General features: G+C 68.9%; 42 protein-coding genes, 1 tRNA gene and 2 pseudogenes (1 of these 45 running past the window's edge). 22 read left to right on the forward strand and 23 right to left on the reverse strand.

Annotated elements, in window-relative coordinates:
• Positions 1–1415 (forward strand): aKG-HExxH-type peptide beta-hydroxylase (locus tag BMZ82_RS16425; RefSeq protein ID WP_107487670.1); only part of this gene is annotated, 1415 nt, incomplete at its 5' end.
• Positions 1416–1545: 130 nt separating this feature from the next.
• Complete coding sequence (gene fxsT, locus BMZ82_RS16430) at positions 1546–4560, forward strand: FxSxx-COOH system tetratricopeptide repeat protein (RefSeq protein WP_093776324.1); 3015 nt, start codon at positions 1546–1548, stop codon at positions 4558–4560.
• Between the two features lie 71 nt (positions 4561–4631).
• Here the strand turns inward: fxsT and BMZ82_RS16435 are convergent, their stop codons facing one another.
• From BMZ82_RS16435 to BMZ82_RS16450, 4 genes are all read right to left on the reverse strand, one after another.
• Positions 4632–8411, reverse strand: coding sequence for a multifunctional oxoglutarate decarboxylase/oxoglutarate dehydrogenase thiamine pyrophosphate-binding subunit/dihydrolipoyllysine-residue succinyltransferase subunit (locus BMZ82_RS16435; protein WP_093776326.1), 3780 nt, complete (start codon positions 8409–8411; stop codon positions 4632–4634).
• 303 nt (positions 8412–8714) lie between these two features.
• Entirely contained in the window at positions 8715–9830 is a 1116-nt protein-coding gene (locus BMZ82_RS16440) for a sensor histidine kinase (RefSeq protein WP_093776328.1), read from the reverse strand.
• Positions 9827–10564 (reverse strand): response regulator transcription factor, encoded by a 738-nt coding sequence (locus BMZ82_RS16445; RefSeq protein WP_093776330.1) that lies wholly within the window; start codon positions 10562–10564, stop codon positions 9827–9829. The genes BMZ82_RS16440 and BMZ82_RS16445 overlap by 4 nt, the downstream gene beginning before the upstream one ends.
• A 122-nt stretch (positions 10565–10686) precedes the next feature.
• Positions 10687–11385 carry a spermidine synthase family protein gene (locus BMZ82_RS16450; RefSeq protein WP_093776332.1) on the reverse strand — a complete coding sequence of 233 codons (699 nt, stop codon included), beginning with the start codon at positions 11383–11385 and terminating at the stop codon, positions 10687–10689.
• Positions 11386–11612: 227 nt separating this feature from the next.
• Between BMZ82_RS16450 and BMZ82_RS16455 the strand changes: the two genes are divergently transcribed.
• Positions 11613–12449 carry a rhomboid-like protein gene (locus BMZ82_RS16455; protein WP_371271231.1) on the forward strand — a complete coding sequence of 279 codons (837 nt, stop codon included), beginning with the start codon at positions 11613–11615 and terminating at the stop codon, positions 12447–12449.
• On the opposite strand, the gene BMZ82_RS16460 is transcribed toward BMZ82_RS16455, so the two are convergent.
• From BMZ82_RS16460 to BMZ82_RS16470, 3 genes are all read right to left on the reverse strand, one after another.
• Positions 12433–13455: a DUF5954 family protein gene (locus BMZ82_RS16460; RefSeq protein ID WP_093776334.1), complete on the reverse strand. Its 1023-nt coding sequence runs from the start codon at positions 13453–13455 to the stop codon at positions 12433–12435. The two genes, BMZ82_RS16455 and BMZ82_RS16460, sit on opposite strands and share 17 nt — an antisense overlap.
• 180 nt (positions 13456–13635) lie before the next feature.
• Complete coding sequence (locus tag BMZ82_RS16465) at positions 13636–14538, reverse strand: RNA polymerase sigma-70 factor (RefSeq protein WP_093776336.1); 903 nt, start codon at positions 14536–14538, stop codon at positions 13636–13638.
• A gap of 23 nt (positions 14539–14561) precedes the next feature.
• Positions 14562–15758 carry an NAD(P)/FAD-dependent oxidoreductase gene (locus tag BMZ82_RS16470; RefSeq protein WP_093776338.1) on the reverse strand — a complete coding sequence of 399 codons (1197 nt, stop codon included), beginning with the start codon at positions 15756–15758 and terminating at the stop codon, positions 14562–14564.
• 220 nt (positions 15759–15978) lie between these two features.
• On the opposite strand from BMZ82_RS16470, the gene lon reads away from it, so the two are divergent.
• A complete protein-coding gene (gene lon / locus BMZ82_RS16475) occupies positions 15979–18411 on the forward strand; it encodes an endopeptidase La (protein ID WP_093776340.1) in 2433 nt (810 codons plus the stop codon).
• A gap of 190 nt (positions 18412–18601) precedes the next feature.
• Positions 18602–19105 (forward strand): MarR family winged helix-turn-helix transcriptional regulator, encoded by a 504-nt coding sequence (locus BMZ82_RS16480; protein ID WP_371271232.1) that lies wholly within the window; start codon positions 18602–18604, stop codon positions 19103–19105.
• Positions 19106–19127: 22 nt separating this feature from the next.
• Here the strand turns inward: BMZ82_RS16480 and BMZ82_RS16485 are convergent, their stop codons facing one another.
• Positions 19128–19973, reverse strand: coding sequence for a protein phosphatase 2C domain-containing protein (locus BMZ82_RS16485; protein ID WP_093776342.1), 846 nt, complete (start codon positions 19971–19973; stop codon positions 19128–19130).
• Positions 19974–20341: 368 nt separating this feature from the next.
• Between BMZ82_RS16485 and BMZ82_RS16490 the strand changes: the two genes are divergently transcribed.
• Genes BMZ82_RS16490 through BMZ82_RS16510 form a run of 5 tightly spaced genes read left to right on the forward strand, consistent with a single transcriptional unit; the run spans position 20342 to position 25983 of the window.
• Positions 20342–23080: a sensor histidine kinase gene (locus tag BMZ82_RS16490; RefSeq protein WP_177244524.1), complete on the forward strand. Its 2739-nt coding sequence runs from the start codon at positions 20342–20344 to the stop codon at positions 23078–23080.
• On the forward strand, positions 23077–23580 hold the full coding sequence (locus BMZ82_RS16495) for a roadblock/LC7 domain-containing protein (RefSeq protein WP_093776379.1): 504 nt from the start codon (positions 23077–23079) through the stop codon (positions 23578–23580). The genes BMZ82_RS16490 and BMZ82_RS16495 overlap by 4 nt, the downstream gene beginning before the upstream one ends.
• Entirely contained in the window at positions 23577–24059 is a 483-nt protein-coding gene (locus tag BMZ82_RS16500; RefSeq protein WP_256251941.1) for a DUF742 domain-containing protein, read from the forward strand. Before BMZ82_RS16495 ends, BMZ82_RS16500 begins: the two co-directional genes overlap by 4 nt.
• Positions 24040–24681, forward strand: a complete 642-nt coding sequence (locus BMZ82_RS16505; protein WP_093776381.1) for a GTP-binding protein — start codon at positions 24040–24042, stop codon at positions 24679–24681. Before BMZ82_RS16500 ends, BMZ82_RS16505 begins: the two co-directional genes overlap by 20 nt.
• Before the next feature lie 48 nt (positions 24682–24729).
• Positions 24730–25983: a styrene monooxygenase/indole monooxygenase family protein gene (locus BMZ82_RS16510; RefSeq protein ID WP_093776383.1), complete on the forward strand. Its 1254-nt coding sequence runs from the start codon at positions 24730–24732 to the stop codon at positions 25981–25983.
• On the opposite strand, the gene BMZ82_RS16515 is transcribed toward BMZ82_RS16510, so the two are convergent.
• From BMZ82_RS16515 to BMZ82_RS16550, 8 genes are all read right to left on the reverse strand, one after another.
• Complete coding sequence (locus tag BMZ82_RS16515; RefSeq protein WP_093776385.1) at positions 25956–27137, reverse strand: C40 family peptidase; 1182 nt, start codon at positions 27135–27137, stop codon at positions 25956–25958. The genes BMZ82_RS16510 and BMZ82_RS16515 overlap by 28 nt on opposite strands.
• Before the next feature lie 113 nt (positions 27138–27250).
• On the reverse strand, positions 27251–27553 hold the full coding sequence (locus BMZ82_RS16520) for a hypothetical protein (RefSeq protein WP_093776387.1): 303 nt from the start codon (positions 27551–27553) through the stop codon (positions 27251–27253).
• A gap of 46 nt (positions 27554–27599) precedes the next feature.
• Positions 27600–29060: a penicillin-binding transpeptidase domain-containing protein gene (locus BMZ82_RS16525; RefSeq protein WP_093776389.1), complete on the reverse strand. Its 1461-nt coding sequence runs from the start codon at positions 29058–29060 to the stop codon at positions 27600–27602.
• A complete protein-coding gene (locus tag BMZ82_RS16530; RefSeq protein WP_256251942.1) occupies positions 29057–30535 on the reverse strand; it encodes an FtsW/RodA/SpoVE family cell cycle protein in 1479 nt (492 codons plus the stop codon). The genes BMZ82_RS16525 and BMZ82_RS16530 overlap by 4 nt, the downstream gene beginning before the upstream one ends.
• Before the next feature lie 74 nt (positions 30536–30609).
• Complete coding sequence (locus BMZ82_RS42530) at positions 30610–31416, reverse strand: SH3 domain-containing protein (RefSeq protein ID WP_093776391.1); 807 nt, start codon at positions 31414–31416, stop codon at positions 30610–30612.
• A gap of 77 nt (positions 31417–31493) precedes the next feature.
• Complete coding sequence (locus BMZ82_RS16540; protein WP_093776393.1) at positions 31494–32843, reverse strand: ATP-binding protein; 1350 nt, start codon at positions 32841–32843, stop codon at positions 31494–31496.
• On the reverse strand, positions 32840–33634 hold the full coding sequence (locus tag BMZ82_RS16545) for a hypothetical protein (RefSeq protein ID WP_256251943.1): 795 nt from the start codon (positions 33632–33634) through the stop codon (positions 32840–32842). Before BMZ82_RS16545 ends, BMZ82_RS16540 begins: the two co-directional genes overlap by 4 nt.
• Positions 33635–33777: 143 nt before the next feature.
• Positions 33778–34287 (reverse strand): protein-tyrosine phosphatase family protein, encoded by a 510-nt coding sequence (locus BMZ82_RS16550; protein WP_093776395.1) that lies wholly within the window; start codon positions 34285–34287, stop codon positions 33778–33780.
• Between the two features lie 110 nt (positions 34288–34397).
• Here BMZ82_RS16550 and BMZ82_RS16555 point away from each other — a divergent pair, with 110 nt between their 5' ends.
• Entirely contained in the window at positions 34398–35201 is an 804-nt protein-coding gene (locus BMZ82_RS16555) for a hypothetical protein (RefSeq protein ID WP_093776397.1), read from the forward strand.
• 148 nt (positions 35202–35349) lie between these two features.
• On the opposite strand, the gene ligD is transcribed toward BMZ82_RS16555, so the two are convergent.
• Entirely contained in the window at positions 35350–36240 is an 891-nt protein-coding gene (ligD, locus tag BMZ82_RS16560; protein WP_093776399.1) for a non-homologous end-joining DNA ligase, read from the reverse strand.
• A gap of 89 nt (positions 36241–36329) precedes the next feature.
• On the opposite strand from ligD, the gene BMZ82_RS16565 reads away from it, so the two are divergent.
• The 3 genes from BMZ82_RS16565 (at position 36330) to BMZ82_RS16575 (ending at position 39364) form a co-directional block, all read left to right on the forward strand.
• On the forward strand, positions 36330–37373 hold the full coding sequence (locus BMZ82_RS16565) for a non-homologous end joining protein Ku (protein ID WP_093776401.1): 1044 nt from the start codon (positions 36330–36332) through the stop codon (positions 37371–37373).
• Positions 37374–37458: 85 nt separating this feature from the next.
• Entirely contained in the window at positions 37459–37635 is a 177-nt protein-coding gene (locus BMZ82_RS42700) for a beta-galactosidase (protein ID WP_371271233.1), read from the forward strand.
• A gap of 124 nt (positions 37636–37759) precedes the next feature.
• The gene (locus BMZ82_RS16575) at positions 37760–39364 is read left to right on the forward strand and encodes a PH domain-containing protein (RefSeq protein ID WP_093776403.1); all 1605 of its coding nucleotides are present in this window, start codon (positions 37760–37762) and stop codon (positions 39362–39364) included.
• Positions 39365–39790: 426 nt separating this feature from the next.
• On the opposite strand, the gene BMZ82_RS16580 is transcribed toward BMZ82_RS16575, so the two are convergent.
• The 3 genes from BMZ82_RS16580 to BMZ82_RS16590 all read right to left on the reverse strand — a co-directional run bounded on the left by BMZ82_RS16580 (position 39791) and on the right by BMZ82_RS16590 (position 42774).
• Positions 39791–41488: an IS1634 family transposase gene (locus tag BMZ82_RS16580; protein WP_093776405.1), complete on the reverse strand. Its 1698-nt coding sequence runs from the start codon at positions 41486–41488 to the stop codon at positions 39791–39793.
• A 612-nt stretch (positions 41489–42100) separates the two neighbouring features.
• Positions 42101–42514: a PIN domain-containing protein gene (locus BMZ82_RS16585; protein WP_093776407.1), complete on the reverse strand. Its 414-nt coding sequence runs from the start codon at positions 42512–42514 to the stop codon at positions 42101–42103.
• Positions 42511–42774 carry a CopG family transcriptional regulator gene (locus BMZ82_RS16590; RefSeq protein ID WP_093776409.1) on the reverse strand — a complete coding sequence of 88 codons (264 nt, stop codon included), beginning with the start codon at positions 42772–42774 and terminating at the stop codon, positions 42511–42513. Before BMZ82_RS16590 ends, BMZ82_RS16585 begins: the two co-directional genes overlap by 4 nt.
• A gap of 190 nt (positions 42775–42964) precedes the next feature.
• On the opposite strand from BMZ82_RS16590, the pseudogene BMZ82_RS16595 reads away from it, so the two are divergent.
• The 3 genes and pseudogenes from BMZ82_RS16595 to BMZ82_RS40710 form a co-directional block, all read left to right on the forward strand.
• A pseudogene (locus BMZ82_RS16595) lies at positions 42965–43240 on the forward strand (site-specific integrase); the annotation flags it as partial.
• A 62-nt stretch (positions 43241–43302) separates the two neighbouring features.
• A pseudogene (locus BMZ82_RS16605) lies at positions 43303–44511 on the forward strand (IS701 family transposase).
• Complete coding sequence (locus tag BMZ82_RS40710) at positions 44508–44669, forward strand: hypothetical protein (RefSeq protein ID WP_177244525.1); 162 nt, start codon at positions 44508–44510, stop codon at positions 44667–44669. The pseudogene BMZ82_RS16605 and the gene BMZ82_RS40710 overlap by 4 nt, the downstream one beginning before the upstream one ends.
• A 169-nt stretch (positions 44670–44838) precedes the next feature.
• Here BMZ82_RS40710 and BMZ82_RS40715 read toward each other — a convergent pair.
• From BMZ82_RS40715 to BMZ82_RS16615, 3 genes are all read right to left on the reverse strand, one after another.
• Positions 44839–44916, reverse strand: a tRNA-Arg gene (locus BMZ82_RS40715).
• 58 nt (positions 44917–44974) lie between these two features.
• Positions 44975–46126, reverse strand: coding sequence for a restriction endonuclease (locus BMZ82_RS16610; RefSeq protein WP_093776611.1), 1152 nt, complete (start codon positions 46124–46126; stop codon positions 44975–44977).
• Positions 46127–46364: 238 nt separating this feature from the next.
• Complete coding sequence (locus tag BMZ82_RS16615; RefSeq protein WP_093776415.1) at positions 46365–48242, reverse strand: ATP-binding protein; 1878 nt, start codon at positions 48240–48242, stop codon at positions 46365–46367.
• Positions 48243–48975: 733 nt separating this feature from the next.
• Here BMZ82_RS16615 and BMZ82_RS16620 point away from each other — a divergent pair.
• The 5 genes from BMZ82_RS16620 to BMZ82_RS16645 all read left to right on the forward strand — a co-directional run.
• The gene (locus BMZ82_RS16620; RefSeq protein ID WP_256251944.1) at positions 48976–49980 is read left to right on the forward strand and encodes a CBASS oligonucleotide cyclase; all 1005 of its coding nucleotides are present in this window, start codon (positions 48976–48978) and stop codon (positions 49978–49980) included.
• Positions 49981–49982: 2 nt separating this feature from the next.
• Complete coding sequence (locus BMZ82_RS16625) at positions 49983–50492, forward strand: HORMA-1 domain-containing protein (RefSeq protein WP_093776417.1); 510 nt, start codon at positions 49983–49985, stop codon at positions 50490–50492.
• A gap of 29 nt (positions 50493–50521) precedes the next feature.
• Positions 50522–51442 carry an AAA family ATPase gene (locus tag BMZ82_RS16630; RefSeq protein WP_093776419.1) on the forward strand — a complete coding sequence of 307 codons (921 nt, stop codon included), beginning with the start codon at positions 50522–50524 and terminating at the stop codon, positions 51440–51442.
• Positions 51442–52911, forward strand: coding sequence for an SAVED domain-containing protein (locus BMZ82_RS16635; RefSeq protein WP_093776421.1), 1470 nt, complete (start codon positions 51442–51444; stop codon positions 52909–52911). Before BMZ82_RS16630 ends, BMZ82_RS16635 begins: the two co-directional genes overlap by 1 nt.
• A gap of 1872 nt (positions 52912–54783) precedes the next feature.
• Positions 54784–57671, forward strand: partial view of a helicase HerA domain-containing protein gene (locus BMZ82_RS16645; protein ID WP_143098867.1) — the 5' portion only. 655 nt of this gene lie beyond the right edge of the window; 2888 of the gene's 3543 nt are visible here — the first part of the coding sequence; its start codon is at positions 54784–54786; the stop codon falls past the right edge of the window.

A 57671-nucleotide genomic window follows, 5' to 3' on the forward strand; every position in this document is an offset into this window, starting at 1 on the left:
GCTCTCGGGCACCCGGCAACCTCACCGACCGCCTCGCGGACCGTGCGGTGCCGCCCGGCTCTCGGGCACCCGGCAACCTCACCGACCGCCTCGCGCCGCCCGCCCCCGGCAACCCCACCAACCGCCTCGCACCCCCCGCCCCGCAGCCCCCCGGCAACCCCACGCACCCCGCCACACCGCCCAGCCCCCGAACACCTGGCACCCCCGCCCCCTTCGCCCCCACCTCCGCCTCCTTCGCGCGAGCCCGGCTCCTGTACCCCCTCACCGGACCCTGGGCCCTGGCCTGTCTGCGTGGACTGGACCCGGCTGATGGGCCGCCCACACCCGACAGCGCCCGTGAACTCCGGCGTGCCCTCGCTCACTTCAGTGCCCTTGCCGCTGTCGCCGCCGCTCGCGCCGGGATCCCCTTCGACGCCGAGCTGACGGCCCACGACGGAGTCCTCAACCTGCCGTCCCTCGGGACCCTGCACACCACCACAGCGGGCGACACACCGGTCCGGGCGGTTTTCCGGCAAGGCCGCGTGACACTCCGCCAGCCCGACGCGCCGGACGCGACCGTGTTCCTGGAGCGCGGGCTCGGCGCCTGGTCCGGCGCCCTCGCGTGGACCCCGGCGTACGCGCTGCCCGGACTCGTGCCCGAGGCCGCCCCCATGTCCCTGGACGACCTCGACCCGTACCGCACGGCTCGCGGCGATCCCCGTCACCGTGCGCTGAGCGCGCCCACGACGCTCGACGATCCGGAGCGGAAGCGGTGGCTCCAGGCGTGGTCGGGGACGGCCGCCGCGCTGCGTTCGGGCGGCGAGCAGCGGCTGACGGAGGCGCTCGCGCTGCTGCGGTGCCTGGTGCCGCTGGAGATGCCGCCGGGCGCGGACGGCCACGGCGGATGCAGCGCGACCCGGCGTGACGCGTTCGGCGCGCTGCTGAGCAGCACCCCGTCCTCACCGGTGGCCTTCGCCGGAGCCCTCGTCCATGAACTCCAGCACGCGAAACTGGCCGCGCTCAGCGACATGGCGATCCTCCATCAGGCCGGGCCGGACGCCCGGTACTTCGCACCCTGGAGACCCGACCCCCGCCCGTTCGACGGCCTCCTGCAAGGGGCGTACGCGCATCTGGGGCTCGCGGACTTCTTCCAGCGCCGCGCGCTCGCCGCGGACCCCGCGCACCAGGAGTCGGCATGGGCCCAGCACGCCCGCTACCGCGCCCAGGTCGGGGCGGTCCTGCCCGCCCTGGTCGGATCGCTGCATCTCACCCCCCGGGGACGGCGGTTCGTCGACGCCATGGCCACCGCGTACGAACGCATGGCCGAGGATCCCGCCCCCCGGGGACACACGGCCCGCGCCCAGGCGTACCTGAAGGCCGCGCGCACGTTGTGGACGCGGCGTCAGACCTCGTCCACGCTGTGGCCGAATGGGTGAAGATACCCGCGCCGAGCCGTCCACTGCGGAAAGATCGTCGCGCCGAGGTGTCGTTCGCGGGCCCGCCGCACTTACCAGCGATGCGCCGAGGTTCTAGGATTTTTGTGGACTACGCGCTGGAGGCCGCTGCATGTCTGGAGCTCGTACGCCGGTCGGGACGACCGTGGGGGAGGCGGCGAAACAGACCGTCACGATCAGCTTCGCCGGGTTCAACCGCGCCTGGGCGGCCTGGATCGGCGACCGGCTGGAGCGCCGGGGACTGCGCGTGGTGTTCCAGCGCTGGGACTCCCCGGCCGAGATCCCCCTCGTGGACCTGCTGCGCCATCTGAAAATGGCCGAGGGCCGCATCCTCGTCGTCGTCAGCGAGTGGTACTTCCAACTCGGGCCGCGCACCCGCGAGGAGTGGAACGCGGCGCTGGGCGAGGTCGTAGCCCCCGACCCGTCCCGCTTCGCCGCCGTCTCCGTCACCACCGCGGCCGTGCCCTCCGCCGCCGCCGTCCTCGCCCCGGCCGAACTGATCAACGTGGGCGCCGACGAGGCCGAGCGGCGCCTGCTGGACCGGCTCGGCGTGCCCGCGGGCCCGCTCCCGGAGCCCGCGGAGGTCGAGCGGCGCGCCCCGCGCTTCCCCGCGTCGATGCCCGAGGTGTGGGGCGGCGTCCCGCGCCGCAACACCCGCTTCACCGGCCGCGAGCCGATCCTCAACGACGCCTACCACCAGTTGCAGGGCGCCGCGCCCGGCGCCGGCGTGGTCACGTTCCACGGCATGTCGGGGGTGGGCAAGACCCAGCTCGCCGCCGAGTACGTCTACCGCTTCGGCTCCGAGTACGACGTCGTGTGGTGGGTGAACGCCGAGAAACGCGTCACCTACCGCCGCCTGCTCGCCGAACTCGCCCCCAAACTCGGCCTGCGCACCGGCCAGGAGTACGGCGAACGGCTGCGCGCGGTACGCGACTCGCTGCGCCGCGGCGACCCCTACGCGCGCTGGCTGCTGATCCTCGACGGCGCGGACGAACCCGACCAGATCTGGGACCTGGTGCCCACCGGCCCCGGGCACGTGATCATCACCTCGCGCAACCCCGAGTGGAGCGAGCACAACAGCATGCTCCTGGAGGTGCCGGTGTACGCACGCGACGAGTCGGTGGCGTTCATCCGCCGCCGCGCCCCACGACTCGACGAGCAGGAGGCCGACCAGCTCGCCGAGGCACTGGAGGACCTCCCGCTGCTGCTGGACCAGACCGCGGGCTGGCTCAACGACTCGGACCTGTCCGTGCAGGAGTACATCGGCCTCCTGGAAGGCGGCATCGACCAGGACGTCGTGAAGGTCTCCGTGGACTTCCCGCTCGCCTTCCAGACCGCCTGGTCGATACTGCTGAACAAACTCCGCGAGTCCGTCCCCGAGTCCGTCGACCTGCTGCGGCTGTGCACGTTCTTCGCGCCCGGCTTCATCCCCGTACGCCTCCTCAAGGAGATGCCGAGCGGCGACCTGCCCGAGCAGATCGCCGGACTGCTCAACGACCCGCTGCTGTGGAACAAGGCGATCAGCCAGCTCCGCCAGTACTCCGTGGTGCGCCTGGAGTCCCACGAGACCCTCGGCGACGAGACGGCCGCCTCCTCCGGCGAGTCCCTCTACCTGCACCGCATGGTCCACCAGATCGTCCAGAAGGACATGCCGGACGCGGACCGCGCCGAGTTCATCGACGTCGTACGCCAGGCCCTGGCCGCCGCCGATCCGCGCCGCCCCACCGACACCCGCCTGTGGCCCCGGTACGCCGAGATCGCGCCGCACCTGAAGTACGCGGACGTCCTCCAGAGCCGCGACCCCAACGTCCAGAGCCTGGTGCTCAACTGCCTGCGCTACATGTACTTCTCCGGCGAGTACGTGGCCGGCAGCAAGCTCGGCGAACGCGCCATGGAGGCCTGGCGCTCCCTGCTCGGCGACAGCCACCCGCGGATCTGGGAACTGACCTTCCACTACGTCAACGTGCTGCGCGCCGGCGGCGAGTACACGCGCACCGAGGCCCTCGACCGCGCCGCCGTCGAACAACTCCGTGAGGAACGCGGCGCGCAGGACCTGGAGCACCTGCGCTTCGCCAGCGGCCTCGCCGCCGACCTGCGGGGCCTCGGCCGTTACGACGAGGCGCTCGAACTGTCCCGGTGGACCCAGGTCGCCTACCACGAGCTGCTCGGCGAGCAGGACTCCCGCGCCCTGAACGCCCGCAACAACGTGGCCGTCTCGCTGCGCCTGCTCGGCGCCTACCAGGACGCGCTGGACATCGACCGCCAGGTCATGGAGGCGCGGCGGCTGGTCCTGAAGGGCCGCCACCCCTGGACGCTCGACTCCCAGATCTCCTACTCGATCGACCTGCGCCTGCTCGGCCGGTACACCGAGGCCGAGTCGATCCAGTCGCAGAGCGTCCGCGACAACCGGATCGTGATGGGGGACAGCAACCCGCAGACCCTGAAGGCCGAGTACAACCTCGCCCTGTGCCAGTACCGCAACGGCGAACGCGCCAGGGCCGGGGAGCTCTTCAGCACCGTCCTGGAGAGCGGCGAGCGGGTGATGGGCGAGTCCCACCCGTGGACCCTCATGTTCGCCTGCGCCCAGAGCTGCTTCGCCCGCGAGCATGGCGACATCGACCAGGCCCGGGAGCTGAGCGAGGCCGTCGTGGCGGCCTACGAGGTGATGCTCGCCGACGCCCACCCCTTCGTCGCCGGAGCCCGCGCCAACCAGGCGCTCATCCTGCGCAACGTGGGCGAACGGGACCACGCCCACGTCCTCATCGAGCAGGCGCTGGCCGCCATGACGGAGGCGGTCGGGGAGAACCACCCCTGGAGCCTGGGCTGCGCCCTCAACGCCTCGGCGCTGCGCAACCTCGTCGGCGACACCGAGAGCGCGGCCACGCTCAGCCGGGACACCGCGACCCGGGCCGCCGAACTGCTCGGGCGCACCCACCCGTTGACCCTGTCGGCCCGCATCGCGTACGCGGCCGACCTGCGCGGGCTGCGCGACCGCCGGCAGTCCGAGAAGGTCGAGCAGGAGGCCCTCTCGGACCTGGAGGCGACCTTGGGCAAGCAGCACGTCCACACCATCACGGCACGCTCCCGCAACCGGCCGTACTGGGACTTCGAACCCCAGACGACCTGAACGCCGAAGGGCCCGCCCCCGGAAACCTCCGGAGGCGGGCCCTTCGCCCGTAGCGGGTGAGGTGGTGAGGACTACGCCTCGAACACCTCGCGCACCAACTGCTCCTGCTCGGCCTGGTGCCGCTTCGCGGAACCCACCGCCGGCGACGAGCCGTGCGGCCGCGAGATGCGGCGCAGGCGCTCGCCGTGCGGGACCTCCGCGCCGACCGCGAGGTCGAGGTGGTCGATCAGGTTCAGGGCGATGAACGGCCAGGCGCCCTGGTTGGCCGGCTCCTCCTGGACCCACAGGTACTTCTCGGCGCCCGGGTACTTGTTGACCTCGGCCTGCACCTCGGCGCCCGGCAGCGGGTACAACCGCTCGAGGCGGATGATCGCCGTGTCCGTGATCCCGCGCTTGTTCCGCTCGGCGTCCAGGTCGTAGTAGACCTTGCCGGTGCAGAAGACGACCTTCTTCACGGCCGCCGGGTCGGTGATCGACGCGTCGCCGATGACCGGGCGGAACTGGCCCTCGGTGAACTCCTCCGCCTTCGACGCGGCGGCCTTCAGACGCAGCATCGACTTCGGGGTGAAGACGACCAGCGGCTTGTGGTGCGGGTTGTGCACCTGCCACCGCAGGAGGTGGAAGTAGTTCGACGGCAGCGTGGGCATCGCGACCGTCATGTTGTTCTGGGCGCAGAGCTGGAGGAAGCGCTCGACACGGGCCGAGGAGTGGTCCGGGCCCTGTCCCTCGTAGCCGTGCGGGAGCAGGAGCGTGACGCCGGACGTCTGGCCCCACTTCTGCTCGGCGGCCGAGATGTACTCGTCGACGACCGTCTGCGCGCCGTTGACGAAGTCGCCGAACTGCGCCTCCCACATCACGAGCGCGTCGGGGCGGGCCAGCGAGTAGCCGTACTCGAAGCCCATGACCGCGTACTCGGACAGCAGGGAGTTGTAGACGTTGTAGCGGGCCTGGTCCTCGGCGAGGTACTGGAGCGGGGTGTGCTCCTCGCCCGTCTCACGGTCGATGAGGACCGCGTGCCGCTGGCCGAACGTGCCGCGCTGCGAGTCCTGGCCGGACAGCCGGACCGGGGTGCCCTCCAGCAGGAGGGAGCCGACGGCGAGGGTCTCGCCCATGCCCCAGTCGATGGTGCCGTCCTCGACCATCGTCGCCCGGCGCTGCAACTGCGGCAGCAGACGCGGGTGGACGTGGAAGGAGTCGGGGATGTTGACCTGGGACTCGGCGATCCGCTTGACGGTCTCCGTGGAGATCGCGGTGTTCACGGCGACCGGGAACTCCGCCTGCGGGTCCGACACCGGGCCGGTGGCGGCCTGCGCGGTGACGGCCTCCCTGACCTCCGTGAAGACCTTCTCGAGCTGCCCCTGGTAGTCCTGGAGCGCCTGCTCGGCCTCTTCCAGGGTGATGTCGCCGCGACCGATCAGGGACTCGGTGTACAGCTTGCGCACCGAGCGCTTCTTGTCGATCAGGTCGTACATCAGTGGCTGGGTGAAGGCCGGGTTGTCCGACTCGTTGTGACCGCGGCGGCGGTAGCAGATGAGGTCGATCACCACGTCCTTGTTGAACGCCTGACGGAACTCGAAGGCGAGGCGTGCGACGCGCACGACGGCCTCGGGGTCGTCGCCGTTCACGTGGAAGATCGGGGCCTCGATCATCCGCGCCACGTCCGTCGCGTACATCGACGAGCGCGAGGACTCCGGGGCGGCGGTGAAGCCGACCTGGTTGTTGATGACGATGTGGACCGTGCCGCCGGTGCGGTAGCCGCGCAGTTGCGACATGTTCAGGGTCTCGGCCACCACGCCCTGGCCCGCGAAGGCCGCGTCGCCGTGCAGGGCGACCGGCAGGACGGTGAAGTCCGTGCCGCCCTTGTTGATGATGTCCTGCTTGGCGCGGCTGATGCCCTCGATGATCGGGTCGACCGTCTCCAGGTGGGACGGGTTCGCGGCCAGCGAGACCTTGATCTGCTCGCCGTCCAGGCCGGTGAAGGTCCCCTCGGCGCCCAGGTGGTACTTCACGTCGCCGGAGCCGTGCATCGACTTCGGGTCGAGGTTGCCCTCGAACTCGCGGAAGATCTGCGCGTACGACTTGCCGACGATGTTCGCCAGCACGTTCAGCCGGCCGCGGTGGGCCATGCCGATGACGACCTCGTCGAGCCGCGACTCGGCCGCGCTGTCCAGTACGGCGTCCAGCAGCGGGATGACGGACTCGCCGCCCTCCAGGGAGAACCGCTTCTGGCCGACGTACTTGGTCTGCAGGAAGGTCTCGAAGGCCTCCGCCGCGTTCAGCCGGCGCAGGATGCGCAACTGCTCCTCGCGCTCCGGCTTGGAGTGCGGACGCTCGATGCGGTCCTGGATCCAGCGGCGCTGCTTGGGGTCCTGGATGTGCATGAACTCGACGCCGGTGGTGCGGCAGTACGAGTCGCGCAGCACGCCGAGGATGTCGCGCAGCTTCATCAGGGACTTGCCGGAGAAGCCGCCGACGGCGAACTCGCGCTCCAGGTCCCACAGCGTCAGCCCGTGCTCGGTGATGTCGAGGTCGGGGTGCTTGCGCTGGCGGTACTCCAGCGGGTCGGTGTCGGCCATGACGTGGCCGCGGACCCGGTAGGAGTGGATCAGCTCGAAGACGCGGGCGGCCTTGGTGACGTCGTCGTCGTGCGAGGCGTCGATGTCCTTGAGCCAGCGGACCGGCTCGTAGGGGATGCGCAGCGCCTCGAAGATCTCGTCGTAGAAACCGCCCTCGCCGAGGAGGAAATTGGCGACGACGCGCAGGAACTCGCCGGAGGCGGCGCCCTGGATGACCCGGTGGTCGTAGGTCGACGTGAGCGTCATGACCTTCGAGATGCCGAGCTTGTTCAGGGTGTCCTGGCTGGTGCCCTGGAACTCCGCCGGGTAGTCCATCGAGCCGACGCCCATGATGACCGACTGGCCGGGCATCAGCCGCGGCACGGAGTGGACGGTGCCGAGGCCGCCGGGGTTGGTCAGGGAGACCGTGACACCGGTGAAGTCGTCCATCGTCAGCTTGCCGTCGCGGGCGCGGCGGACGATGTCCTCGTAGGCCTGCCAGAACTCGAAGAAGTTCAGCGTCTCGGCCTTCTTGATGCCGGCCACGACGAGCTGGCGGTCGCCGTTGGGCTTCACCAGGTCGATGGCCAGGCCGAAGTTGACGTGCGCGGGCTTGACGAGGGTGGGCTTCCCGTCCTTCTCCGCGTAGTGCCAGTTCATCGACGGCATGGCCTTGATGGCCTGCACCATCGCGAAGCCGATCAGGTGCGTGAAGGAGATCTTCCCGCCCCGGGCGCGCTTGAGGTGGTTGTTGATGACGATGCGGTTGTCGAACAGCAGCTTCACCGGGACGGCGCGCACGGACGTGGCCGTGGGCAGCTCCAGCGAGGCGTTCATGTTCTTGGCGACCGCGGCGGCCGGGCCGCGCAGCGTCACGAACTCCGGACCCTCGGCAGCGGTCGCCGGCGCGGCGGCGGCAGGCGCCGCCTTCGCGGCGGCGGGCTTGGCGGCCGGGGCCGCCTTCGCCGGAGCCGGGACGGCGGCAGGGGCCGGCGCGGGAGCCGCGGGGGCCGACTGAGCCGCAGCGGCGGGGGCGGCGGGCGCCGGGGACGTGGTGGTGGTCGCTGCGGCCCCCGCGGCCGCAGTACCCGCCGGAGCCGAGGGCGTGGCGGCCCCGGGCTTGTAGTCGGCGAAGAAGTCCCACCAGGCGCGGTCTACCGAATTCGGGTCCTGGAGGTACTGCTGATAGATCTCGTCGACGAGCCACTCGTTCGGCCCGAACGCGACGGCGGGGTTCTTGCCCGCTTGGTCTGCGTCGGTCGAGAAGTTCGAGTTACTGGGGGACTGTGGCGACACGGCGGCAACCGCCCTCTTCCGCTTCACAAGGTGATGGACAGCGGGAATAAAGGCTACGCCCCTGAGAGGGGGAAGGTCAGGCCAGGCAGGTGCATCGTCGCGTAAGTCACATCGGAAAGTGTGTTTCGGGGGTGGAAATGGCGGGAAACAAGCGCGGTTGCGCGTCAAAAAGAGTATGTCGGCGCAGGTCGCGCATGCCGAACGGCCGGATCCGGTCCGACCTGCGGCCGGTCCACCGCCTGATCACACGTGTCCGTCAGCGCGGACTCTCATGGATCTTGTGGCTCCGTTTCGAACTTTACGTCAACTTGGGCCGGATGACTCTCCCGGAAGAGTGACAAGAATCCGGCAACCCCGCTCGGATTCGGCCACTCCGATCCGGCCGCCGTGCAGATCGACGGCCCAGCGGGCGATCGCCAGCCCCAGTCCCGTTCCGCCGTCGCTGCCCGGACCGTGCGGCCGGCGGACCGCGCCGCGGTTGAACCGCTCGAACACGCGGCGCCACTCGGAGCGCGGAATGCCGGGACCCTCGTCCAGCACCTCCAGCTCCAGCGACTCCGGCAGCGGGCCGGGCCGCGCCTTCACGGTCACCCGTCCGTGCGGCGGGCTGTGCTTGACGGCGTTGTCGATGAGGTTCGCGACGACCTGGTGGATGCGCTCCGGGTCGGCGTGCGCGGTCAGCTCCGGCGGGGTGACGTCCAGGTGCAGATGGACGTCCGTGCGCGTGTGGTTGCCGCCCGAGCCCATGGTGGCGCGCGCCGAGGCGACCATGTTGGCCTCCTTCAGCACCCCCGACAGATACGGCCACACCTCGAAGCGCCGCTTGCGCAGCGGGACGACACCGTTGTCGAGGCGCGACAGGTCGAGCAGCGTCTCCACCAGCCGGCCGAGCCGCTCCGTCTGCTTCAGGGCCGTGCGCATCGTCTCGGTGTCCGCCTCGGCGATGCCGTCGACCACGTTCTCCAGGACGGCGCGCAGACCCGCGATGGGCGTGCGCAGCTCGTGCGAGACGTTGGCCACCAGCTCCTTGCGCTGGCGGTCCTGCGCCTCCAGCTCGTCCGCCATGACGTTGATCGTCTGGGCCAGGTCGCCCAGCTCGTCGCGGCGGTTCTCGCGCACCCGGCGGGTGTAGTCGCCGTGCGAGATGGACCGGGCGACCGTGTTCATCTCGTCCAGCGGCGAGGTCAGCGAGTGCGCCACGAACTGCGTGATGAGCAGCGTGGCGATCATCGAGAAGACCGTGATGAAGCGCAGCTCCGTCTTGGTGTGCACCGCGATCATCGACAGACCGGTGGTGATCAGCACCGAGATGACGACCAGCGCGCCCAGTTTGGTCTTCACCGAGAACGGGCGCACCCGGCCCCAGGGCTCCCCGGAGCCGGGAGCGGGGCTTCTCGGTCCGTCCGGCCCGGAACTCATGGCGTCGGGGTCTCCAGCGCGTAGCCCACGCCGTGCACCGTACGGATCCGCTCGGCGCCGATCTTCCGGCGCAGCGCCTTGATGTGGCTGTCGACCGTGCGGGTGCCGGAGGCGTCCGCCCAGTCCCAGACCTCGGCGAGGAGCTGCTCGCGGGAGAGCACCGCGCGCGGGGTGTTCGCCAGGCAGACCAGCAGGTCGAACTCGGTGGGCGTGAGGTGCACGTCCTCCGAGCGCACCCGCACCCGGCGCTGCGCGTGGTCGATCTCCAGCTCGCCGAGCCGCAGGATCCCGCTGCGCGGGGTCGTCGCCGCGATCGCGGCCCGCTCCACCCGGCGCAGCAGGACGTGCACGCGGGCCGCCAGCTCCCGCATCGAGAAGGGCTTGGTCATGTAGTCGTCGGCGCCCACGCCGAGCCCGACCAGCATGTCGGTCTCGTCGTCGCGCGCGGTGAGCATCAGCACCGGCACCGGACGGGCGGCCTGCACTCTGCGGCAGACCTCCAGACCGTCGAAGCCGGGCAGCATGATGTCGAGGATCAGCAGGTCTGGCTGCCAGGCCTCGGCGGTGTCGACGGCCGCGGGGCCGTCCCCCGCCGTTTGCACGAGGAATCCCTCGGCGCGCAGGCGGGCCGCGATGGCGTCGACGATCGTCGGGTCGTCCTCGACCACCAGGACGCGTCGCTGCGCGCCCTGGGTCGCCGTCGCGCTGTTGTGTGCGGTGTGTGTCTGCTCCATCGCCCGCCCCTGAGTGTGCTTTCCGGAACCAGTGGGGTGATCCCATGTCTGCGCATGACTGCGGTTGACGCGTAAATGATCGGCGTCAGGGGTGCAGCGTACGGGGAGTCACCACGGGTTTGCTATCCAGGTCGGACGGCGAGATGCACGACGTCCGGCACGCCTCGGGCAACCGGGATCTCTTCGGTACGCACCTGTTGGAACCCGGCATTCCTCATGGTTCCCTCGAATTCCGCAGAGGGTCGGGCGGACCACACGGCCAGTACCCCACCTGGTCTCAACACCCGTGCGCAGCCCGCGAGTCCGGCCGTCGAGTAGAGGCTTTCGTTGCCCTCGGTGACGGTCCAGCCGGGCCCGTTGTCGATGTCGAGGCATACCGCGTCGAACGTGTCGGATGTCTCATTGACGTAGTCGAGCAGATCCGTTTCGACGATCTTCGTCCGGAGATCGGCGAGCGCCGGTCCGGAGACGGCGGCCAGCGGGCCGTCCAGATGCCAGTCGATCACGGCCCGTTCGCGCTCCACGACCGTGACGCGGCCCCAGCGGGGGTCGGCGGCGGCGTGCGCGAGCGAGAAGCCGACGCCCAGGCCGCCGATCAGCAGCTCGGGCGAACGGCCGTTGCCGGGGCGGGAGTTGAGCGCGGCCAGTGCGGCGTCGATCAGCAGTCGCTCCGAGCGGCCGTCCGAAGTGTCCATCAGGAAGCAGCCGTTGGCGATGATCTGGAGCAACTCCCCGTGCCGGCGCAGGACGACCTCGCCGTAGGGGCCCTCGCGACGGTCCAGGACTTCGGGTGCGTCGGGGATGTCGTACGGAATGGGCATCGGTCCATCGTGGCACTTCGCTGACGGATTGTTGCGGGAATTCCCCGCCGGGCGGGGGAGGTTGACGAACGACTGTTCGGAAAAGTGTGGGAGTGGGTCGGGCTTGCATGAGAGCCGGCACAGAGAAGTCTCAGAGCTTGCTGTGAATCGGCCCAGGCGTGGCGTCGGTCACAGACAGCGGGTGTCCGGGCCGCGAAAGGTGGAGTGAAACGGAAGGAGCGCGTCAGGTGGAAAGCACGGCACCGCCCCAGTCCCCACCCCTGCCCGACGTGTCCGCGCTGCCCGACGTCAGCGGGCTGCCCGACGTCAGCGGGCTGCTCGACGCCATCCCGGGCCAGCGCCCCACCAGAACCGCCGAGCCCGCGTCGGCGGTCGAGCTCCTGCCGCCGGTAGAAGCGAGCCCCGACGTCCGGCCCCGGCCCCGCCTTCGTCGGCGGTTGCGGATTCCGGTTCCCTTCACCCTTGGCTACGCCGCCGTGCTCGCCGGGACCTCGGTCTTCACCGCGTATGCCGACAGCGACCTGGTGTACGCCCTGCAGCAGGGCTCCAGCACCGACGTGGCGCATCTGCTGCAGAGTCCGGTGCTGGTGCTGGTGGCGAGCGCGCTGTGGGTGGCGGGCGGTTTCGCGTCGCCGTTCACGCTCGGTTTCCTGGTCGTCCTCGGCAGCCTGGAGCGGCGCATAGGCGGCGTCCGTACGGCCGTCGTCTTCCTGCTCGGGCATGTCCTGGCCACCCTCGCGACCGAGGTCCCGGTGGGGCTGGCGGTGCTGGTGGGCGACCTGCCCGAAAGCTCGCTGCACCGCCTCGACTACGGCATCAGCTTCGGCGTCGCCGCGAGCGTCGGCGCCCTGGCCGGGCTGCTCGCCCCCTGGCTGCGCTGGCCGCTGCTGGCCGGGTTCGGCGGGATGCTGCTCCAGGACCTGATCGCCTTCACCGACCCGATGACGAACTGGGGCCACCTGATCGCGCTGACGATCGGCGTCGCCACCTGGCCGTGGGTGCGGCGCCGGCACCGGCCGCGGCCGTCGCCCGCGGGGGCGTGGGCCGTCAGTCGTCGTACTTGACCGTGCCGTCCTCGCGCAGGGTCGGGTGCAGCTTCATCGGGCCGTACTCGTCGACGTCCGACGGGCGGGGCGGCTCCGGGCCGTCCGGGCCGAGCCGGACCATCCGCTCCACGCGGCAGATCCGGAACAGCCGCCCCTCCACCCGCGCCTCGTCGGCCCGCCCGGCCGCCCGGAACGCCTCCGCGGCCCGCGCGTACAGGGCCTTCTTGCGCTCGTCGAAGCGGTACAGCATCGCCCAGACGCGGGCCATCCCCTCGTACAGCGAGCGGCGCGCCTCGTGCGGGGTCGCCGACAGGGAGCCGCACGGGGTCCAGCCGGTGTCGTCGCGTTCGGCCACCGAGAAGCCGACGGGCAGCCGGACCACGTCCGGGTGCGTCCGCGACGCCCGTACGGAGTCCGCGCGCACGTGGGCCGGGAAGCGGGCGCCGGTGTACGCGAAGTCGCGCAGGCCCAGCCGCAGGGCGCCCGCCATCGGACCCTCGTCGCGGCCGGGGTCCAGGACGTACCCCACGTCCGGCGACGGGCCCGCGCCCTGCTCCTCCTCCCAGGAGACGGCCACCGGCTCCGGGTCGGTGGGCCGGGGCGGCTCCAGGCCGTCGTCGCCGGTCCGGGCGAACTCGTCGCCGCGCACCACCCGGTAGCGCACGCCGAGGGCCGCCACCTCGTCGGCCGGGGCCCGCTCCAGCACGGCCACGGCCGCCAGCAGCTCACGCCGTACGGCCGGATCGTCGGTGCCGTCCTTCGCCTTGAACCACAGGTACGAGTTCAGGCCGTCCCGGGCCTGCTGGGGCATGCCGTCCACCACCGCCTTCAGCAGCCGCCAGCCCGGCTCGGCGGCGGCCGGGTCGCGCACGGCGACGCCGAAGACGGGCCCGCGCAGCGCGATGTGCGGATAGCGCCGGGAGGCCTCGACGGCGTCCGCCTCCGTCACCCAGGCGACGGGATCGTCGCGGCGGACCAGCTCCGCGTGGAGGGAGTCGAGTCGTCGCTTCCAGTCATCGGTCATATGCGCATTGTCGTCGCGGCGGCGCGCCGCCTTGGGTCGAATGCCGGAAGTGGACGGGGTACGGGGAGGGAGCGCGAGAGGCGTGCCCGGTCGTGCGGCACCGACCGGTGCGCCCCTCCGGCCGCCGCACGTCACCCCCTCGTGTCCCTCCGTGTCTACTGCGTGCCGCCGGGCGGGGGTTCAGCGCAGGGTGAGCGGGGTCTCGGACCCGACGCGGGACAGTTTCTCCGGGTTGCGGACGTAGTAGAGCCCGGCGATACGACCGTCCTCGACCCGGAGCGCCAGGACGCCGTCGATCTCCCCGCCCAGGCGGACCACGAGTGCCGGATTGCCGTTGACCACGGTGGGCGTGACGGTGATCGGGGCCGCGTTCTTGCGGAGGCCGCCGATCATGAAGCGGGTCACCTTGTCGGCGCCCGAGATGGGCCGCAGCGCCGCCTGCTTGATGCCGCCGCCGTCGCTCACCAGGACGACCTCCGGGGCGAGCACGTCGAGCAGGCGCTGCGGGTTCCCCGTCTCCAGTGCGAGGCGGAACGACTCCAGCGCCGCCCTGCTCTCGCCGGGCGACACCGCCTGCCGGGGGCGGCGCGCGTCGACGTGCCGACGCGCGCGGTGCGCGATCTGGCGGACGGCGGCGGGGCTCTTGTCGACGGCGGCGGCGATCTCGTCGTAGCCGACGTCGAAGACCTCGCGCAGGACGAAGACGGCGCGCTCGGTCGGCGACAGCGTCTCCAGGACGAGCATCAGCGCCATCGACACACTCTCGGCGAGCAGCGCGTCCTCGGCCACGTCGGGCGCGGTGAGCAGCGGCTCCGGCAGCCACTGCCCGACGTACGCCTCCTTGCGGCGGCTCATCGTGCGCAGCCGGTTGAGTGACTGCCGGGTGGTGATCCGGACCAGGTAGGCGCGCTGGTCGCGCACCTGCGTCAGGTCGACGTCGACCCAGCGCAGCCAGGTCTCCTGGAGGACGTCCTCGGCGTCGGCGGCCGACCCGAGCATCTCGTAGGCGACGGTGAAGAGCAGGTTGCGGTGGGCGACGAACGTCTCGGTCGCCGGGTCGGTGGCAGCGCCGCCGTCGTTCATGTCTCGACCTCCGTTGCTGTCGTTCAGACGCGGTCGGCGGAGGCCGGCGCCTGGTCGCGCTCGGCCGCGAGCAGGAGCGGACGCTTGCCGTCCGTGGCCCACCAGGTGTGCGCACCGGGCTTGCGGGCCTCGTACGACAACTGCCAGACGGTGGTCTTGCAGATGAACTCCTTGAGCCTCGCGCCCGGGCGGCCGCCGAGACGGTACCTGTTGGCGGTGTCGTCGCGCTGGGCGAACTGGAAGACGCCCGCGCGTCGCCCCAGGCTGATGCACTGGCCGGCGAACCCCACGCTGACCGGCGCGGGCGGCTCGCCCGCGAGCCGGCTGAGCACGGTCTCGGCGGCCTGCGGGCCCAGTTGCACGGCGGACTGGCAGCTCATCCGGTACGGCAGGTCCGACGGCGCGGCCGAGTCCCCGGCGGCGACGACGCGCTCGTCGTCCACGCTCGTCAGCGTCTCGTCCGTGAGCAGCCGGCCCGCGGCGTCGGTGCTCAGTCCGCTGCGCGCGGCCAGGTCCGGCACGCCGAAACCGGCGGTCCAGACGGTCACCGCGCTCGGCAGCTCGCGGCCGTCGGCGAGGCGTACGGCGTCGCGTGTCACCGCCGTCACCTTCGTGCCCGGGCCGTCGAGCACGGTCACCCCGAGCCCGGCCAGCCGCCCGGCGATCGAACGCCGCCCGCGCGGGTGCAGATACGGGCCGAGCACCCCGCCGCACACCAGGGTCACGGCGCGGCCCGCCTCCGCCAGCTCGGCGGCCGTCTCGATACCGGTCGGACCGGCCCCGACGACGGTCACCGGGGCCGACGCGGGCGCGGCGGCCACGACCGCGCGCAGCCGGTGCGCCTCCTCCAGGGTGGCGATCGGGTGGGCGAACTCGGCCGCTCCGGGCACGCCCGGGTCGGCGCTGCCGCTGCCCACCGCGTAGACCAGGTAGTCGTAGCCGACCGTGTCGCCGCCCGCCAGCGTCACACCGCGCCCGGCCGTGTCGATCCGGTCCACGGTGTCGACCACCAGCCGGACGCCCTTGGCCAGGACGCGGTCGTAGCCGACGACCGCGTCGTGGGACCCGCCGACCAGTTGGTGCAGCCGGATCCGCTCGACGAAGGACGCGCGCGGGTTGATCAGCGTCACGCTCACGTCGGCGCGCCGGGTCAGCCGGTTGGCGGCCATCACACCGGCGTATCCGCCACCGATCACGACCACTTCGGTGTTGTCGGTCATGGTGTCTCCTCCGTTGTTCTTCGTTTCCTTCGTGTTCCTTCGTTGCCTTCGTTTCGAAGCCCTGTCACAAGGGGTTCGGCCTCAAGACACCGGTGGGCCGGGCGTTGTGACAGACGCGTTCCGTGATCGCCCAGAGCGAACGGGCGGCGTTCCCGGGAACATTCCGGGGCTCACGTGCATTGAGTCGGCATAGCTCAACTTGGCTGCTGAAGGGGAGATCATGGCTTCGACGTCCGCACCGCTCACCCTGCCCGTGTTGCCGCTCGACGACGAGGTCGTGCTCCCCGGCATGGTGGTTCCGCTGGACCTCAGCGACACCGATGTACGCGCCGCGGTGGAGGCCGCCCAGGCCGCCGCCCGCTCGGAGCCCGGCAAGCCCCGCGTGCTGTTGGTGCCGCGCATCGACGGGACGTACGCGAGCACGGGTGTGCTCGGCACCGTCGAACAGGTCGGCCGGCTGGCCGACGGAGACCCGGGCGCGCTGATCCGCGGCCGGGGAAGAGTCCGGATCGGCGCCGGTACGACCGGGCCGGGCGCCGCCCTCTGGGTGGAGGGGACGCGGGTCGACCAGAGCGTCCCCGAGCCGCTGCCCGGCCATGTCGCCGACCTCGTCAAGGAGTACAAGGCGCTCGCCACCGCCTGGCTGCGCAAGCGCGGCGCCTGGCAGGTCGTCGACCGGGTCCAGGCCATCGACGACGTCTCCGCGCTCGCCGACAACTCCGGGTACTCGCCGTTCCTGACCACCGCACAGAAGGTGGAGCTGCTGGAGACCACCGACCCGGTGGCCCGGCTGAAGCTCGCCGCCTCGCAACTGCGCGACCACCTCGCCGAACAGGACGTGGCCGAGACGATCGCGAAGGACGTCCAGGAGGGCGTCGACAAGCAGCAGCGCGAGTTCCTGCTGCGCCGCCAGCTCGAGGCCGTCCGCAAGGAGCTGCGCGAGCTCAACGGCGAACAGGAGGGCGAGGAGTTTGACGACTACCGCACCCGCGTCGAGGCCGCCGACCTCCCCGAGAAGGTCCGCGAGGCCGCCCTCAAGGAGGTCGACAAGCTGGAGCGGTCCAGCGACCAGTCGCCCGAGGGCTCCTGGATCCGCACCTGGCTGGACACCGTCCTCGAACTCCCGTGGAACGAGAGGACCGAGGACCGGTACGACATCCAGGGCGCCCAGGCGGTCCTGGACGCCGAGCACGCCGGCCTGGAGGACGTGAAGGAGCGGATCACCGAGTACCTGGCGGTGCGCAAGCGGCGCGGCGAGCGCGGGTTGGGCGTCGTGGGCGGCCGGCGCGGCGGTGCCGTACTCGCCCTGGTGGGTCCGCCCGGTGTCGGAAAGACCAGCTTGGGGGAGAGTGTCGCCCACGCCATGGGGCGCAAGTTCGTCCGCGTCGCCCTCGGCGGCGTCCGCGACGAGGCCGAGATCCGCGGCCACCGGCGTACGTACGTCGGCGCGCTGCCCGGCCGGATCGTGCGGGCGATCAAGGAGGCCGGGTCGATGAACCCGGTGGTGCTCCTCGACGAGATCGACAAGGTGGGCTCCGACTACCGGGGCGACCCGGCCGCCGCCCTCCTCGAAGTGCTCGACCCGGCGCAGAACCACACCTTCCGCGACCACTACCTGGAGGTCGAGCTCGACCTGTCGGACGTGGTCTTCCTCGCCACCGCCAACGTCCTCGAAGCCATCCCGGAGGCCCTGCTCGACCGCATGGAGCTGGTCCGCCTCGACGGCTACACCGAGGACGAGAAGGTCGTCATCGCCCGTGACCACCTGCTCCCGCGCCAACTGGAGCGGGCGGGCCTGGACCAGGACGAGGTGGCGCTCGACGAGAGCGCGCTGCGCAGGCTCGCCGGCGAGTACACCCGCGAGGCGGGCGTGCGCACCCTGGAGCGGTCCATCGCCCGGCTGCTGCGCAAGGTCGCCGCCCAGCACGAACTGGGCGAGCGGAAGCTGCCGTTCACCGTGCGGGACGAGGATCTGCGCGCGCTGATCGGCCGCCCGCACCACGTGCCCGAGTCCGCCCAGGACCCGGCCGAGCGGCGCACGGCCGTGCCCGGCGTCGCGACCGGCCTCGCGGTCACCGGCGCGGGCGGTGACGTCCTCTACGTCGAGGCGTCGCTCGCCGACCCGGAGACGGGCGCGGCGGGCCTGACCCTGACCGGTCAGCTCGGCGACGTGATGAAGGAGTCGGCGCAGATCGCGCTCAGCTTCCTGCGCCGCCACGGGGCCGAACTGGAGCTGCCGGTGGGTGACCTGAAGGACCGGGGCGTGCACATCCACTTCCCGGCGGGCGCGGTCCCCAAGGACGGCCCGAGCGCCGGCGTCACCATGACGACGGCCCTCGCGTCCCTGCTGTCCGGCCGGCTCGTGCGCACCGACGTGGCGATGACCGGCGAGGTCTCCCTGACCGGGCGGGTCCTGCCCATCGGCGGCGTGAAGCAGAAGCTGCTCGCCGCGCACCGGGCCGGGGTCACCACCGTCGTCATCCCCAAGCGCAACGAACCCGACCTGGACGACGTCCCGGCGGAGGTGCTGGACAAGCTCGACGTCCACGCCGTCACCGACGTCCGCCAGGTCCTGGAACTGGCGCTCGCGCCCGCCGCGCAGGGTGCGAACGGCGGGAACGGCACGACGCCGGAGGTTCCCGTGGCGGCGTGACGGACGCCGCGGGAAGGGCGAGGCCCGGGTCCCGTACGGGATACCCGGGCCCCGGCCGCACGGGATGCGCAGGGCCCCTGATGCCCGCCGCCGCCCTGCCGGGGACCTGGGAAGCGCCCCCGGACCGTGCCTGCGAAATACTTAAGAGCTGCGCCGATGGCAGCGACCGGCGAACATCAGGGGTGCTGACGTGCACGAAGGCCATGCGGACCACCAGGACAGTCAAGGCAGCGGCGACGCGGCGTCGCGCGGGGTGGAGCAGGGCGACCGGGAGTTCCTGTCCCTGGAGCGGGAGCTGACGATGCTGCTGCGCCGCGCCCGCGCCAACCAGGGCGAGATGGCCCGCGAGGTCCATCCGGACCTGGAGTCCGCCGCCTACGGGCTCCTCGTCCGGCTCGAGGAGTGCGGTCGCCAGCGCGCCACGGAACTCGCCGCCTACATCGGCGTCGGCAAGGCCACCATGTCCCGCCAACTGCGCGCCCTGGAGCAACTCGGCCTGATCGCCCGCGAGCCGGACCCGGCGGACGGCCGCGCCTGGCTGGTCGCCCTCACCGAGGAGGGCCGCACCCGCGTCCGCCGGGTCCGCGAGGCCCGCCGCGAGCGGTACGTCAGCCACTTCTCCGACTGGGACCGCAAGGAGATCGGCGAACTGGCCCGCCTGCTGAACCAGCTCAACCGGGGGATGGAGAAGTAGCCCGGCGGGCAGCCCGGCGGGCCTAGGTGCTGCGGGCGTCCTGGTTGCCCTGGATGCCGTGGGTGTCCTTGGCGTCCTGGAACTCGACGCACACCACCGTCGCGTCGTCGTGTGTCTTCGCCCGGCCCAGGACGGCCCGGCCGGCGCCGTCGTCCGCCCGCTCCAGCGCCCGGACCCGCTCCACCAGCGCCGGCGCCCCCTCCTCGCGGACGAGGGCGAACAGGTCCGGCCAGTCGCCCTCGTGGAAGAGGTCCGTCCAGCGGGTGGCCCCGTCCGAGAGCGCGGCCAGGGCGTGCACCTCGGCGCGCGGTACGGCGGCGGTCACCGCGCGGGCGGCCACCGAGGGATCGGCGGCGGCGGTGAAGAACCCGCCCGCCTTGTTGCGCAGCGTGCCGTCGACGGCCTCGGCGCTGGTGAGCAGGGTGCGCGGCAGCCGGGCCAGCCGGTCGTCCCGGACCGGGGTGACCGTGCCGTCCGGGGACGCCAGCAGCAGCGTCGCGTCGCACAGCACCAGGCACTCGACCGTCTCCGGCGACCAGCGCGCGAGGGCCACGGTGGCCTGCGGGGTGCGTGGGTGAGAAAGGTCACAGGTTTCGGAATGGGCCGCCGCGGTACGGGAGATGGCCAGGGCGAGCGCCTCGGTCAGCGGAACATCGGGGAGTGAAACGGTCAGTTCGGTCAGCGCGCCGCCCAGCCGCGCGGTGAACCAGGGGACCGAATGCAGACAGCCCGTGCCGCCCCGCGGCGGCGTCACCCCGTCCAGGACGACGAGCGAACCGCCCTGTCCGGAGGCGGGAACCCCGACACTCGCGAAGTCCTCGTTGGCGCGGGCCCGGTCGCCCGCCTCCGACACAAGTTCCGTACGCATCCGGCCAGTCTGCACGACCCCCGCAGGGCCTTCGCGAAAGGCTGGCATCGCTCCCCGAACATACGTACCGCCGCAGGTCAGACGCCTGGTTTGGGTGGGAATAAAGCGCTCGGGGAAGACGTGGCGGCGAATAGTGTCAAAGCTGGCCGCCCACGTCCAACCGGCGTGCCGGACAGGGCGGCTGCACGCGCCAGAGGAACTTGCCCGCCAACTCCCCTCCGATGTTCACTCCTTCGGGTGGCGGGGCAACCGATGCGGGACCCCTGCCCACCGGCACTGGGAGGGTCGGGAACCGTACCGGACGTACGCACCAGTTGACGGAGCGTCATATCCGGCCCATGGAGCACGAGTCAGGAATGCGAGCACCGGTGCAGAAGACGCGGCCTCGGCGTACAGGCAGGAAGACGGCCTCCGAGGAGGGCGCGGAGCGCACCCCCGTCGGCAAGGGCCGCCCCACCCACGTACGCAACCGGCTGATCGTCGCCGTGGCCGTGGTGGCCGCCGCCATCGCCGGCGCCGGCGCGCCCTCGATCCTCGCCGCCTCCGGGCAGTTGAAGGACTCCCAGGACCTGGTCACCCTGGCCGAACAGACCCAGGACGCGCTCGCCCTCGCACAGTCCCTGGCGGACGAGCGCGACGGCGTCACCGCCTACGTCGCGGCCGGCCGGGCGAAGTCCGCGGCGCCCTCCACCCAGGCCGGCGCCCGCGTGGACCGCCAGTCGCGCGAGCTGGTGGCCGGGTCGGACGTCTCCGCCGAGCTGCGCGAGGCCCTCGCCGCCGTGCCGTCGGTGCGCCGGTCGGCCCTCACCGGCAGCGGCACCGCGCTCCAGACGCACGAGGCGTACGCCAAGGCCATCGCCGCGCTCCATGTGCTCGTCGACCGGCTGGCCGAGCAGATGCCGCCCCGCGCGGGCTCCGGCGCGTACGCCCTCGCCCAGCTCGACACCGCCGTCCAGCAGGCCTCCGCGACCCGCGGACTGCTGCTCGCGGCGCTCAACGTGCCGACCCGGACCGAGACCTCCTACGACCCTCTCACCGGCCGGTCGACCACCGAGAAGGTCTCCTCCGACACCGACGCCAAGCAGCGCGACGCCCTCGCCGCCGCCGCGCAGCAGGCCCGGCTGCGCTCCGACGCGGCCCTCGCGGAGTTCCGGGAGGGCGCGCCCCGGGACGAGGTCGCCTCCTACGACTCCACGGTCACCGGCGGCGACGTCGACACCGCCGAGACGTACCTCGCCGCCCTCACCGACCAGCCGCAGTTGACCGGCGCCGACCTGAACACCAGCGTCAAGAAGCTGGACGCCGCGCTCTCGGGCCGCGTCGACCTGATGCGCGGGGCCGAGTCCTCCCTGTACGGCCGCCGCGCCGCGGATCTCGCCCAGCTCCGCGACGACGACGTCACCGACCTGGAGATCCGCGTCGCCGTCCTCGGCGCGCTGATGCTGCTGGCCGTCGCCATCGCCACGGGCATGGCGCGCAGCCTGACCCGCCCGCTGTCCGTGCTGCGCCGGGGATCGGCGCGACTGGCCGGGGCCGAGCACCCGGAGGCCGAGGAGCCGGTCAAGTTCACCGGCCGCAACGACGAGTTCGCCCAGGTCGTCCGCTCGGTCAACGCCCTGCACGAGCACGCCGTGGCCCTCCACGAGCGCGTCGCCACCCTGGAGTCCGACCGCAAGCACCTGGTCGGGCAGCGCCAGCGGATGGCCGACGCCCGTGAGGAGCTGAGCGCCGAACTCGCCGAGTCCGCGGCCAGGTTGGACGGCCTGCGCGACAGCATCAGCGGCACTTTCGTCAACCTCGCCCTGCGCACTCTCGGCCTCGTCGAACGCCAACTCGCGGTCATCGAGGGCCTGGAGGAGCGCGAGCAGGACCCCGACCGGCTGGCGACCCTGTTCAAGCTCGACCACTTCGCCACGGTCATGCGCCGCCACAGCGAGAACCTGCTCGTCCTGGCCGGCACCGAACACGTCCAGCAGCACGCGGGCCCGATCCCGCTGGTGGACGTGGTCCGCGCGGCGGTCAGCGAGATCGAGCGCTACGAGCGGGTCCGGATCTCGGCGCTGCCCCCGCACGCGCACGTGGCGGGCTTCGCCGCCGACGACCTCTCCCACCTGCTGGCCGAACTCATGGAGAACGCCACCTCGTTCTCCCCGCCGGACGTGCCCGTCGAGGTCTCCGGCTGGCTCCTGGAGACCGGCGAGGTCATGCTCTCCGTCCAGGACGAGGGCATCGGCATCCCCGCCGACCGCCTGGAGCGACTCAACGCCCGCCTCACCGAGTTCGACCCGGAGACGCCGTACGACCAGGAGGGCGAGGAGGGTCTCGGCCTCGGCCTGTACGTGGTGGCCCGGCTCGCGCACCGGCACGGGGTGCGGGTGCGGTTGCGGGAGCAGAAGCAGGGCGGGGTGGCGGCGGTCGTCGTCCTGCCGACCCCGCTGCTGCCAGCGGCCCCGACCGCCGCGATCCCGGCGCAGACCCCGTCCTCGTCGACGACCCAGACCATCTCCCTCCCCGGCGCGGACGCGGAGTCCAACTCCAACCGCCTGCCCACCCGTTCGCAGCACCAGCAGCACGAGGACCCCCTGATCGCCCTGGCGGAAGAGGCGGTACGCAGGTCTCAGACGCCGACCGAGACCCCGGCTGAATCTCCGGCCGAATCTCCGGCCGAGACGACGATGGAACTGCTGCTGCCGATCCCGCAGGGGGAGCCGGAGGAACAGGAGGAACACGGGGCACAGGAGAAGCCGGAGGAGGAACACACCGCCTCCGAGCCCGCAGCCGTCGAGGGCGAAGCCGAGGCGGAGCACACCCGGCCGTCGGACGAGCCCCTCACGGACAAGGGCCTCCCCAAGCGCACCCCCAGGATCACCACGCCCGCACAGGCCCCGCGTCAGCGGACCGGTTCCGTCGACGCGGAAGCCCTCCGCCGCCGTCTGGGCGGTTTCCGCCGGGGGGCGGAGGCCGGCTACCGCGACGTGGAAGCGGAAATCGCCGAACGCACGGGCCAGAACAAGGTTCCGTCGCCCCAGGGAGCTCAAAAAGCTCAAGAAGCACACGCACACGCCGAAGAAGACACGGGGGGCACAGTCGAGGAGGCAAGCAGTTGACCGCGCCCAGTACCTTCGGACTGAGCAGGGAAGCCCGTAACCTGCACTGGCTGTTGACCAACCTCGTGGAGGAAGTGCCCGGCATCCAGTCCGTCGCCGTCGTGTCCTCGGACGGCCTGCTCCTGCTCTCCTCGGACCCAGGCCGCAACGACGAGGCACGCGAGGCCCGAGAGACCAAACCCGCGGGCCCGCGCGGTTCTTCCGCCGACCTCGCGACCATCGTCTCCGGCATCGGCAGCCTCACCATCGGCGCGGCCAAGCTCATCGACTTCGGCGGCGTCAAGCACACGATGGTCGCGATGGACGAGGGCAGCCTCTTCGTCATGTCGATCAGCGACGGCTCGCTGCTCGGCGTGCACGGTTCCGCGGACTGCGACATGAGCGTGGTGGCGTACCACATGGCCCTCTTCGTGGGCCGCGCCGGCCACGTCCTGACGCCGGAACTCCGCAGCGAGCTACGCCAGTCACTGGAGCCCCGGACGACAGGCAGCCTCCGATGAGCCCGGAGCCCGCGAGCCCGGAGCCCGCGAGCCCGGAGCCCGCGAGCCCGGAGTCCGCGGGCCCGGAGCCCGGGGGTGCCAAGCAGCAGCTCCCCGTGCGCGGCGGCGACCGCAAGCCCGCCCGGGTGCGCCCGTACTCGCTCACCGGCGGCCGGACCCGCTTCGGGCACGTCCTGCTGGTGGAGACCTTCGTGGCGGCCCTCGAAGGCCCCGAGGACCGCAAGGAACTCACGAACGGCTCGCTCAAGTCCACAGTCACGCCCGAGTTGCGGGCCATCGTCGAACTGTGCCGCCGGATGCGCACGGTGGCCGAGATCGCCGCGCTGCTGAGGATGCCGCTCGGCGTGGTCCGGGTGCTCCTCAGCGACCTCGCGGACCAGGGAAAGATCCGTGTGTACGGCACCGGTACCGCTCACGGTACGGGCCGTCCCGACCGCGCTCTGCTGGAAAGGGTGCTGAGTGGACTCCGTCGTCTCTGACGCCACCTCCGCCGACGTCGCCTTCGCCGGCGTCACCGACGAACCCCTGATGCCCTGGCAGACGGACCGCACCCGGGCCCCCGTCGCCACGAAGATCGTGGTGGCGGGCGGCTTCGGCGTCGGCAAGACCACCCTCGTCGCCGCCGTCTCGGAGATCGAGCCCCTCCAGACGGAGGCGCTGATGACCGAGGCCAGCGAGGAGACCGACGACCTCACGGGCACCCCGGACAAGATCACCACAACGGTCGCCATGGACTACGGCCGCCTCACGCTCGACGACGACCTGGTGCTCTACCTGTTCGGCACGCCGGGCCAGCAGCGGTTCTGGTTCATGTGGGACGACCTGGTGCGCGGCGCGATCGGCGCCGTCGTCCTGGCCGACACCCGCCGCCTCAAGGACTGCTTCCCCGCGCTGGACTACTTCGAGAGCGCCGGACTGCCGTACGTCGTCGCCGTCAACCACTTCGACGGCAGCGAGCTGTTCGAGCCGGATGACGTGCGTGAAGCACTGACCATCCCCACCCACATACCTGTCATGATCATGGACGCGCGGCGCCGGATCTCGGTGATCGAGACCCTCCTGGCCCTCGTGGGCCACGCGCTGGACGAAACCCCCGAGTAAGGCCTCAAGGCCCGCGAAGCCATCGAGGCCCGCCAAGGAGTTCCCCGTATGCGGAAGATACTCGTCGTCGGAGCCGGCCAGTCCGGTCTCCAACTCGCCCTCGGCCTCCAGTCGCACGGGTACGAGGTCACTCTGATGTCGAACCGGACGGCGGACGAGATCCGTTTTGGCCGGGTCATGTCGACGCAGTGCATGTTCGACACCGCCCTCCAGCACGAGCGCGACCTCAAGCTGAACTTCTGGGAGCAGCAGACCCCGAGGATCCAGGGCCTCGGCGTCTCGGTCGCGGCCCCCGGCTCGCACGACCCGGGCCCCACGCAGCGCGTGATCGACTGGCTGGGCCGCCTCGACGGGTACGCGCAGTCCGTCGACCAGCGGGTGAAGATGGCCGGCTGGATGGACACGTTCGTCCAGCGCGGCGGCCAACTCGTCATCCACGGCGCGGCCGTCTCCGACCTCGACTACTTCTCCCGCGCCTACGACCTCGTCCTGGTCTCGGCAGGCAAGGGCGAACTGGTGTCGATGTTCGGCCGCGACCCCGAGCGCTCCCCGTACACCGCGCCGCAGCGCGCCCTCGCCGTCTCCTACGTCCACGGCCTCGGCCCGCGCCCGGAGCACCCGGAGTTGGAAGCGGTCCGCTGCAACCTCGTCCCCGGCGTCGGCGAACTCTTCGTCATGCCGACGCTCACCACCTCCGGCCGCGCCGACATCCTCTTCTGGGAGGGCATACCCGGCGGCCCGCTGGACGTCTTCGACGGCGTCAAGGACCCGACGGAACACCTCTCCCTCACCCTGGAGTTGATGGAGACGTTCCTGCCCTGGGAGTACGCGCGGGCCACCAGGGTCGAACTCACCGACGCCGGCGGCACGTTGGCCGGCCGGTACGTGCCGACCGTCCGCAACCCGATCGGCCGCCTCCCCGGCGGCGGCCTGGTGCTCGGCGTCGCCGACGTCGTCGTCGCCAACGACCCGATCACCGGTCAGGGCTCCAACTCGGCGTCCAAGTGCGCCGCCGCGTATCTCGCGTCGATCCTCGAGCAGGGCGAGAAGGAGTTCGACGAGGCGTGGATGCGCGCCACCTTCGACCGGTACTGGGAGACGGCGCGACACGTCACCAAGTGGACCAACGCGATGCTGGCCCCGCCGCCGGAGCACATCCTCAACCTGCTCGGCGCGGCAGGGCAGTTGCCGACCGCCGCCGACCGTTTCGCCAACGCCTTCGACGACCCGGCCGACTTCGAGGACTTCTTCTACGAGCCCGAGAAGACCGCGGCCTACCTGGGCTCCCTGACCGGAGCCTGACGCCGTAGCGACCCGCTCCCCGGATCCGGACGCACCGCGCCGAGCACCGGGTTGGACGCGAGCGGCGAGATCTTCACCTTCTCGCCGGTGCGCGGCGCCTGCACCACCTTGCCCCCGCCCAGGTACATCGCCACATGACCGGCCTCGGGGAAGTAGACCACCAGGTCACCGGGGCGCAGCTCGGTCAGCGGGATCCGCCGCAGCCGCGCCCACTGCTCCTCGCTGGTCCGGGGGATCGCCGTCCCGGCGCTCCCCCAGGCCTCGGACGTCAGCCCCGAGCAGTCGTACGACGCCGGGCCCTCCGCGCCCCACTCGTACGGCTTGCCGAGCTGCCGTACGGCGTACCGCACGGCCTTCGCGCCCTCGGCGGACGGCTCGCGGTCCTCGCCGGGCGGCCCGAGCGCACCGGACGCCACGAGCTTCTCCTGCGCCCGCGCGACCCCGTCCTTCTCCAACTCGGCGACGGCAGCGAGCTGTTCGGCACTGAGCGAGGCCAACAGCTCCTCCACATCGGCCAGATGACGGCGTACGTCGTCGCGCTCCTTCTTCTGGCGTGCCGCGAGGGTGAGTTGGGCGTCGAGGGCGGTGCGGGCCTTGCGCGCCAGAGCGTCGGCCTTGCGCTCGCCGCTGACCAGCCGCCCCACCGTGTCGGCCCGCTCGCGCGCCAGCCGGCCGATCACATGCCCCTGGTCGAGCGCGTGCTGCGGATCACGGGCGAGCAGCAGCCGTACGTAGGGGGAGATGCCGGTGCTGCCCTGGTACTGCTGCCGGGCCAGCCGCCCGGCCGCGCCCCGGCTGTCGTGCAGGGAGAGCCGCGCCTTCGCCAGCTCGCCGCCCAGCCGCCCGGCCTCCGCCCGCCGCACCTTGAGCTGCTCCTCGGTGGCGTTGTAGACCTCGGTGGCCTGCTCGGCCTCCCGGTACAACCGCTGAAGCTCCGCCAGCGACTCGGCCACCGACGACTCACCGGCGTCGGGAATCTCGGGCGCCGTAGCCGTAGCCGTAGCCGTAGCTGTTGACGGCGACGGCGACGGCGACGGCGACGGCGACGGTGATGGTGATGGCGCGGCCGTCGCGAGTCCGGGGGACAGGGCGGCCTGGGCGGCGAGCGCCGCCGTGGCGACCGTACAAGCCAGCCGCAGCAGTCTTCCTGACATGCCGTCACCTCCGCAGCGGCGGGGTGGCCCCGGTGGCCCCTCCGTCCCGCAGGGCGAGCATCAGGCGTGCGCGCGCGGTGCGCGCGCCGGGTGCGCGGTTCGGCCCAACGGGGTCACTCGTCGGCGTCGTCCCGCCGTCCGTCCGGCGTGGCGTCGGGCTTGGACCAGGGCCAGCGTGGTCGGCCGCGCTTCTTCCCCTCGGGATCGAACTCGTACTTCCAGCCCTGGGGCAGTCCGAGCTTCCTGCTGTGGCCGCGCACCACACGCCGGTACACCAGGACGGTGGGCGGACCGCCGGCCGCGTCGGGGACGGGGATGCGGTACGTCTTCGGCGGGTGCCCGGTCGGGCCCAGCAGCACGGGCAGGACGCGGCCGTCCATGGGCCCGCCCTCGAAGGGGGTGTCTTGGCTCTTCACGCCACCAGTGTCGATCAGGTCCCGGCGGCCCGACGACGTCCGGGGCTCAGCCGGTCGTCAGCACCGCCTCCATCACCGCCCGGGCGATCGGCGCGGCCATCCCGCCGCCGGTGATCTCGCCCCGGTGCGCCGACCCGTCCTCGACCACCACCGCGACCGCGACCCTCGGCTCCATGTCCCGCGCGCCCTGCGCCCAGGAGACGAACCAGGCGTACGGGATCCCGGCGTTGCCGACGCCGTGCTGCGCGGTGCCGGTCTTGCCGCCGACGACCGCGCCGGGGATCGCCGCGTTCGTACCCGTGCCCTCCCGCACCACGCCCTCCATCAGCTCCCGCAGCCGCCGCGCCGTCGACGGCAGCATCGCCTGCCGGGTCGGCCGCGAACCGGCCGTGGCCACCGTCGCCCCGCCCTCGCGTGTCGTCCGCTCCACCAGGTACGGCGTGCGCACCCGCCCCCCGTCGGCCACCGCCGCCGCCACCATCGCCATCTGGAGCGGGGTCGCCCGCGTGTTGTACTGGCCGATCGACGACAGTGCCAACTGCGCCTTGTCCAGCGAGGTGTCGAAGGTGCTGGGCGCGACGGCGAACGGGATCCGCACGGCCGCGTCGTTGAAGCCGAACGCCTGCGCCGTCCGGGCCATCCGGGCCAGCCCGGTGTCCACGCCGAGCTTCGCGAACACCGTGTTGCACGACCACTCGAAGGCGTCCCGCAACGGCGCGTCCGCGCAGCCGTCGCCCTCGTTCGTCAAGGCGGTCGTCGTCCCGGGCAGCCGGTAGGGGTCGGGGGAGTAGGTCGCCGCGTCGAGGTCGTCGACGACGCCCGCGTCCAGCGCCGCCGCCGCGGTGACCACCTTGAACGTCGACCCCGGCGGATACGTCTGCCGCACCGCCCGGTTCAGCATCGGCCGGTCCGGGTCACCGTTGAGCCGCGCCCAGGCCCGCTTCGCCCCGGCGTCGTTCCCAGACAGCACGGCCGGGTCGTACGACGGACTCGACACCAGCGCGAGCACCCGCCCCGTCGCCGGCTCCACCGCCGCCACCGCGCCCTTGCGCCCGTCCAGCGCCGCGTAGGCGGCCCACTGGGCGCGGCGGTTCAACGTCGTCACCACGTCACCGCCGGCGGGCCGGCCGTGCGTGACGTCGTTCCACAGCGGGAACGGCGAGAGCAGCGGATCCGCCCCCGACAGCACGCCGTCACCGGTGTGCTCCAGCAACGTCGTCCCGTACACCTGCGAGGCGAAGCCGGTCACCGGCGCGTACAACGGCCCGTCGCGGTACGTGCGTTCGTACCGCAACTGCTCCCCGGTGTCCCGGGAGCCGGTGACGGGCGTGCCGCCGACCAGGATGTCGCCGCGCGGCTGGGCGTAACGGGCGATGGACGCACGCCGGTTGGCCGGATTGCCGTCGTACACATCGGACCGGACGACCTGGACGCGCGCCGCGTTGACCAGGAGCGCCGCCAGCAGCAGGGCGCAGAAGACGGCGGCGCGCCGGATGTGCCGGGTCACCCGGACCTCCCTGAGTCGTCATCGGACTGTTGCGGATGCATGCCAACGGACAGTTGCGGATGCATGCCGTCGGACTGCTGCGGGTACGGCCGCCGGGCCGAGTCGCTCACCCGGATCAGCAGCGCGACGATCGCCCAGTTGGTGACGACCGACGAGCCGCCCTGCGCCAGGAACGGCATCGCCATGCCGGTCAGCGGGATCAGCCCGGTCACCCCGCCCGCGATCACGAACACCTGGAGCGCCACGATCGAGGCGAGACCGGTCGCCAGCAGCCGGCCGAACGGGTCGCGCAGCGACAGCCCGGCCCGGTAGCCGCGCTCCACCAGCAGCCCGTAGAGGAGGAAGAGCGCCGACAGCCCCGCCAGGCCCAGTTCCTCGCCGGCCGTCGCCAGAATGAAGTCCGACTTGGCGGCGAAGCCGATGAGGACGGAGTGGCCGAGCCCGAGCCCGGTGCCGAGCACCCCGCCGGCCGCGAACGAGAACAGCGACTGCGCGAGCTGATTGGGCCCCTGACCGGCCTCGATGGACGCGAACGGGTGCAGCCAGTCGGCGACCCTGCTGTGCACGTGCGGCTCCAGCCGGCCGACGGCGACCGCGCCGAGCGAGGCAAGGAGCAGGCCGACGGCGATCCAGCCGGTACGGCCGGTGGCGACGTAGAGCATGACCACGAACAGCCCGAAGAAGAGCAGCGACGTGCCGAGGTCCCGCTCCAGGACGAGTACGCCGACGCTCAGCAGCCAGATCGCGACGATCGGCCCGAGGACGCGCCCGGTGGGCAGTTGCAGCCGCCGGAACCGCCAGATCTGCCGGCCCGTGTACGCCAGCGCGGTGCGGTTGGCCGCCAGGTACGCGGCGAAGAACACCGCCAGCAGCACCTTCGCGAACTCGCCCGGCTGGATGGAGAAACCGGCGATGCGGATCCAGATCCGGGCGCCGTTCACGGCCGGGAACAGGATCGGCAGGGCGAGGAGGGCGAGCGCGCCGACCACGCACACGTACGCGTACCGCTGAAGCACGCGATGGTCGCGCAGCGCGGCCACGACGACGATGAACAGGGCCACCCCGAGCGTGGACCACACCAGTTGGGTGGGCGCGGCCCGGTCGCCCGGCGTCTCCAGGTCGAGCCGGTAGATCAGCACCAGGCCGATCCCGTTGAGCAGCACGGCGATGGGCAGCAGGAGCGGGTCGGCGCAGGGGGCGCGCAGCCGCACCGCGAGATGCGCCAGCAGCGCGAGCACACCGAGCCCGGCGCCGTAACCGGCGGCGCCGGGCGGGACGGTGCCGTGCTTCGCGAGGCCGACCGCGCAGTAGCCGTACACGCAGAGCAGGACGGCCAGGAGGATGAGGGAGAGTTCGACGCCACGGCGGCGGGGGAGGCGTACGGCGGGGGCGGGCGCGTCGGCTGCCGCCGCCACCAGCGTGGCGCCCGCTCCGGTTCCCGCTCCGGTTCCCGCTCCGACTCCGGCTTTCGTCATGTCCGGAACTTACCCAAATGGGGCTCCTTGTGAGCCTTGGACGCTTTTTGAGCCGGTGCCGTGTCGGTGCCGGGTCAGCACCAGCGCGGGGTCGTCCCGATGGTGTCGATGTAGCGCGCCGCGCCCCAGGCCCAGGTGCCGTCGGTGAGGAGGTACCACTGCGAGTTGCCCTGGATGTTCTCGCCGGTGGTCCGGCAGAAGATGGAGACGATCTCGCCGCGCCGGGCGACCCGGATCACCTGACCGCCACGGTCCGGCCTGCTGCGCAGGAGCAACTCGTTGGCGGTGACGCGCCCGCGAAAGCGGCGGGAGTCGTCCTGGTCACCGGACTGCCAGTCGCCACCGTCACCCCCCGACTGCCACTCGCCACTGCCGCCCGACTGCCAGTCGCTGCCACCACCGGACTGCCAGTTGCCGTTCTGGCCGTTGCCGTTCTGGCTGTTGCCGTTCTGGCCATTGCCCTGGCCGTTGTTCTGCCCGTTGCCTTGACCGTTGTTCTGGCCGTTGCCCTGCCCGTTGCCTTGACCGTTGTTCTGGCCGTTGCCCTGGCCATTGCCTTGACCGTTGTTCTGGCCGTTGCCTTGCCCATTGCCCTGGCCGTTGTTCTGGCCGCCGCCCCCGCCCCCTTGGTTCTGGCCCCCTTGGTTCTGGCCCCCGCCCCCTTGGTTTTGGCCCCCGCCCCCTTGGTTCTGGCCCCCCTGGTTCTGGCCCCCTTGGTTCTGCCAGTCGTCCGGGTCGTCGCGCTGGCCCTGGGAGTTGAAGCTGCCGCCGCCGTCGGGGTCCCACTCGTCGGCGAGGGCCGGGGTGACGGTCGCGGTGGCGGCGAGCGCGCCGGCTGCGGTGACTATGGCGAGACGGGTGAGGGCGGAGCGCACGGACATGGCGATACCTCCATGAAGCACGAAGAGGGTGAAGCTGACTAATCGCCACATTAGGAGCGGACGGCGCGTGTCGCCCGTCACACTGCGCCATCGGGGAGGCCGGCCCCGGTGGGCGGCGTCCGAGGAAGCGTCAGCGTGGCCACCGCACCGCCGTCCGGCGCGTTGGCGAACGTCAGCCGCGCGCCCAGCACCTCCGCCTGGCCGGCCGCGATGGTCAGCCCGAGCCCGTGCCCCTTGGCCCCGCCCTCGGTACGGAACCGCTGCGGCCCGTGCGTCACGAGGTACTCCGGATAGCCGTCCCCGTGGTCCCGCACGGTGACCACGGGCCCGTCCACCGTCAGCGTCACCGGGGCCCGCCCATGCCGGTGCGCGTTGGCGAGCAGGTTCCCCAGCACCCGTTCGAGGCGCCGCCGGTCGGTCTCCACGCGCACGTCCCGGACGATGGCGATCGTGACGGCCGTGCCTTCGGCGCTGCCCGCCGGGGCGGCGGCGGAGGTGCCCGCCACCGGGGCGGCCCCGAGGGTGCCGGAGGCCTCCGTCACCCGCACCACCCGCATCGCCAGCGCGCCCAGCTCCTCGGTGTCCAGCTCCAGCCGTTCCCGCCCGGTGTCCAGCCGGGAGATCTCGAGCAGGTCCTCGGTCAGCGTGCGCAGCGCCGCGACCCGGTCGCGCACCAGCTCCGTCGGCCGCCCCGGCGGCAGCAGTTCGGCAGCCGCGTGCAGCCCGGTCAGCGGGGTGCGCAACTCGTGCGCCACGTCGGCGGTGAAGCGCTGCTCGCTCAGCAGCTTGCCCTGCAACGAGGACGCCATCGAGTCCAGCGCGACGGCGACCGCGCCCACCTCGTCCTGCGGCCGGCCCGGCTGCTTCGCGCGGGGGTCGTCCACGCGGGCGTCCAGGTCACCGGCGGTGATCCGCCGGGCCACCTGCGCGGTGGTGTGCAGCCGCCGGGTCACCCGGGTCACCGCGACGGCGCCGACCAGCAGCGTCGCCCCGATCGCCAGCATCGACGACCACAGGATCGCGGTGTCGAGCGCCTCGATGGTGTGGGCGCTCTGCGAGTAGTCGACGGCGACCGCGAGGGCCCGCTCACCGTCGGCGGGCCCCGCCGCCCACATCGTGGGGCGCCCCCGGTACTCGGCGACCATCGTGCCGCGCTCCCCGCCCACCGCCAGCGTCCGCAGCGACGCGGGCAGCCCCGGCGGATCGAGGCTCGCGCCCCACCCGAGGCTGTCCCCGGACTCGAAGGCCGTCGTCGCCTCCTTCAGCCGGGACAGCGCGAGATCGCGGGACTGGCCGACGGTCTGGTTCGTCACCGACACGTGCACCAGGATGCCGAGCAGGGCGGCCAGCGCACAGCACATCACCGTGATGAAGACGGCGGCCTTCACGGCGAGCGGCCCGGCCCACGAGGGAAGCGCGAACTTCATCGGCGACTCGCGGAGGGCGAGGCGGAGGAGCCGGACGGGGACGCGGAGGGCGAGGCGGAGGGCCGAGGGGAATGCTTCCGGTTCGGGCCGCCGATACGCAGCATCTCGTCGTTGGTGAGCAGCATCGCCCGCTGCTGCTGGTCCCAGGTCCACTGCAACCGGTACTCGTAGCCGGCGACCTCCGAAGGAGCCCGGATGATCACCGACCGCCCGGCCAGCTCGACGGCGCTCACGGCGTCCTCGTAGCCCATGATCTGCACGAGCCGGTCCTTGCGGACGGTGTAGACGCGGACGGCGGTCAGGTTGCCGGGCAGTTGCCGGAAGCCGAGTGTCATGTCGTCGTGGCCGTCGCCGGTGAGGTCGCGGTAGTAGGCCTTGAGTACGGGACACCGCCGCCCCGCGACGCCACCCTTGCCCTTCCCGCAGTCGGCCATCCGGCGGGCCGTCTCGTCGTACGTCCCGGAGTTGTAGTCGGCCGGATTCGCCGCGATCTCGGCGCGGACGACCGCGACGGGATCGACCGTGCGGATGTCGCCGCCGGGCACGGTGATGCCCCGCACCACCTCGGTGTCCACCTCGCCGATGTCGAAGGCCGGACTGGCGGCGGGGGTCAGGTCCGGCCAGAGCTTGTCCGGGCTGATCGCGGTGGGCGTCGAACCGGCCCCCTGCAACTCACCGGCGTCACCGCAGCCCGAGACGACCGAGGCCAGCAGAACGACGACGCCGACGACGGCAGAAACGAACGCGGGACGGACAGGCCGGGCGGGCCGGACAAGGCGGCTGCGGGACACGGGCTCTCGCGACTCCTCTTGATCTACACGTTACGCGCATTATTCATAGGGAAGTCGTTTTTATGCGCGCGATGGCGAAGAGCCGAGCGGAGGAAAAGGCGGAGGGACAGGCGGAGAACCGATGGAGGGGGGAGCCGAAACGATTACTCGGCCAGCTCCTCCAGCAGTCTGGCGGTCGGCAGCCCCGCCCGCAGGTACTCCACGAACAAGTCGTTGTGCAGGGCCCACGGCGAGCGCCGTGACCGTATCAGCCGGATCGCGTCCTCGACCGAGTGCCCCCGGTGCACCAGCGTGTGGGCGACGACCAGCCCGGACCGGTTGTAGCCGCTGTAGCAGCGGACGAGGACCGTACGCCCCTCGTCCATCGCGTCTCCCGCGGCCTGCGCCAGCCGGATCACCCCGGCGAGCTGGGTGCCGTCCAGCGGCCCGTCCGGAATCGGCCACACCTGGTGCCGTACGCCGGGATCGGGCCCGTACCCCTGCCGGGCCCGGGTCAACGTCTGGACGAGGTCGAACTCGCCCCGCACCACGGCGAGTTCCTCCTCGCCGGAGGGCCCGCGGAACTGGTGCCCGCCCATCCACAGGCCGGGCACGATCTCGCTCCACGGACGGTCCGGAACCGGTACGTCGGGCTGCTTCCTGCGAGTCCGCAACGGCGCCTCCCCAAACGCGCTGCCCAGTGCCTGCCCAACTCCCTTCGACGGTAACCGCCTTCTTGCCCCGGGGGCCCTCGCCTGTTCCCATGGTCGTGGGGTGATGCCGCATGACCGGCCTGCGCGTCGTACCGACCTGGCGACATGGCCAGGAGCGGCTCTACGTCTGTCTCACGGACGGCAGGAACATCGCCTGGTACGACCGTGAGACGGGCCGCGTCAACCTGCTCGGCGAGGCCCGCAGAGAAGACGTCCTGGAGGCCCTCGCCCCCTTCCTGACCGGCCCGGTCACGGTCGGCCCGCCTCCGGTCCCGACCCCCGCGGAGCTGGCCCGCCTCACCCTCCACCCGGACGACGACCTGGCCCCCAACCGCCCCGGCGAGACCCTCCTCGTCGCCCTGGACCGCGCCCCGGGCCCCGCGCACCGCCTCCGCACCGACCCGCGCCGCCGCGCCCTGGCGGCCGAGCAGACGATCGGCGCGGCCCTGGACCGCCTCGACGGCGCCGGCTGGCGCACCCTGCACTCCCTCCCCCTGCCCGGCGGCGACCGCGTCCACCACCTGACGATCGGCCCGGCGGGCCTGTTCGCCGTCCACACCCTGTACGCCCGCAAACAACGGGTGCGCATCACCGACCCCCTAGTCACCGTGGGCCGCCGCCCCCCGGAGCCCCTCCTGCGCCGCATCCGAACAGACGCCGACCGAGCGTCGTACGCCCTGACCGCCGAGGTCCACCCGGTCCTGGCCCTGGTAGCCCCCACGGACGTCTCCGTCCCCCACCCCCCACGCGAACTCCACGTCCTCACCGACACCACCCTCACCGCCCTGACCCACCTCGGCGGAGTCCTCAAACCGGCAGACGTCGAGGCCCTCCACGCGATGGCGAGGGACCGGCAGACATGGACGAGGGTGTAAGGGCCCCTTTCAGCCCGTCCGGCGTTTGAGGACGAGGCCCTTAGGGGCCGACAGCGGGGGTCTGGGGGCGCAGCCCCCAGGGATGGGAACGGGAAGGGGCGGCGGGGGCGAAAAACCCAAGCCCAGGAACCCACGGACCCAAGGACCCTCAATCCAGACCAGGCACGACCCCCGCCCGCCCCCCATCAAGCACGGGCGCAAGCAGATCCCCGAACTCCCGCACCCGAGCAACAACATCCGAGGCAAGAAACACCAATGCCCCCACCCCCCGACACCTTTCGACCTCCCCCCACGTCACCGGCGCGGACACAGCCGGCTCATCCCGAGCCCGCAACGTATAAGGCGTAGCCGTAGTCTTCCGCGCCGCGTTCTGACTCCAGTCCACGAACACCTTCCCGCCCCGCAGACTCCGCGTCATCCGATGGACAACCAGCCGAGGCAACCCCCGCTCCGCCTCCACAGCCAGCCGCTTCGCATACTCCGTAACCCGTTCGGACGACGCCCCCCGCACCGCCGCCAGCACGTGCAGCCCCTTCGCCCCGGACGTCTTCGGATACGCCTCGATCCCGTCCGCCGCCAACCGCTCCCGCAGCCACACCGCGACCTCACAGCACTCCACGACGGTCGCGGGCGCGCCGGGATCAAGATCGAAGACGAGCCGGTCGGCAACGGCCGGCTCCTGAATCACCCACTGGGGCGTATGGAACTCGGTGACGAGGTTCGCCGCCCAGACCAGACTCGCCAGATCCTGCACGACGACCATCCGGGCCGGCCCCTCCGACCGGGGCACCTCGGCGGTGGTGACCCAGTCGGGCGTCCCCGGCGGCACGTTCTTGGCGAAGAAGACCTGCCCGTCGGGCCCGTCCGGGTAGCGCAGCCAGGACAGCGGCCGGTCGCGCAGATGGGGGAGCAGGACGTCGGCGACGGTCGCGTAGTAGTGCAGCACCTCACCCTTGGTGAAGCCGGTCGCCGGATACAGCACCTTCTCGAGATTGCTGAGCGCGAGCCGCCGCCCGTCCACCTCGGTGATCGGCGTCATACGATAAGAATCACACAACGACCAAAAGACCCCAAGACCACCCAAGCGGCAGCTATCACAAATACAGCCCATCTCACCCATCCGGGAGGGTGCTGCACGTGAGATCCATATGGAACGGCGCCATCTCGTTCGGCCTGGTCAGCATCCCGATCAAGCTGGTGAACGCCACCGAGAGCCACTCGATCTCCTTCCGCCAGATCCACCTGGAGGACGGCGGTCGAATTCGCTATCGCAAAGTCTGCGAGCTGGACGAACGGGAGGTGAGCTCGGCGGAGATCGGCAAGGGCTACGAGGACGCGGACGGCACGATCGTCCCGATCACCGACGAGGACCTGGCCCACCTCCCGCTCCCGACCGCGAAGACGATCGAGATCGTGGCCTTCGTCCCGGCCGACCGGATCGACCCGCTCCAGATGGACGCCGCGTACTACCTCCAGGCGGGCGGCGCCCCGGCCGCGAAGCCGTACACACTGCTGCGCGAGGCCCTGAAACGCAGTCAAAAGGTGGCGATCGCGAAGTACGCCCTGCGTGGCCGCGAACGCCTCGGCATGCTCCGCGTGGTCGGCGACGCGATCGCGATGCACGGCCTGCTCTGGCCGGACGAGGTCCGCGCCCCCGAGGGCGTGGCCCCGGACACCTCGGTCACCGTCCGCGACAAGGAACTCGACCTGGCGGACGCCCTGATGGACACCCTCGGCGAGGTCGACCTGGCGGACCTGCACGACGAGTACCGCGAGGCGGTGGAGGAGGTGGTGGCGGCAAAGGCGGCTGGCGAAACCCCCCGCGAAACCCCGACCCCACCATCCAGCGGCAAGGTGCTGGACCTGATGGCGGCCCTGGAGAAGAGCGTGCAAGCGGCGAAGGAGTCACGGGGCGAGGCACCGGAGCCCCCGGCGGACAGCGAAGAAGCCGAGGTCAGACACCTACCCAAGCCGTCCCGTACAGAGCCCAAGCAGACGACCGGCAAGAAGTCGACATCGACGTCGACGGCCAAGTCCCCCCAGGCCGCAAAGAAGACGACGGCGAAGAAGACCCAGCCTCAGAAGTCGCCGACGAAGAAAACCACAGCCAAGAAGACCACGGCGAAGAAAACCCCGGCAAAGAAAACAACCCCCCGCAAACACACGGCCTGACCCCTCACGCCACCACCGCCCCCACCCCCGACATCCGCCTCGGCACCAGCGACCTGGACTCCTCCTCCCCTCACTCCTGCCGTACATGGCGGCATCCGGCGGCCCCGTCATCGCCGTACAGGTGGAGAACGAATACGGCCCGTACGGCGACGACCCCGCCTACCTCAAGCACGTCGAGCGAGCCTTCCGCGCCGGCGCTCGCCACCGGGCGTACTGCTCGGGGTGGCCCCAGGCGCAGGGGGCATACAACCGTGACGAATAATGCGCGGGTGACGACGAGTTCAGTGCCGTATGCGGATGTTCCCGCTCGCCCCTGGGTGTCCGCCGATGCCAGGCGGTGGGCGGACGTCCGGGTGCCCGCGTGGGCACGGCCGGTGGGGCCGGCTGTGGTGCTGCTGGTGGCGGTGGTCATGGCGGCGGTGATGTTCTCGCCCGACTCGATGTGCACGGTGGCAGCGCCCTGTGGGGCGGACTGGCTCGATGCGGCCGGATCGATGCTCTTCCTGCCGCACCTGGTGTGGTTGTTTGTGCTACCGGAACTCGCGCTCGTGTCTGCTCCGTTGCTGCTGATCTGGATGAGCAATCCCGATATTTGGCTGGGTGGGCCGGCCGAGAAGATCGCGGACGCCGTCGTTGTGGCGGGGCTGTGCTGGGGCTGGGCGGCCGTCGTGGCGCGGCTGCGGGCGCGCGGCCGCCAACGCTCGCTCGTGCTCGACGCGGCCGGCGGCATCACGGTGCCTGCCCCGGCGACGGACGACGTCCACCTTTGGCGCCGGGGCCTGGTCCGCGGCATTGTGGGGGCGATCCTGTGCGCGGTGGCCGGTGCCCTGATTACGACCGTCGTCGTGGACGACCGGGCAGACGACCCCCTGGCTCGTACGGCCACGTCGGAGAACGCCCGAGTCGTGGCCTACAACACTGACGACTACACCGTCACTGTCCGCCTCTCCGACAACACACGACACAGGTTCGACGCGCAGGGCAGCTATCGGGTCGGTAGTAGCGTGCCGGTGCTGATGCACGGCGATTGGATGCGGCTCGCCACTGAGCCCTACGGCGACCGCACCGGCCGTCAGGCGCTGGCACTCGTCCTCGCCGGGCTCGGTGTCACCGTGCTTGGCTCGGGCCTGCTCTCCCGCCGCCGGGCGGTGGCGCTGCACCGCGCCCCGGTCCCGGTACTGCGCGTCCTGACCCGTCACGATCAGGGGCGTACGGAGATATTCGCCGCCGACGACACCGCCACTCTGCGCCCGGTGCTGAGCTACGAGCCCCACACCCGCACCCGCACCCGCACGGCACTGCGTCAAGCCCTGCTCTACGGTGCACCTCGCGAGGGCGGTGAGTTGATTCTGGCGAGCGCAACGGAGTCCGGGCAGTGGCTCGTCGAGGGGACCGCGTCCCCGATACGGCACGGTTCTCCCGACGGCACGGGCAAGCCCGGGGTATACCGTCCCGGCACAGCACGCAGGGCCGCACACCGCCGGGCCGCTGAGGCCCGCGTCCAAAACGCCCTCGCCGTGATGACCCCTGCTACCGGACCGGTCCGGTGGCAGGCAGGTCCGGTGGCGCGCTCCGTCGGAGCGGCGTTGATCGTCGTGACCATCATGCTGCTGGGGACGCTCTTCACGGGTTCCCCTACGTGGTGGCAACTGCCCTTCTGGTCGGTAGGTGGTTTGTACTGGGTGAGCGTCTGCCTCCGGATGATGATCTGGCGGGTCACCGCCGACTCCAATGGACTGCACGTTCGCGGCCTGTGGCGTACTGCCCACCTCCCGTGGGCGGATGTCACCGGCGCTGTCTACACCCCCGAAGGTGAGCTGATCGTCCGTTGCCGCACCAATGTCGACGACACCCCCGTCGGCAGTGTCGGCTTCCCGCCGCTGGAGCGACGGCTGCGCCGCCCAGGCCCTGCTGAGCGTGCCGCCGCCGAGATCACCGCGATGGTCCGCGAGCCGGGCCTGCGGCCGAAAAACGACGTCGGATGCACATGAGCGACCCCCGCTCCGACACTGTCACGCTCAGCGGTCCGTCATATCGGCCGCTCGGGGGCTGACGCCAAGCAACTGGAGCTCGCTTGGCCTTGCGGTGGCTGCCGTACTTCGCTGCTGCAGTGCAACGGCTCCGGAGCGCAATCAGAGATTGTCTCGCAAATAGGCTCTGAGCAGCGCTTTTCTTGATCCCGTGGGGTGTGTAGTGCCCTTGTGTATCGCAGATAGTGCGAAGTCGGAAGTCGCCTCCGGCTCCTGCGCCCGTTGAAGGTTTTCTGCCCTGCGGCCTGGCCGCGAATAGGCCGCGGGCTCCGACCTGAATTCCGCAGTTGGTGGGCACTCGGATGCGTTGAAAATAGGGGTTGAGCTGCGGAAACGTGGAGAGAGCGGCCATGGAGGCGTGTGCCCACGTGGACGCGTTGCGGCTGGTCAGGCGGGGTCTGCGGCGGTGATCCGTGGCGGCGGTTTGATGCCGCAGTCGCGGTAGAGGGCAGCCTGCTCGCTGCTCAGCGGGGTGGTTTGGGTGATCTGTCCGGCGTCGCCGGTGAGGGTGACCTCGTGAACACGGCCGAGCTGGGTGCTGATCCTGTTCCAGGTCTGTCCGGTGCGGCGTTCGGCGACGCGGATCAGCAGCAGCGCGAGCCAGCACAGCAGCACGTGGGCACGGATGCGGTGTTCGAGACGGTGGAAGACCGGCCGCAGCTCCAGCACCGTTTTCAGATCACGGAATCCGCGCTCGGCTTCCAGGAGCGCCTTGTAGCCGACCGCGATCTCCTCCGCGGTCAGGTGCGGGTCGGAGCTGGTCAGCAAGTACTTGCCGTCCAGCCGTTCCTCTGCCTTGACCTTGGCGCGGTCGATGGCCAGCCGCCCGTTCTTCGACGTCCTCAACCACCGTTTCAAGGTGGGGTGTTCGATCAGCGCGCACTCGGCGCGCACGTGGGCGGCCTCCGCCCGCTCCCGAGCCTTGGCTGTGGTCGCGCGCTTGGCGTCGCGTTCACGCTGGGACCGGATCCGCTCGAGTTCGGCTTCGATCCGTTTGACGGCCTCTTCGCGGTGGTGGCGGTCGCGTTCTTCCTGGGCGGGGTTGTGGCAGATGACGAAGCGCCGGCCCGGGGCCTGGTCGAGCTTGACCTCCTTGACGCGCAGGTTGTCGCGGATCTGCTGGTAGCGGCCCTGCCGGGCGAGCGCGGACTCGGCCAGGTCGCCTCCGTCGTGCATGTGCATCCCGGCGATGTAGTGTCCGCCGGCGCGGGTGAGGTAGGCGAGATTGTCCGCGGAGGAGAAGCCGCGGTCGACCACGGTGATCACGCGGCCAAGCTTCCAGTCGCGCATGTCGTCCTTGACCTGCGGCAGGATCGCCTGGTCGCTGGTGCCACCGGGCCATACCCAGCACCGTACCGGGACGCCCTCTTTGGTGACGGCCAGCCCGATGGTGATCTGCGGCAGGTCGTCGCGGTGGTCCTTGCTCTTGCCGTACGTGCGGAACGGCGCCGCGCCCGCGTCGGGCTCGTCGCGTTCGAAGTAGGTGTTCGTGGTGTCGAAGAACAGCAGGTCGACTTCGAGGTTGAGCAGGTTGGCGACCGCGAAGAACACCGCTTCCTGCACTTCCGCCTGGGCGTCGGCCTCCACCAGCAGGTCCATGGCCCGGTATGCCTGGTCCTCGTCCATTGCCTCCAGGCCGGGTATCACGGCGTCGCGGCCGGCCCACTCGGCCGCCGACAGCTTGGAGGCCGGTGCGATGGCGCGGTTGGCGGCCAGCGCGAACAGCACGCGCTCGACGTCGGTGCGGAACCGGCGCGCGCCGAGGATCTTCTTCAACGCGGCGTCGATCTCCAGCTGCCGCCACAGGCCCTGCAGAAGCCAGACCGCTCCCAGCGGGCGCGAGCCGGTGACCTCCAGGCCGCCGCCTGCCGCCGGGGCCGCTGCGTCAGCGCCGTCCTCGCCGAGGTAGCGGTTGATCGAGGCGACCAGGCGACGCAGGCCGTCGGTGTCGAGGTGGTCCTCGCGGCCGAAGTTGTGCACCACCTCGGCCTGCGTGGTGCCGTTGACCCGCCGGTTGTGCGCGAGTTGGACATAGCGGACCGTCGTGCCGTTCTTGTTCTTCCGCTGGGTGGTCCGCAGATACATGCCCACAGCATCAACGATCACAGCAGGAAGATCAGTACCCCACGGATTAGGCGTGTGCCCACACCTTTCACGGGTCGTGCGTACCCCGCAATGCCATGACCTGCGCAGACACCGCTCACCCGACCCGTACATGCCTACGAACTGCGGAACTCAGGTCCGACATCGGCTGCTCCGAGCGGCATATGGCTGCACATATGCCAAGACCCCGTCCTCAGCGAAAGCGCTGGTGGCGGGGTCTTTGGGCACCTAATTCAAGGTGCCCCCGGCAGGATTCGAACCTGCGCACACGGCTCCGGAGGACGGACAGTCCCCACAGGTCTTGGCAGGTCAGTGGCTTATCTGACTGGCCGTCGAGCGCGCCGTCCCGCGCATGTCCCGCGAAAGTGAAATGCCCTGTTTAGTCGTCTTGTGGCGAACTTCAGTCTGATGCTCGTCAGTACCACGGTATGGGGAGGCGTTTCGGGGGGAGCGGGCAGGTCCTACGGCTTCTCGTCCTGATGGCCGGGGCGTGTGCCCATACCGAGTTTCCGGCTTCCGGGGGTCGCTGACTCAAGGCCGGCCCGGCTGTATGCAGGCGTGGGCATCGTCATTGATCAGGCGGGTGGTGTGCCCTCAGATCTTGATGACGGTGACGCGCCCGTGGCAGAGCGCAGCGAGGTCCTCGGGGTCACAGGTGAGAACAGTGACGGGTCCGGGGGCGGCCAGCGCCGTGGCGCTGAGCATGGCGTCGATGGCGTACTTGTGGCCGTGCAGGCCGACGTCGGCGAGGAGGGCGGCGGCGTGACGGGCGATGGGCTCGGTGACCGGTTCGATGACGAGGCAGGACAGGGTCCATTCCAGCGCTGGACGATTGATCCGTGGGTGGATCACTTCCACGAGGGTGGCTGCGGAGGTGATCACCCGCAGGTCGTCGGCGCGGGCGAGGGCGAGCCAGCTGGTGACAGTACGGTCGCGCAGTACGGCCTTGGCCAGCCCTTCGCTGTCGAGAACCAGGGTGCCGCCGGGGGTGGCGGGGGAGGGGGTCACGCGGCGTTCGCCCCGCCTTGGGTCTGCCGCTCTCGGGCTTGGTGGAGTTGGTCGCGCAGAGCCTGAATCTCTTCGTCGGTGATGGGGCCGTGTTCGGCCTCCGCCACCATGATGAGTTCGTTGAGGTTGTCCCGCTCGATCTGGCGGGCGACGGCTGCGGCGACGTAAGCGGACAGTCCGGAGGGGCCGCTGCGGGCCTTGGCGGCTTCGGCGATATCGCGCGGCATGGTGATCGAGTACTTGCCGGTAGGCTCACTCATGCCACCTATCCTACTGTGCATCATCCTCTGCCCGGATGAGGCTGGCAGAGACAGTCGCCGCGGGTCTGGCCCGACGCACGCTTGAATCTGGGGTTTGGGCGTACGCCGAGACTCCGGGGGCGTTGTCGCTGCCAGGCTTGCTATGGGCATCCGAGACGTTCACGTGTCAGAGAGGTGGTGGACGTTTTGAGTCGGCTCTTCCACCTACTGGCGGGTGTGGGAGGAAGCGCGGCAGTATGCGCTTCATCCCGAGCGCATCGCCTCGCCGTTGGCCGGACGCCCGTACGACCTGCGGCACGCGTGCATCACGCGATGGTTGAACGCTGGGGTGCCCATCGCTGAGGTGGCCCGGCGGGTCGGTAACTCGCCGGAGGTAATCCACCGCCGGTACCACGGCTGTATTGACGGGCATGAAGAAGTCGCGAATGCCAAGATCGCAAAAATTCTGGAAGAGGACGGCGACTAGTACTACAGCCGGTGGTTCACGTGCTCGTTGCTCCGTTCGTGGGATTGAGACTGCCACTGGGCATGGTGCAGACGGACGAGCTGACCGAGGGGCAAGTGGGGGAGCTTGAGGGGGAGTTGGAGGCGCTGTGCGCCTCGGTGGACGATGTGTTCGCGCGTCCGGCCTCCCGGGAGAATCTGCGGGCGATGGTGCGCGGGCTGCTGAGCGAGGTGCCGCGCAAGAACCTGTGGCAGCTCGCCGAGGCGGCCGGCCATCCCAATCCCGACCGGTTGCAGGGCTTCCTGGCCAAGGCCGCGTGGGACGCGGGTGCCCTGCGTGACCGGGTGGGCGCCGTCGCGGTCGCCGCCCTGGCCGCCGACGACGCGGTGCTGATTGCGGACGAGACCGGCGACATCAAGAAGGGCACCAAGACCGCCGGGGTGTAGCGGCAGTACACCGGGACTGCGGGCAGAATCGAGAACGCCCAGGTCAGCGTGCACCTGTCCTATGGATCTCGCCGGGGTCGCACTCTGATCGACGCCGAGCTCTACCTCGGCAGGAACTGGGCCGGCGCCACCGCGGAGCACGAACGCCGGTGCGCCGAGCAGGGCATCCCGCCCGAACGCGCGAACGCGGTGGCCACCAAGCCGGAGCTGGCCCGGCGGATGCTGGAACGGGCGCTGGCCGCCCCGGTGCCGTTCACCTACTTTCTGGCCGACGAGGCATACGGGCAGTGCCGGGCGCTGCGCGCCTGGCTGGAGGAACACCAGGTCCGCTACGTCCTCGCCGTCCCGAAGGAGGAGGTGCTGGCGCTGCCCGACGGCCGCACCCGGCAGGCACGCGAGCTGTGGGCGCTGGTGCCGGAGGATGCCTTCGAGCGCCGGTCCTGCGCCGACGACGCCAAGGGTCCGCGCGAGTACGACTGGGCCGCCGTCCAACTCGCCTCCGTTTCCACGGGGCTGGAGCGTCACCTGCTGATCCGCCGCTCGACCGTGCCCAACAAGAAGGACAGGAAGACCGGCGAACTCGTCCGGGAGACCGCCTACTTCCTGTGCCACACCCACCCGGACACGACCCCGGCCGGGATGGTCACCGCGGCCGGGCGGCGCTGGATGGCGGAGGAGTCGTTCCAGGTCGCGAAGGGGCAGGTGGGGCTGGACGAGCACGAGGTACGCAAGTGGTGCTCGTGGTACCGGCACACCACCGTGTGCATGCTCGCCATGGCCTTCCTGGTGACCGTCCGGAGCCGGCTCATACCCGCCCCACCGATGACTGCCGACCCCCGACCGTGAACGAGATCCGCCGCCTGTACGACCGGATCGTCCTCGCCCCCGCACGCACCGCCCGGACCTGGCTCGCCATGCACTGGCACCGCTGGCACACCCGCCACCAGACCCGAGCTCGAACCAGCCACTACCGCACCCGAGCCGCACGCGCACACTCACCGTGAAACCACCGGCTGTAGTACTAGGAGGGGCGAGCCTCGGCAGTGTGTCGGAGGTGTGTCGCGAAGACTGAGAGACAGCGAGAAAGAGCGGGAGTCAGTGAGACTGACTCCCGCTCTCTCGTGTTGGCATCCGCGCAGGTCACATACGGATTTCCCGATGTGGTTCGGCGAGTGCCCCCGGCAGGATTCGAACCTGCGCACACGGCTCCGGAGGCCCCGTGCATCCTGCGTATCTCCACTGGTCAGGGGCCTATCGGTGGCCCGCTAAGGGCACCGCAGGCCACCGATAGGCCGTGCGCCACCGGTGGCTACTCCAGAAGAATCTCCTCTGGGCGCCGGTTCGTGACCGCGGTCTCCCGCACGGTCAGTATGTGCTCGATGCAGGCTTCGAGGTTCCCGCCGTAATCGTCCCGAGCCATGCTCCTGAGCTCCCGAGCAAGATCCAGCCCATTGATCAGAACGATTGGGTACTGATCCTCGATCATCTCTGTTTGTGCGGGCACCGAGTAGGCGCCGGTCGTGACGTAGACACCGATCCAGCCGCGGCGAAGCCGAGCGACGACGCGAGCGATCTGCTCGGCAGTGACAAGACTGTCGAGCTTGACGCACTTCGCCTGTCCAAGGACGACGAGACTGGTGCCGGCCAGTCCGCTGCCGATATCGAGCCGACCGACGAAGTCCGCTCCTCCGTCGCCGGACCGTCGGGTCAGCCACCCTTCTACGTAGCTGTTACCAGCGCCACGCAGTACACGCGCTGCGACCGCGGAGGCGACTGCCTCAAAGTCGTGCTTGCGCCCGTCGAAGTACTTGTAGATCAACTCCAAGTCCTTCGCCTCGGTGGTCCCCGGCTTGGGCCGCTGCTCGGGAACCTTCGTCACCTTGGCACGAGCAACACGTCGGCGGAGCCTGGGCAGCGCCGAGTTGCCGTACTTAACCCACTCGCGCCAGGCCCGCGGAGCGAATTCGAGTGTAGCCACGTCGCTCACGGACTTGTTCCTCCGGGAGTCGATCCACTCCCACGAGACCTTGTCGTCCTCGTCGGTGAGGTCGATGAGGGCGATGTCGTAGACGTAGTTCGTGAACGTGGTGTGCTCGCTGCCACTCCACTGCACCAGTCGCTCGGCCCGCTCGATGACGCCTAGCCCACAGAACTCGACGTGCCCCTTGACTTTGCCACTGCGCGAGACCGCGCGGAATAGGAGCAACGGAACGGCGCTGACTCTTTCTTCTGGCGTGTGCCCTTGGTGCTTGACGAAGGCATCGAGCAGGGCGGCGTTGCCAATGGTCTTTCCGGGCTCGGCGGTCGTACTGGCCTTGTGGTCGCCAAAGTAGCGAACGTGCCCGTTGTCCATGTCGAACACGTCGTGCCACGGCGTCTGCTCCGTGCCCGCCTTCCAGGGGCTCGACCGGATGAGGATCGTCGGACGCCGGATGCCATCAGGGGTGCTGACCTTGGCCATGCCGTTGATGCCAGCTTCCAACAGAGCTCGCTTGAGGCCCGGCGAGTGTGTTACGTGGTGGAAGTTCGAGTAGCCGTCCAACGTGGGTGGTATTGGCTCCTTGCCGCTTGCGTAGCGCAAAACTTGCCCCACTCGCAGCATGCTACCGCCCATACGCTGGCCTCCCCATGGCAGTTTCTGCTGAAGATCATGCCATAAGCAGGCCTCAGCGTATCGGCTTCGTAAATGGCTATGCGAATCATTCCTCCGCTGACATGATCCGCAGGAAACTGCTCAATGCGATTACGAAGATTGTGTGGTCTCCGCCGCTCTGGAGGCGTGCCAGGTGGGTGACTCCGTGGTACCTCCGGTCGACAGCACCTTCACACTCAGAAAATGTGATCTCGTTGCCAGCGGACTTGCGATCTTTGCCGATGTCCCAGCAGACCATGAACTTCATGTCGGTCCATTTTTTCACTCCTGCGACGACATCGGCGAGGACCATGTCCGCAGAGACCTTGAATTCAGCTACTCCCTCGTCGTCGCGGACGTCGGTATCGTCCACGCCAGGCAGTCTTTCTCGCACATTCTCGTGTGTGAGTGAGGGAACGTATTGAAAATAAGAGTCATAGAAATCGAAGCCACTATAGAAGACGGGCTGGATATGCCGAAGCGCGCCGATTCCCACGAGCTCACTGAAGAGGGCAATAACGTCTTGTTCTGATTTAGGTTGCGTTTGGAGAGTAATGTCATCGAAGCCGGGAAGTGCCTTTGGAGACATCGGGTCTTGCCGTCGAAGGTGAGCCTTTACGGCGGGAGCGATGTAACCGGGCTGAGTCGGTGCTGTACGAGGCGGGCTTACGCGCAGGAACGGTCGGGACTGCTCGGCAACCCTGTTAGCGATGATTTCCTCAGTGATTCGGAGAAAGTCGTGTACGTTTGGAGGGAAGTCTTTTCTTCCGAGATCTGGCTCAACGCCGCGCAGGCTGTAGAGAAGCCAAGTTCGATCTACGTTGAAACCGCGGTGTGTGAGGGTGATTTCCCGTGACCAAGACGAAATCATTCCGTCAGTAGCCACCCGAAGGCTGGGGAAGTGAAGGAGCTTGCGATTCCTGGGAATTTTCCAGTTTTCGCCGAGTTGATCCCTGTACGAGGCACTGTACGAGAAGAGCGCGTAGACATGAACCTGATGTTCGTCGAGGAACTCTGAAATCTCCTCCGGCTCAGTCAGTTGCTCGCCGACCTTGGATCCAATGAGTTGTTTCAAGTCCTCAGGGGTGAAAACCCAGTAGCAAGCATGGTAGGCCTTTTTCTCCTTCGCTTGAGGCTCGGAATTGTTGTTGGACTTCAGCCATTGGCCAAGGTTCAAAACCTTCATGCCGCTCGCCAGGTCTTCGTGCGGGTAGCGATACGTGCTGGGAATGCTAATCGTTTGGGTTTTGGAGCCAGATTTATATTCGAGAGTTACTTCAAGGTTTCTCTTCTTGATTATGGCGGGAGGCTCCACCAAGCCAGCGGCAGTCTGATTTCGGATTGCTGTCGCGGCGTACTCGGCGGTCGGAAAAGCGTGCTTCAGGCTACGCGGTTCGGTTTGAGGACTGAGGCCGATAGTGATGATGGTTCCTGTTTCATTGAGCCTTCCACCGCTCTCGATCTCCGCGAGTTGCCCGACAGGGGGAGTTTCGTTATTAGGGTCCTCTACCCATGATCGACCGTTCTCCAAGCGGACGATGTAGTGCTCGTCCGCCGTGCGAGTCTCCAGCTCAAAAAAATTGAACCCATAGGCCAAAAAAGTAAGTCCCACTCCTTTGTGACCTCTTACGAGACCAGCGAGGAAGGCGGCACGCTTGCTTCCCACGTCCGGAGCCAACCACCTGCCGATGTTTTCACTGGAGATACCGCGACCATTATCGCGTACGGAAATCGTGTTCTGGTCTGTGTCCAGTGAAATTCTTACTTCGCCATTGCCATCCAAATTTTCCGCTGAAAGTACCTCGTCTACAGCGTTCTGGATGGGCTCGGCGATGACGTCGGCAGCATTGTGATAGCTTTTGATTACATTGATGACGCGCTGCTTTACCCACGCTTGGGTGTCATTCGTCGTGAGCGTTTCCAACGGGTGGATCTCGCGAGGCATCTCAACTCCCTGTCTTGAGCTGGTGGCGCTGGCTCAGGATCCCATAACCAGGCGACGTGTCGAGCCCCAACCAGATGTTGACGACAAGTCAGTCCATGGCAGCTGACGACTGGCTGACAGGTCGCCATGAAGCTTCTGGGGGTTCGCCTGGGCGAGTCATGGTGGCAGAAGGGGAGGCTGTGGCGATTTGGGGGCAGACTGTCCAGGGGAACTGGCGAGGTGAACCACTGGTGCGCAGTGTGCCGATGAAGCGCACGGCAGGTTCTCTCGAAAGACCACAAGAAGGTTGGGACCTTCATACCTACCTGAATCAGTCGGGCGCCGGGAATCAGGTTGCCCCAGCGCGATAGGTCACCCAAGTCGGCTGACGGTTGTCGGTACGGGAGTTGGGGTGACTCGCACATCTGCCCCTCCGGCGGCGCCGGCTGACACCCCGGATACCCGGCGGCTACGCCGACCGACCGGGGTCTCCTGGCGTCGATCACTCGACTGACCTGCGCCACAACTGCGCATCAGCCGCTCCGGATCCCCAGCCGAGTCCCCGCTTTTCCCCGTCAGTACCCGCAGGATCTGGCACACGAGTGGCACGAACCTCCCCCTGCCCCGCAGCTCCCTAGTTGGACGTCTCGCTTGCCCGAATCCTTGATCATCTTCCACAGCATCCCGGTTTGTCAGTGCCGGGTGATAGAGATGTTTCGCGGGGGTTGGCCCGCTTGGATGGAGGGTGGGCAGTATGCCCGGTGAAAGCCATGTCGATCACAAGGTCTTGGCGGTCTTCGCGGAAAACAGAGTGAACGTGCCTGGCGTGGAGGCGAAGGAGCGCCGTCGACAGGTGAAGCATCTCCGGGAGCGGTTGGAGGGGTACATCGCCGAACACCCTGACTACGATCTCGTCAAGCTCCGGGCGTCGGGCAGTACGGCGAAGCACACGGCAATCCGGCGGCGCCGAGGCGAGGGTTCCGACGCGGACGTCGCGGCGTACGTGCGTGTGGCGGACACCGACGTGGACGAGGCGGGTCTGCTGGAGTGGCTGCGAGACCGGTGCATCGAGGTATACGGAAAGACGAAGGTCGCAGAGGACTTCGTCATCTCCCAGCACGCGGTGGGGATCACCTTGAGGAGCTCCGGCCTGAAGATTGATGTGGCGCCGGTCCTCTACACCGGAGAACCGGACGACAAAGGTCACCTGATTACCCGTCAGGGCGAGAAGGTTTTGACCTCGGTCACCTTGCACCTGAGGTTCATCGAGAAGCGCAAGCACCCGGATGCTGCAGGGCCCGGTTACACCGAGCTGATCCGGCTGCTCAAGGCATGGATTCGTGAGGGCAAGCGGAACGACCCGGACCTGCGCTGCAAGAGCTTCCTTCTCGAGCTGTTGGTCGCTCACCTGTGGAGGCACGGGTGGAACGGCGAGCCGCTGAAGGTGAACGACTACCCGCGCGCCATCGAGCAGGTCCTGTCCTACATGGCGGTCACCGGCCTCAAGACCCCGATCGTGTTTACGGACTACTACCAGGCAGACGCCGTCGCCTCGTCTTCGGATCCGATCCAGATTTGGGACCCCGTGAATCCCGAAAACAACGTCGCCTCCAGCTACACCGAGTACCACCGCCAGCGACTGGTCGACTACGCCAACACGGCACTCGAAGCCGTCGCATGGGCTGCTGGTGCACCGAGCAAGGGCGAGGCGAACGACGCGTGGCGTGAGCTGTTCGGCCCGTCCTTCCAAGGAGCCTGACGATGACTGGGACGTACGCCAGATCGGCGTCCTTCACCATCACAGATGCCCGGTATGTGGGTGCGAAGGTCGGCGCCGACCTTCGCCTGCTCCACAACTACTACGGCAAGCCCAGCCTCGACCAGATCGAAGAGTACGTCGAGGAGGTGGCCCTACTGCTGCGTGACGGCTACCTGGACACGGTCGATTACGGGTTCCGGGACTCCGGGAGCAACGCGTGGAAGCTGCGCCTTCGATACAAGGCGACCCTCGGCGGGCAGCTTACGGACGGCCGCCCGGGCAGCCTGCCCCGGGCGGCAGAGGTCAGCGGCAACAGCTTTTACAGCTACCTCACGTACAGCCAGAAATTCCACGCCCTCACTAGCACCGAGCAGAGCAAGGTCAAGGAGGCCCTGCCGTTTCCTCGGAGCGGAGCCGCTGCCCCGAGTGCCCTTTCCGGTACCTCCACGGCCGGCCAGGGCTATGCCCGCAACGGTGCGGGCGTCACCCGCGACGTCTACGTGGCTTTCTGACCTCGATTGAACAGCAGAAGGAAGACCGAGTGACCAGCCAAGACGACCTGTTCCACCCCGTGATCGAACTCCCCGAACCTGTTCGCCGAGCCCGGTACAACCGCCTGGTGGGCCTCGACAGCATGAAGGCGCGCTTGCGGAAGGAAGCTGCCTTGCTGGCAGACCCACGGCTGTTGCGTGTGTGGTCCGACAGGCACCACGGTGGTGACGTCGCCGCGCTCACGCTGTTCGCCGATCGTGCCCCTCTGTTCGTCTTCTCTGGTGACGTCGGCTCCGGCAAGTCCGCACTCGCCGAGTCGTTCGGCTGCGACCTCGCCGACCAGCTCGATCTACCCGTCTTCCTCTACCGGCTCAAGCTCGCCACCCGCGGCAGCGGCTTGGTCGGCGAGATGACCGCCCTGATCGGCGACGCCTTCACCCACCTGCACGCTGAGGGGCGCCGGGCGCAGGGGGCCCGTGGGGTGAACTCGGTTCTGATCCTTGTAGTGGACGAAGCCGACGCCCTCGTCCAGTCCCGCGAGGCGCAACAGATGCACCATGAGGACCGTGCCGGAGTAGATGCTTTCCTTGCCGGAATCGACAGCCTTGCCAGCGCCAAGATCCCAGTCATCGTCGTGCTGTGCACCAACCGCGTCGGCGCTCTCGATCCAGCGGTCATGCGCCGCGCAGCCGCCACCTTCACCTTCACTCGCCCAGACGTTCAGCAGCGCCACGCTGTCCTTACCCAGGCACTGGACGGCCTCGCCATCCGGCCTGAGACCGTGGACAAACTCGTTGCTGTCACCGGCCCCAGCACCGGCCGGCCCGGCTACACCTTCTCCGATCTCACCCAGCGGCTGGTCCCGACCGCCGTCTTGCATGCTTTCCCCGACGGCCCTGTGCGCGACGAGGACCTCCTCACTCTCGCCGAACAGCTGGAACCCAGTCCCATCTTCACCGAGGAGCGCTGATGGAACCTCTGCCGGCCCCGAGCCCCACCAGCGTCAGGATCGCCGGTGACCACTACCAATGGCTCGTCGCCTGGGAAGGCTGCCTGGCACTTTTGCGCGAAAACGCGGCCCGGTCCGATAACCCCGTGGTCTCGGTGGGGGTGGAGCTGGACGGCGTTGGAAACCTCGATGACGTAGTCCTTCTGCGCCGCACACCACCGCACACGTACACCCAGGTCAAGTACACAGTCGACAGTTCCACGCCCGTCAACGAGGAGTACCTGACCAAACCCAGTAAGGACGGCGGCCCGTCTGTCCTGAAGAAGATTGCCAAGGCATGGCGGACGCTGACGGCAGACGGCATGCCTGTCGACCTGGTTCTGTCCACCAACCGGGCACCCGACGCGGCCGATCCACTCGTGGCCGTTCGGGACTCCCGCAGCCAGCTCCTGATGCCTAAAGCCGGCCTTCAGGGTCCTCGATCAGCGCTCGGCGCCGCCCGTATTCGCTGTGCGGCGGCAACGGGCTTGAGCGAAGGTGAACTCCGTGAGCTACTTTCCGTCCTCCGCTTCGACCTGGCTCGCGACCAGACTCACGTCCAGGAACGCTTGCAACTGCTCATGGCCGTAGCTGGCTTGCAGCACGATGAACACGCAGTGAGAAGTGGGGCTGACTGGGTCGCCAAACAGGTCCGTGCAGGACATCGCACCCTCACCCTGGATATGGTCAAGGCGGCCGTTGACACTCTCGGCCTCAGGGCTGGCCCTGCACGGGCAGTCCTGTCGATCGCCACGCTCAAGCCGGACCCGGTTGCTGGCGACGCCGATTACGCAATCGACTGGGTGGACCGTTTCGATGGACCAGACGACTTCACCAAGCGTCGCCCCTTGGCCCCTGCCACGTGGACGCAGCTTCAGACAGACATCGAGGCTGCCCCTGCTCGCCTCCCGCTAGGTACCGCCGCGATCACTATCACCGGCAGTTTCCGCTTGGCACCCGCCTTCCTGACCGGCGCTGCGTTCCGTATGGTCACGGGTGTCGACCTGGCTGTTCTCCAGCGGGGTCAGCTCTGGTCTACCAGCGAGCCGTACGACACCCCACAACCCCCGACCATCCATGAGCAGCCCGTGGACCAAGGTGATGATCTCGCCGTTGCGATCGCGGTCGCTACTGACCCCACCGAAGACGTCTTGGAGTACCTGCGCGAACAGCAGACGCCGGTCTCCAAGATCCTCGTCCTTTCTCCACCTGGAGGGGCCAAAGATCGCTCCATTCCCGACTCTGTGACTGCCAATGCTCTTGCTATCGGCATTCGCGATGTCGTTCGCCGCGCCACCCGCCTAGCCCCGCGTATTCACCTCTTCATTGCGGGCCCAATGGGGCTCGCGCTCCTCCTCGGGCACCGCTGGAACCGGCTTCGACCGACCGTTGTGTATGAGGACGTTCGCACAGCGCAGGGCTACGAAGCCGCCTTCACTATCCAGGCATGACGACATAATTTGCCTTCCGGGCCGGTGTCGCTCGCTGACTGTTGCTGTGCCTCGACACACGAGGCCACCAGACGCCGGCGTCTCCTCGAACTCATCCTGTCTTCTTGCCCTGGGTCTTGCAGGGGATCTTGGTGGCCTGCGTTTTCGCTGCTCAGGGGCGGTGGACTCGTGCGCCTGGTGGTCGTTGTTGGCCGTCATTGGCCACTGTCGAGCGACGTCGGACGGCCCAGGGACGGCCCAGCTTCGCCACACTCGCTTGACGGCCGGCACCCTCGATGCGCCCCGTCTGAACCTCAGCTGGCGACAGCCAGCCACGACGGCGGGTGCGCCGACCGACCACGCACGCGTATGCCTCGCTACACCCCCACCGGCCTTGGCCACGCTGCCCATGCCGTCGACCAGAGAGAGCCACGACGGCCGGGCCGCTATGACGGTGCTGAGCCATCAGCTTGGGAAGCTGCGGGCACTTTGGGTCAGTTGAGGCGCTGACCTGGGCGAACCGTGGACCTGCCACCTCGTGTGGATGGGCTGCTTTCCCCGTCATTCCCCGCTGTTCCCCGCCTATCTGGTGCGCCTGTGGTGCACGGGCGTTGTCAGTGGCTGAACGTACGCTGTGGAGCGTTGGGTCGGTCTGCTGTCTCCGTAAGGGGAGCGCGCGACCAGGGGGGTGGCTCAGAAGAGACCCCCGAGCCATGTCGGTCCGGGAGCTCGTGCAGCTTCGACACCCCCCGTCAAACAGCTACCAGAGGTCCCGGACCGTGCGCGGATCACTTCTTGCGACGCCTGCTCGCACGCTTCTTAAGTTCGGCTTGGCCACGCTTCGCCCAGTCCCCCTGATGGAGGTAGCAGCGTGACGTGCCCTTCAGCGTCTTGTTCTGACATCGGCCGCCAGTCGCCGTCGGCCAACCGCACTTCCCCTGCTTCCATTCACCCACGGTGTGCGCCCCTCCCGTTGGTTTCCTTCGCGTCTGAGCATCCAGCGTGTGGCACGTAGCCGGCACAGAGCAGGGCGCACGGTCAGCGGAACCAGTTGATGGAGGCGCACGCGGGGCAGTACGGGGGGACAGCTCGTCTGGATGCACGCTGTCCAACTGTGTTGGTGGGGAGCGGGGGTGTCGGAGGCGTTCTTCTGGGTTCATGGGCGGTCAAGCTCGTGCACCGAGCCTGACCGGTGGTCCCCTGTGAACGGCCGTGAACGAGGGTGAATGAGACGGAAACTGAGATGACGGGCGGGGGAGCTGCCTCACTCCTTTCCAGGTGGGATGAGGCGATCTGCGCTTTCGGTGTCGTCTACGTCTCCGTGAGCGTCGACGGTGATCGGGGTTGCGCGTCTGTTGGACGTGACCAGCCATGCAAGCACCTGCTCAGCCAGCGGCCCGTTCTCCGGTCCCTCGTCCTTCCAGTACGCGCGCCATCCGCCTCCCGGGATAGCCGCCACTACTTGGTCGGCTTGTAGTCTGTCCCCGGGCGGCGGGTGCCATGCTTGGGATCGACCACAAGGGCAACGCCCGTCGCCTCGTCCCAAGCATCCACGTGGACGGTCCGACCGTGCAACTTACGCGACGATCCGTTGGTTGACAGTGTGACTATTCCCTGAGATGCGTCCCCGGGCAGCAGGACCTAACGTTTAAAGAAGAGCATCATCTGCTTGCCTAAGGATGGCGGAAGCGCGCCAGATCTTAGAACGGTATTCATGGTCCACGTCGAGACCGGCATACGCGGGATGAGCTCATCAAGTCCCTGTAATGATTAGGTCTAGATTCCATAATTCTAGGGGCGCGAGTCCAAATTCGAACCGACGCGGCCCGGTAACTCTTTACTCTATTACGGCGAGTGCTGAGCACGCTCCAGCGCCAAGGGTGGGAGAGGCTCATGCTCAAGTTAGCTGCTGTCCAGATGGACTTCGTTCCAAGCGCAGTAATCCAAAGCCAACGGTTGTGGACGCCTGCCGAGCCGTTGGCCTGGGGCCAAGACCCTATAGACTCCGAGGTCTCCCTCTATAAGCTTGGGCGGCACGTTGACATCTTCAACTCTACTCGGACGAAGATCCAGTCTGACTTGATCGACTTTCAGAACAGACGTCTAGAGCAGATCCTCTCCTTCCTTGAAGAAGCATCCGTCGACTTGTGCGTATTTCCTGAGTACGCTTTCATCGCTGACCCTACAACTCTGCGCATTTTTGCAGGATTCGCGCCACGCATCACCATCGTGGCTGGACTGGGTGTCCCGCGGAATACGGGAGCAGAGGCCCTTGCGAAGTACACGAACGATGAGGTTCTCCCGTTTGCCAACAATGCGGCAATCTTCCATGAAACCCGTTGCCATTTGATTTCGAAGCAGCATGCGGCGGAGAATGAAGTCCTGCATCCCGGATTTGGGCCTCGGGTGATTGAAATTGAGCGACGCAACGAGACTATCAAACTGGGTGTTGCGATCTGCAAGGATTACCTAGTCGCTGGGGCGAGTTTGGGTGGCCAGCGCCCGATACCAGACGTGCTGGCAATTCCTGCCCTTACCCGCAATCTTGAGGCTTTTCAGCCCGACGCGCCTCGGGACTTCCCACGCATTCTTGCGAATCACAGCAGGTTCGGCGGTTCAACTGTGTTGGCCTCGGGTTGCAAGGACCTCTTCGTCCAGGAAGGCATTCCGCAGCCCATTCCTGCCGAAGCCGAGGGAATCATCGCTGTTGATTGGCATGGCCCTCCGGAAAAACCGACGCCGCTGCTGAAGGACCCGAATCGGGTGACGCTACGCAGTGCGATGGTGTTGCGCTCTGATGGCAACGCTGCCACCGAAATCGTCCGTGCGTTCCAGGAACTGGCGAAGGGCACGAATTCCTCAACGGAAGGGAATGAAGAGGTGCAGCGATGGCTGGAATACCTGAAGGGAATACCGCGATTGACCCTGGTTGCTGAAGCCCTGGAAGTTTACCGTCAGGCGATAGGTGACGACTTGGTGAAGCCTGAGCTAGTGAGGCAGCTTGCACGGCACATGGTCTCTCCGGAGACGCAGTCGGTTGCCGAGCACAAGAATTTGGCCTTGTTGACTGTTGCGCAACAGATTCGGAGGTCAATATCGGAGTCGGCGCGTCCAAGCGATGCTGAGGCGGACCGTCTGCTACTCACGGCATTGCCAAAATATTTTGTCGAACATGGTGGCGAGAGGGGCCTGCAGCTCGGATCAGAAGGTGATAATGGGAGAGAGGATTCCGATATCCGCTGGCACTTCTCCATCGGGCTTGGTCGATTCGATTCGGATGAAGCGATTTCTACACTTTCCGACCAGCAGGATCTACTGCTCACCTTCGCACGATCTGCACCGCCCGGATCGCGGATCACCTACAGGCTGGAAACCGAGGAAGATCCGGCCAGCGGAAACGTGGTAGCTCGCTACTCGGTGAACCTTTTCGGTCCAACAGACGAGAGTAGCAAGGCGTACTTTGAGTCCCTTCAACGGATCACCCGATCGGTGTTCTTGCGGGGCTGGGAGACGTACACGACCGAGTACGTCGTTTCCCGAGGGCACCGCCTGGTGATCACGCCAGAGAAGTCAGTGTTGCCGAAAATCCGCGAGGACAATGGATTTCTAGTTGATGTGTTGCGAGCCATCGGCGGCGGCTGCAGTTTGGACGTCAGCGGCTTGTGGATCGAGGAGGACGAGAACAATGAAATAAGTCAAGTTAAAGAGGCCAGACCAGTTGATTCAGGGAGTGGGCAAGGAGCACGTTGGTTTGTGGCGCAGCCGTTTGGGCGTGCCAGGCTTGGCATCCAGGTTTCATTGACCACGCCAGAGCGAAACACTCCGCTTGCCAATTTGGTGGGTGCAGCCCTATTCGGAAGCGACTACAACGTCACGGATGCAGAGGGCACCGACGCCGTGACAGGTGGCGTCAGCTATCCGGTCGAGATCGCGCACCGCGTTCTGCACCCGCCGCATGGCCGTATTGAAGGGCGTGGCTTGGGAAGGAGGCGTCCGCTCCACCTCTCCATGAACGACTTCGCCATACCAGGAGATGGAGCCAAACTCGGCACCGCCAGCGCTGCGAGGCCTTTTGTGGATGATAAGCGGGATGCGCGTATCCCGGACGCGAGTCGGCTGCTCCATACATACATCGTGGGTCGTACTGGTGTTGGCAAGACCAATACCTTGAAGAACATTGCACGCCACGATCTCGCTGGCGCTGGGCCGGTTATCATTGTAGATCCACATGGTGATCTCTTTGACTATGCAGTGCGCCACGCCACCCTTCGTGATCCGCTCGTTGCCCTCGACTTCACCAGCGAGACGGTGCCGAGCCTCAACCCGATCTACCTTGACGCCCAAAATGAGTCGGAGATTCTAGCGAACATCGACGACCTAGTTGAGATGATTGTGGGTGCTCAGTACTACGGATGGGCGGGACCGCGATTTTCGGACATTATGCGTTTGTGCCTGCACTCTCTGGTCGCTGCGGCGGACGAGAAGAATGATATGTGGGCAAGAGTTGGCGATGTGCCGGCCCTCATCGAGGACAAGAGCTACCGCGATCGGATCGTTGCTCGGCTTGACAGCCTCGGACGCACAGACCTCGTGCAGCGGTGGAGAATTCACGAAAGTGTGAAGGAGTCAGAGCGGAGTGAGCTTGAGCAGTGGTTTGTATCGAAGTTTGGCGACTTTCGTCGTCCTGGAGCCCTATCTTCGGCGACCAGCGGGAAGCCGGCTATCAATCTGACCGACGTTTTGCGAAGGCCGGCTGCTGTGCTAGTTAAGGTCCCTCAAGT

Origin of the sequence: Streptomyces sp. yr375 (assembly GCF_900110755.1) — a bacterium.
Taxonomy (GTDB): domain Bacteria; phylum Actinomycetota; class Actinomycetes; order Streptomycetales; family Streptomycetaceae; genus Streptomyces.

Coding starts and splice junctions, on each gene's coding strand:
- BMZ82_RS42700 (WP_371271233.1), top strand. CDS start 37,459: ATGGCGGCATCCGGCGGCCCCGTCATCGCCGTACAGGTGGAGAACGAA.
- BMZ82_RS16450 (WP_093776332.1), bottom strand. CDS start 11,385: ATGCCCATTCCGTACGACATCCCCGACGCACCCGAAGTCCTGGACCGT.
- BMZ82_RS16510 (WP_093776383.1), top strand. CDS start 24,730: ATGCGGAAGATACTCGTCGTCGGAGCCGGCCAGTCCGGTCTCCAACTC.
- lon (WP_093776340.1), top strand. CDS start 15,979: ATGGCTTCGACGTCCGCACCGCTCACCCTGCCCGTGTTGCCGCTCGAC.
- BMZ82_RS16625 (WP_093776417.1), top strand. CDS start 49,983: ATGACTGGGACGTACGCCAGATCGGCGTCCTTCACCATCACAGATGCC.
- BMZ82_RS16620 (WP_256251944.1), top strand. CDS start 48,976: ATGCCCGGTGAAAGCCATGTCGATCACAAGGTCTTGGCGGTCTTCGCG.
- BMZ82_RS16445 (WP_093776330.1), bottom strand. CDS start 10,564: ATGGAGCAGACACACACCGCACACAACAGCGCGACGGCGACCCAGGGC.
- BMZ82_RS16485 (WP_093776342.1), bottom strand. CDS start 19,973: ATGCGTACGGAACTTGTGTCGGAGGCGGGCGACCGGGCCCGCGCCAAC.
- BMZ82_RS16635 (WP_093776421.1), top strand. CDS start 51,442: ATGGAACCTCTGCCGGCCCCGAGCCCCACCAGCGTCAGGATCGCCGGT.
- BMZ82_RS16530 (WP_256251942.1), bottom strand. CDS start 30,535: ATGACGAAAGCCGGAGTCGGAGCGGGAACCGGAGCGGGAACCGGAGCG.
- fxsT (WP_093776324.1), top strand. CDS start 1,546: ATGTCTGGAGCTCGTACGCCGGTCGGGACGACCGTGGGGGAGGCGGCG.
- BMZ82_RS16580 (WP_093776405.1), bottom strand. CDS start 41,488: ATGTATCTGCGGACCACCCAGCGGAAGAACAAGAACGGCACGACGGTC.
- BMZ82_RS16540 (WP_093776393.1), bottom strand. CDS start 32,843: ATGAAGTTCGCGCTTCCCTCGTGGGCCGGGCCGCTCGCCGTGAAGGCC.
- BMZ82_RS16615 (WP_093776415.1), bottom strand. CDS start 48,242: ATGCCTCGCGAGATCCACCCGTTGGAAACGCTCACGACGAATGACACC.
- BMZ82_RS16465 (WP_093776336.1), bottom strand. CDS start 14,538: ATGAACGACGGCGGCGCTGCCACCGACCCGGCGACCGAGACGTTCGTC.
- BMZ82_RS16440 (WP_093776328.1), bottom strand. CDS start 9,830: ATGAGTTCCGGGCCGGACGGACCGAGAAGCCCCGCTCCCGGCTCCGGG.
- BMZ82_RS16470 (WP_093776338.1), bottom strand. CDS start 15,758: ATGACCGACAACACCGAAGTGGTCGTGATCGGTGGCGGATACGCCGGT.
- BMZ82_RS16590 (WP_093776409.1), bottom strand. CDS start 42,774: ATGAGTGAGCCTACCGGCAAGTACTCGATCACCATGCCGCGCGATATC.
- BMZ82_RS16515 (WP_093776385.1), bottom strand. CDS start 27,137: ATGTCAGGAAGACTGCTGCGGCTGGCTTGTACGGTCGCCACGGCGGCG.
- BMZ82_RS16555 (WP_093776397.1), top strand. CDS start 34,398: ATGACCGGCCTGCGCGTCGTACCGACCTGGCGACATGGCCAGGAGCGG.
- BMZ82_RS16460 (WP_093776334.1), bottom strand. CDS start 13,455: ATGACCGATGACTGGAAGCGACGACTCGACTCCCTCCACGCGGAGCTG.
- BMZ82_RS16610 (WP_093776611.1), bottom strand. CDS start 46,126: ATGGCCAAGGTCAGCACCCCTGATGGCATCCGGCGTCCGACGATCCTC.
- BMZ82_RS42530 (WP_093776391.1), bottom strand. CDS start 31,416: ATGTCCGTGCGCTCCGCCCTCACCCGTCTCGCCATAGTCACCGCAGCC.
- ligD (WP_093776399.1), bottom strand. CDS start 36,240: ATGACGCCGATCACCGAGGTGGACGGGCGGCGGCTCGCGCTCAGCAAT.
- BMZ82_RS16500 (WP_256251941.1), top strand. CDS start 23,577: ATGAGCCCGGAGCCCGCGAGCCCGGAGCCCGCGAGCCCGGAGCCCGCG.